The organism is Nocardia sp. NPDC057455 (assembly GCF_042802775.1).
Classification (GTDB): domain Bacteria; phylum Actinomycetota; class Actinomycetes; order Mycobacteriales; family Mycobacteriaceae; genus Nocardia.
The window spans coordinates 1-56900 of sequence record NZ_JBHVDM010000031.1 but is presented as its reverse complement, the minus strand read 5'-3'; the positions used below and the strand labels follow the sequence as shown (position 1 = coordinate 56900).

Genomic DNA, 56900 nt, shown 5'->3' with positions numbered 1-56900 from the left:
TGGGCGATCGCCGAGCTCATCCGGCACGCCAACGAATCCGGCGCGGACGCTGTGTTCGCGGCCGATGAATCGGGGCGGCCACAGTATCTGATCGGGGTGTGGCGGCGCTCCGCGCTGGCCGCCGCGCTGGACGGGCTCGACGCGCTGATCAACCAGCCGATGAAAGCGCTGGTGCCCGCCGCCGCCGCGATCATCCCGCTCTCCGGGGTCGGCGACTGCGACACCGACGAGCAGGTACAGCAGGCCAGAGCGGCGGTCGACGCGCCACGGCAACAACCGCCGCTCGACCTCGACGAGGCACGAAACCTCCTGCGCGGCAGCCTGCCCCGGCTCACCACATACGAAGCCGACCTGCATTCGGTACTCGGGGCAGCGCTCGCGGCCCCCCTGACTGCCGCCGGGCCGCTGCCCCGCTTCGACGTCTCCGCGATGGACGGCTACGCGGTGGCGGGCGATGGACCGTGGCGCCTGCGCCGCGATATCGGCTTCGCGGGCGGGCGGCGACCGGTGGGACTGCTACCGGGCGAGGCGGTGCGGATCGCCACGGGCGCGCACGTCCCGGACGGCACCACGGGTGTGCTGCGCGACGAGTTCGTGCACATCGCCGACGAAACGCTGTACCGCGTGCCGGACACGCCGCTTCGCGACGACATCCGCCGCCGCGGCGAGGACCGTGCGGCCGGTGATCCGGTCGCGCCGGAGGGCACTCCGGTCACCGCGGCGTTGGTCTCCGCGGCCGCGAGCGTCGAAGTCACCGTGGGGCCGGTGCGCGGGCCGGTCCGCGCGCACATCGTGATGACCGGGGACGAGATCCGCAGCGAGGGGCCGCTGCAGACGGGGCAGACCCGCGACTCGATCGGCCCGATCCTGCCCGATCTGTTGTCTTGGAACGGTATTCGCGTCACCGATCGGGTGCATCTGCGTGACACTCCGCACGGCTTCGACGAGGTCATGACCGTCGCGCCGGAGTGCGACCTGCTGGTGATCGTCGGCGCGACCGGCGGCGGGGCCGCGGATCAGCTCCGCGCCGCCCTCGCCCGCGCCGGAGCCGAGATCGTGGTGCCGCGGCTGCGGCTGCGGCCGGGTGGTTCCACCGTTGTCGCCCAGCTCGCCTCCGGCACCACGGTGCTCGGTCTGCCCGGCAACCCGTTCGCCGCCGTCGCGACGCTCATGGCGCTCGCGCCCGCGATCGTCGAGGGCCGCACCGGCGCCACTCCCGCCCGCACACTGCGCGGACCGCTGCACAACGCCGCCGGGATCACCGGACCGGCGCCCCGCATCGTTCCGGCCCGCGCCGCCGAGGAAGGCGGCTGGATCGGTGACCCGACCATCCGCACGGCACACCTCGGCGGGCTCGTCGACCGCGACGGTCTGGTGGTCGTCCCGCCCGACGCCGGAGACGGCGCGATCGTCGAATTCCTGCCGCTGCGCCGTTGAGCCGACGCTTGCCACTCGGGATCGTCGCGGTCTCCTGGGGCGCGGAAGTACTTGCAGCGCGGCCTTTTCGAGAGACCGAGTACGCGCAGAAGTCCGAGAGCGCGCCGACATCCGACCCGACATAGAACCGGATCCGTTGTCTCGCAGGGGAGTTCGCGGCAACATCGACCGACGATCGAATGCGCGCGCACTTCTTCGCGACAGCGGAATTGAATTCACCGCGATATCGCCGACCAGACTCGCGGATTGCACGCGATGCCACGGAACGAAAACATGCGCGCGCCACCTACCGTTCTGGTTCGCGCCCTTGCTCCGACGTACCGGCCAGAAGAATGTCAACCCGAGGCGCACCCCAACCGAATTCGTTATTGAAATCCACGTTCAAGGTGCTCTCACCTGCGAAAACATCAGGAATCAGCCGCTACTGGCCTTATTTCTCATTTTCTCTTCCGGACGCCATACCCGCTCGCTATCGTGTGTTCGTTAGGCGAATATCAATCCCCCGGAAAGGACCGTGTGGAGATGACTGAAAAGTCGAAGAAAACGCCTAAGAAAATGCCGAAGCAGATGCCGAGGCAGCAGCAGCAACAGCAACAGCGCCAAGAGCAGGACATGCGCGAGGGCGCGGACATGGAAGGCCGTCGGGGCACCAAGAACGAGATGCCCGACCGGCGCGGCGAGCAGGACCGCCGCCGCTAGTTGATCTGCGCCACCCGCGCCGCCGGCCCCAACTCCTCCCGGGCCGGCGGTTGCGGTCGTTCGAGACCTGTCGCTTACCCCGGAGGTAATTGCCGCACCGCGCGCGGCGGATCTACCGTCGATTCGACGCCATCCACGGCGTGATCGAACGAAGGGATGTCAAGGCCATGTCCGCCTATGGCTTCGCCCACCTCCGCAGTCGCACGCCCCACCCCGACATCCTCGACTACCTGGAGCGCATCCAGGCCACCCTGGACCCGTTCGGCGGCCGCTTCGTCATCCACGGGCCCCCGGCCGAAGTCGTGGAGGGCAGTTGGCCCGGCAGCATGGTGCTGATCGAGTTCCCCGGGATCGCCGAGGCACGGGAGTGGTACCACTCGCCCGCCTACCAGCAGATCCTGCCGCTGCGCGCCGATCACATCGACGGCGACCTGCTGCTGATCGAGGGCGTCGGCCCGGACTACGACCCCCGCGAACGCGCCTCGAAGCTGCGCACCGAGGCCGCCTGACACGATTTCGGCGCGCCGTCCCCCGTCCGATACCGTTGACCAGGCACGACACGGTTCGACGCGAGAAGGATGCGCCTGATGGACGACAGTTCTCTGGTCTGGGACGACGGCGCGCTCGTCACCATCGACCAGCGCGGTCTGCCGCACGAGGTGCGTGAACTGCGGCTGAGCACCGTCGAGGAGGTCATCGACGCGATCAAGGCGCTGGCCATCCGCGGCGCACCCGCCATCGGCATCGCGGGCGCGTTCGGCGTCGTCCTCGCCACCGCCGCGCACACCGTGGCCGGCGTGGTCGACGAGGCGGCGGTGCAGGCCGAGGCGGACCGCATCGCCGCCGCGCGGCCGACCGCGGTCAACCTGGCCTGGGCGGTGCGGCGGGTCAGGGCGAAGGTGGGTCAGGGCGCGGGCGCGGTGCTCGCCGAGACGCTCGACATGCTCGCCGAGGACGGTCGGGTCAACCGGGCCGCCGCCACCCACGCCGCCGATCTGGTGCAGCGCCTGTGTGCGGACCGGCCGCTGCGTGTGCTCACCCACTGCAACACCGGGCGGCTGGCCACCAGCGCGTTCGGCACCGCCATCGGCACACTGCGGGTGCTGTCCGAACGCGGCGCGATCGAACAGGTGCTGGTGGACGAGACCCGCCCGCTGCTGCAAGGTGCGCGGCTGACCACCTGGGAACTCGCCGAAGCGGGCATCCCGCACCGGCTCACCATCGATTCCGCCGCCGCCTGGGCGATGGCGACCGGGCAGGTCGACTGCGTGCTCGTCGGCGCCGACCGGGTCACGGCCAACGGCGACGTCGCCAACAAGATCGGCACCTACGCTCTCGCGCTGGCCGCTCGCCACCACGGCATCCCGTTCGTGGTGGTCGCTCCGGAGTCGACCCGTGACCTGTCGATGGTTACCGGCCGGGAGATCGTCGTGGAGGAACGCGCCGCGCATGAGGTAACCGGATTCGGCGGTGTCGCAACCGCTCCCGCGCAGACCGAGGTCTTCAACCCGGCGTTCGACGTGACCCCGGGGGAACTGGTGACCGCGGTGGTCACGGAGAACGGCGTGGTGCACCGCGGCGATCCGGCACCCGGCAGCATGATCGCGAGCGCCACCCCCGAGCCCGCATCCGATCAGGCGCACGGTGCGGCCATCGCGGACATCGCGCGCGAGCTCTACCGGCGCGGTTGGATGCCGGGGACGGCGGGCAACATCTCGGTGCGCACCGGCGCGACCGCCGTCGTCACCGGGAGCGGCTTGTCCAAAGGCGAACTGACCGAGCGCGACATGGTCGCCGTGCGCGTGGCGGACTCCGTGCCCGTGGCCGACCACGGACGCAAACCCTCCGCGGAGACGACCATCCACACCGCGGTCTACCGGACCCGCCCGGCCCGAGCGGTCATACACATTCATCCGCCGTTCGCCACGGCGCTGGCCACCCGCTCCGCGGTGCCCGGTGCGCTCGGCATGCTGCGGATCACCGACTACGAGCTGATCAAGGGGCTGGGCAGCGGCGATCCGGCCGTCGCGGATATCCCGGTCTTCCCCAACTGGCCCGAGGTGCCACGCATCGGCGCGGACATCGAGCGCTACCTCCTCGACCATCCGGACGCCTTGCCGGTCCTGATCATCGCCGGTCACGGAATCACCTCCTGGGGTGCTGATCTCGCCCAGGCGCGCGATCGCGCCGAATGCCTGGAAGCATTGTGTGAGCTGGTGTCCCGCACCGGCAGTCCGGCGGCGTTCGCCCCGCGCGACGAATTTCTCGAGATTGGACTGACATGACCCTCTTGCAGGTGATGGCCGCCGGCGACGCGGCCGACGTACGCGTACGCACCAGCGACGACGAGGTGATCGGCACCGAACTGGCGAAGCACGGCGTAACCTTCGGCCGCTGGCCGGTGGTCGAGAACGCCGCGTCGGTGTCCTCCGACGATCTGCTCGCGCACTACGCGACGAACGTCGAAGAGCTGAACGGCTCCGGGCGCTACAAGCACATCGACATCGCCCGCATCCACCCCGACGACACCGACCCGCAGTGGCCGCGGATCGCCGCGGGCGCGCGCGGGAAGTTCCTCGACGAGCACCGGCACGCCGAGGACGAGGTGCGCTTCTTCGCCGCCGGACGCGGCTGCTTCTATCTGCGTCTGGGTGACGAGGTCTTCGCGGTGGTGTGCGAGGGCGGCGACCTGCTCTCGGTGCCCGCGGGCACGCTGCACTGGTTCGACATGGGCGAGCGCCCGGATTTCATCGCCATCCGCTTCTTCGAGGAAGAGGACGGCTGGGTCGGCGACTTCACCGGCGACAAGATCAGCACGGGCTTCCCCACCCTCGACAAGCTGCTGACCGCGCCGTGATCGACGCCGTCGTCGTCGACATCGAGGGCACCACCAGCCCCACCTCCTCGGTGCGCGAGGACCTGTACGGCTATACCCGGCAGCGGCTTCCGCAGTGGCTGGCCGAGAACGGCTCCGCGGACGCCGCGCCCGTGCTGGCCGCGACGAGGGAGCTGGCCGGGCGTCCGGACGCGGGCCCGGAGGAAGTCGCCGCGATCTTGCGTGAGTGGCTCGACACCGACGTCAAGGCCGAGCCGCTGAAAACCGCGCAGGGCCTGATCTGCGCGGAGGGCTTCCGCAGCGGCGCACTGCACGGCGAGTTCTTCCCGGACGTGCCACCGGCTCTCGCCGCCTGGCACGCCGCGGGGCTCGCGCTGTACGTCTATTCCTCGGGATCGGTGCGCAACCAACAGGATTGGTTCGCCTTCGCCCGCGGCGGCAGCCTGTCCGAGCTGATCAGCGGATACTTCGATCTGTCGACGGCGGGCGGCAAGCGCGAGTCGTCCTCCTATGACAAGATCGCGGGCTCGATCGGCGCGCCCGCCGAACGCATTCTGTTCCTGTCCGATCATCCGGACGAGCTCGATGCCGCTGTCGCCGCGCGGTGGTGGGCCGTCGGACTCGCCCGCCCCGGCGAGCCCAATCCACCTCGGCCGCCGCACCGCTGGGTCCACACGTTCGCCGACATCGACCCCGCGGTGATCGCCTGAACACGGCACGTGCTCGGCGAGTACCGCAGACGCTTTCGACCTCGGAACCGTCGATCTCATCGGATTTCGAGGCGACCGCCGCCTCGGCCAAGCAAGGCTCGCGCGCCCGGCCGACGGCGAACGCACCGCGCCCAACTTCTCCGCCGAGCATCCGGCCCCACCCCGGCGTAGCACGATCACGCACACCGGGGCTGTAATCAACTGTCGCTCAACGCGATCAAGGATGTCGACTCACCCGGCGAATGCTCCGGCTGCTCGGCACGATCGGCGGCCCGTTCGGTGCTCTCCTCGGCACCGGCGTCTCCCGCCACGACTGTGACGGTCCGCCGACCCAGGACACCGGCTCGGCGTCGCGCTCGACCACCACGACCGCGTGCCGGCCCGCCGGGAGTCGTTCGACGATCGCGGGCCGATTTCGTGTCCATCACCGGTCATCAGATAGGACAGTGTCGTCCGGCCGATGGTGGACAGACGAGCCATCAGGACGGCGTGGACCGCTCGGCGCCAGACGAATCGGAGGACGGCGCTGCCTGGAGCCATACCGGGGAAGACAAATTTTGCAATGTCGGGCGAATTTTCGGCGAATTGTGATTGTGCTTACAATACGCTGTCAGGAAACCGCGGCCGAAACTCGCCGGAGCGAATAAAGGCGGTGCCGTCAACAGCCGATCCAATGTGTTAACAAATGTAAAGCACTGGAGAACCGGTCGTTTCCAAAGCATCACCGACGCTTGCGCGAGCGGACCACTCAGATCCGACTCTGTCCAGCTCAGAGCACTTTTGCCCTGGCCGCCCCACCGGGTGACGTCCGAAAGCGACGCGCTACCGTGACCGTGACGTTGCGCCGATCTCACAACTCACCACGCTCTCGAATGGGCTGTGAGAAAGAGGTTTGGCCAGCCGTGCGCGCCTCTTTACAGTCGGAACATCCACCCGATCGCACAGCTCGAAGGGGACGTCGTGGTTAATTCCCGCACCCAGGGTCACGCACCCTCCGGCCCGGCCACCGACGCCGGGGACGCGCTCCTGCGGCTGGGGAAATACTTCCACCGGGGCGAGATATCGTCCGATCACCGGACGCTGCACAAGGTCGGCGGGCGCAGCGCCGACGAGTTCTACCGTGATCGCTGGTCCCACGACAAGGTGGTGCGCTCCACGCACGGCGTGAACTGCACCGGCTCGTGCTCGTGGAAGATCTACGTGAAAGACGGTGTGATCACCTGGGAGTCGCAGCAGACCGACTACCCGTCGGTGGGCGCCGACAAGCCGGAGTACGAGCCGCGCGGCTGCCCCCGCGGCGCGTCGTTCTCCTGGTACACCTATTCACCCGCCCGAGTGCGCTACCCCTACGTGCGCGGCACGTTGCTGGAGCTGTACCGGGAAGCCAAGTCCCGGCTCAAGGACCCGGTGCTGGCCTGGGCCGATGTCGTCGAAGACCCGGAGAAGTCGCGCAGCTACAAGGCCGCCCGCGGCAAGGGCGGATTCGTGCGCGCCGAATGGTGGGAGGCGGCCGAGATCGCCGCCGCCGCACACGTCTACACGATCAAGCAGTACGGCCCGGACCGGGTGGCCGGGTTCTCGCCGATTCCGGCCATGTCCATGGTCAGCCACGCCGTCGGCGCCCGGTTCATCTCGCTGGTCGGCGGCTCCATGCTGTCGTTCTACGACTGGTACGCCGACTTGCCGGTGGCCTCGCCGCAGGTGTTCGGCGACCAGACCGACGTGCCCGAGTCGGCGGACTGGTTCGACGCCGGCTACCTCATCATGTGGGGTTCGAACGTGCCGGTCACCCGGACACCGGACGCGCACTACATGACCGAAGCCCGCTACCGCGGCCAGAAGGTGGTCGTGGTCTCCCCCGACTACGCCGACAACACCAAGTTCGCCGACGAGTGGGTGCCCGCGCGTCCCGGCACCGACGCGGCCCTGGCCATGGCGATGGGCCACGTGGTGCTGAAGGAGTTCTTCGTCGAGAAGACCACACCGCGCTTCCTCGACTACATCAAGCGCTTCACCGACCTGCCGTTCCTCATCACGCTCGACGAGCGTGACGGGGCGTACGTCCCCGGCAAGTTCCTCACCGCCGCAGACTTGGGCCGGACCGGCGAAAACGTGCAGTTCCAAACGGTTCTGCTGGACGCGCAAGCGCAGCCGGTGGTGCCGAACGGGTCCCTCGGCCATCGGTTCGGCGAAGAAGGAGCCGGGCGCTGGAACCTCGATCTCGGGGACGTCGATCCCCTCCTGAGTCTGTACGGCCGCACCGATGATGCTGCGGCTGTACAGATTCCCCGCTTCGACAGCGACACTCCCGGCGTGCTCACCCGCGGCGTGCCGACCACGACCGTCGCGGGCAGGCGCGTCACCACGGTCTTCGACCTGCTGCTGGCGCAATACGGCGTCGGCCGCGACGGTCTGCCCGGGTCGTGGCCCAGCGGTTACGACGACGCGGACGAGCCCTACACCCCGGCCTGGCAGGAGACCATCACCGGCGTGCCGGCCGTGCAGGCCCAGCGCATCGCGCGCGAGTTCGCCGACAACGCCGAGCGTTCCGGCGGCCGCTCGATGATCCTCATGGGCGCTGGCACCAACCACTGGTTCCACTCCGACCAGATCTACCGCGCGTTCTTCACCTTGACCTTGCTGACCGGCTGCCAGGGCGTGAACGGCGGCGGCTGGGCGCATTACGTCGGGCAGGAGAAGTGCCGCCCGGTGACCGGCTGGTCCACCCTGGCCTTCGGTCTGGACTGGCAGCGCCCGCCACGGCAGATGCAGGGCACGGTGTTCTGGTATCTGACCAACGACCAATGGCGCTACGACCCGTTCACCGCGGAGCCGTTCGCCTCGCCACTGGGCACGGGCAAGTTCGCCGGCCGCACCGCCGCCGACAACATCGCCTTGGCCACCCGGTTGGGCTGGATGCCGAGCTACCCGACCTTCGACCGCAATCCGCTCGACCTGGCGGACGAGGCCGAGGCCGCGGGCAAGACCGCGCCCGAGCACGTGGTGGACGGCCTGAAGTCCGGCGACCTGCGGTTCGCCTGCGAGGACCCGGACGCGCCGGAGAACTTCCCGCGGTGCCTGACCGTGTGGCGGGCGAACCTGCTCGGCTCCTCGGGCAAGGGCAACGAATACTTCCAGCGTCATCTGCTGGGCGCCGACTCCAATCTGCAGACCACCGACGCCACCGGCGTGCGGCCGCAGGAGCTGACCTGGCGGGAGACCGCGGCCACCGGCAAGCTGGATCTGCTGCTTTCGCTGGATTTCCGGATGACCAGCACCACGCTGTTCTCCGATATCGTGCTGCCCGCCGCCACCTGGTACGAGAAGCACGACCTGTCTTCCACCGACATGCACCCGTTCGTGCACGCCTTCTCCCCGGCCATCTCGCCGCCCTGGGAGGCGAAGACCGACTTCGACGCCTTCCACCGGATCGCGCGCGGGTTCTCCTGGATGGCCGAGAAGCATCTGGGCAAGCGCAAGGACATCGTCGCCGTGCCGTTGCAGCACGACTCGCCGGACGCGACGGCCCAGGCGGGCGGGCGCGTGCTGGACTGGAAAGCCGGTGAGTGCGAACCGATTCCGGGCAAGACCATGCCGAAACTGGTCGTGGTCGAGCGGGACTACCCGAAGGTGGCGGAGAAGATGGCCGCGCTCGGGCCGCTGGTCGACACGCTCGGCGTCACCACCAAGGGCGTCACCACCTACCCCGATCAAGAGGTCGAGTACCTCGCCGGGGTGAACGGCACGGTGGTGTCCGGCGTGGCGCAGGGCCGTCCGTCGCTGGCCAAGGACACCCATGCGGCCGAGGCGATCCTCGCGCTGTCGGGAACCACGAACGGCCGTCTGGCGGTGGAGGGTTTCCACGCGCTGGAACGCCGCACCGGCACGCAGTTGGCCGACCTGGCCGCGGAGCACGAGGGCAAGCGAATCACCTTCGCCGACACCCAGGCCCGTCCGGTGCCGGTGATCACCTCGCCGGAATGGTCGGGCAGCGAGACCGGCGGTCGCCGCTACTCGCCGTTCACCATCAACACCGAGCGGCTCAAGCCCTGGCACACGCTGACCGGGCGGCAGCACTTCTACCTCGATCACGACTGGATGATCGAGCTCGGTGAGCAGCTGCCGATCTTCCGTCCGCCGCTGGACATGACCGCGCTGTTCCGTGAGCCCTCGATCGGCGACGTCGGCGACAAGGGCGTCACCGTGCGCTACCTGACCCCGCACTCGAAGTGGTCGATCCACTCCGCCTACCAGGACAACCTGCACATGCTGACGCTCTCGCGCGGCGGGCAGACGATCTGGATGTCCGATCGCGACGCGGCGAAGATCGGTGTGGCCGATAACGACTGGATCGAGGCGATCAACCGCAACGGCATCGTGGTGGCCCGCGCCATCGTCAGCCACCGGATGCCCGAGGGCACGGTGTTCATGTACCACGCCCAGGACCGCGCGGTGGACGTGCCGCGCATCGAGGGCATCGGCGAGGACACCAAGGGCAGGGGCAAGCGCGGCGGCATCCACAACGCCCTCACCCGCATCATGATCAAGCCCTCCCATCTCATCGGCGGCTACGCGCAGCAGTCCTTCGCGCTGAACTACCACGGCCCCACCGGAAATCAGCGCGACGAGGTCACGACGATCCGCAAGCGGTCGCAGGAAGTGGAGTACTGACATGGGTGACGGCGGCATGTGGGCCCACCACGCACCTACCGACGCAGGAAAGCGGTACTGACATGCGAGTGATGGCACAACTGGCCATGGTGATGAACCTGGACAAGTGCATCGGCTGCCACACCTGCTCGGTCACCTGCAAGCAGGCCTGGACCAATCGCGGCGGCACCGAGTACGTCTGGTTCAACAACGTGGAGACCCGGCCCGGACAGGGCTATCCGCGGCAGTACCAGGATCAGGAGAAGTGGAAGGGCGGCTGGACGCTGAACAAGCGCGGCAAGCTCACCCTGAAGTCCGGTTCCCGGCTGAAGCGGCTGATGAACATTTTCGCCAACCCGGATCTGCCCACGGTCGAGGACTACTACGAGCCGTGGAGCTACGACTACGACAACCTGCTGTCCTCGCCGCCGACCGACACGACGCCGGTCGCGCGACCCAAATCGCTGATCACCGGCGAGGACACGAAGGTCACCTGGGGCGCCAACTGGGACGACGACCTCGGCTCGGGTCCGGAGCAGGTCGGCAAGGACCCGCTTCTGGCGAAGCTGTCCGATCAGGTGAAACTGGAGTTCGAAGAGACCTTCATGTTCTACCTGCCGCGGATCTGCGAGCACTGCCTCAATCCGTCGTGCGCGGCGTCCTGCCCCTCCGGCGCGATCTACAAGCGCGCCGAGGACGGCATCGTGCTGGTGGACCAGGACAAGTGCCGCGGCTGGCGGCAGTGCGTGTCGGGCTGCCCGTACAAGAAGATCTACTTCAACCACAAGACGGGCAAGGCGGAGAAGTGCACCTTCTGCTACCCGCGCGTGGAGGTCGGCATCCCCACGGTGTGCTCGGAGACCTGCGTCGGACGGTTGCGCTACATCGGCGTGATGCTCTACGACGCCGACGCCGTGCTGGAGGCCGCGTCGGTCACCGAGGACAAGGATCTCTACCCGTCCCAGCTGGGTGTGTTCCTCAATCCCCACGATCCGCGCGTGGTCGCCGAGGCGGAGCGCGCCGGGATCTCGCCGGAATGGATTCAGGCGGCCCAGGATTCACCGGTCTACAAGCTGATCGTGGACTACCAGATCGCGCTGCCGCTGCATCCGGAGTACCGCACCATGCCCATGGTCTGGTACGTGCCGCCGCTGTCGCCGGTGGTGGACGTGCTCAGCGAGACCGGGCACGACGGCGAGAACGTGTCGAACCTGTTCGGCGCCATCGATGCGCTGCGCATCCCGGTGGAGTACCTGGCCGAACTGTTCACCGCGGGTGACGTGGGACCGGTGCGTGCGTCGTTACAGCGCCTCGCGGCGATGCGCTCGTTCATGCGTTCGGTGAACCTCGGGGAGGAGCCCGATCCCTCGATCGCGCCCTCGGTGCGGCTGGAGCCGGAAGAGATCGAAGCGATGTACCGGCTGCTGGCCATCGCCAAGTACGAGCACCGCTACGTCATCCCGACCGGCGCGGGAGCGCGCGCGCACGAACTGGATTCGCTGGCCACCGGATGCAGCCTGGACACCGACGGCGGCCCGGGTATGACGGCGTTCGACCAGATGGTGGAGAAGTTCCATCTCACCGACACCAATGGTGCCGCGCCGCAGGAGAAGTCGTCCCGGATCAATCTGCTGAATTGGGACGGGAAGAACACCGAGGGTCTGGTGCCGGTCAACGGCGCGGGCAACGGCGACGGGCACGCCGATGGCACGAGCAACGGCAACGGCACGGGCAACGGGCACGCCAACGGCACGGGCAACGCGACCGTCGCCGGCGACCCCACCTCCGCTCCGACCGGAGCAGGGCGATGAGCCTGCTGAAATTGCGCCGCCGCCCGGAACCGGTGGTCGAACTGGCCCAGCGCGACCGCCAATTGGTTTGGCGGATCGCCGCGCTGCTGCTGGACTACCCGTCCGAGCAGACGCTGGCCATGGTCGACCAGTTGGCGACGGCCGCGGCGGCCCTGCCGGACGAAGTGCGCGCCCACCTGGACGAGTGCCTCGACTACCTGCGGACGACCCCGGCACTGGAACTCGCCGCGGACTACGTCGCCACCTTCGACATGCGCCGCCGCGCGAGCCTGCACCTGACCTTCTACGCCTACGGCGACACCCGCAAGCGCGGAATGGCGCTGCTGCGGTTCAAGCACGCCTACCGGCACGCCGGTGTCGAACTCGGTGACGAAGAGCTGCCCGACCACCTGCCGGTGCTGCTGGAGTTCGCCGCCACCGTCGATCCGATCGGCGGCGAACGGTTGCTCGGCGAACACGTTCCGGTGCTGGAATTGCTGCGGCTTTCGCTGTCCGACAACGGGTCTCCCTATGCCGGAGCGCTCGCGGCGATCGGGGCCACGCTGCCACCGCCGACTACCGCGGACCGCAGGCGCATCGCCGAACTCGCCGCCCAGGGCCCGCCCGAGGAGGAAGTCGGATTGGAACCCTTCGCGATGGACCCCTCCCTGTTCGACGGATCGGAAGGCCGACGATGAACGCAACGCCGCATCTGCCGACCGCGCTGTGGCTGATCCTGCCGTATGTCGCGTTCACCTCGTTCGTGCTCGGGCACCTGTGGCGCTACCGCAACGACCAGTTCGGCTGGACCACCCGCTCCTCGCAGATCTACGAGAGCCGCCTGCTGCGCCTGGGCAGCCCGCTGTTCCACTTCGGCATGCTCGGGGTGTTCGGCGGGCACGTGCTCGGCGTGCTGATCCCCGAATCGTGGACCTCGGCCGTGGGGATCTCCGAGCACCTCTACCACGTGATCGCCGTCGCGGCGGGCTCGGTGGCCGGTCTCGCCGTGCTGGCCGGCGTGGGCATTCTGCTCTACCGGCGTTTCACGGTGCCCGCCGTCCGCAAGGCGACGACCGGCAACGACAAGCTGATGTACACGCTGCTGGCCGCCGCGCTGGTCACCGGTCTGCTCAACACCTGGGGCAGCAACCTGCTGTGGGGCACCTACAACTACCGCGAGACGGTCTCGCCCTGGTTCCGCAGTCTGTTCACCCTCGCCCCCGAGCCCGAACTCATGGTGGACACGCCGTGGACCTTCCAGTTGCACGGTTTGGTCGTGCTCGCGCTGATCGGGCTGTGGCCCTACACCCGGTTGGTGCACATGTTCAGTGCGCCGGTCGGCTACTTGATGCGACCGTATGTGATCTACCGCAGCAAGGAATACGACGCTCCCGACAAGCGCCGTTACGCCCGGGCATGGGACGCGCCCGTGACCCCCGAACGCTGGCGCTAGCGACGCCGCGCACAGACGACCCCGCCCGGACAACGGCGTCCGGGCGGGGTCTTCCGCGTGGCCGGGCGTCGCGGCGTCACCGGCCCGGTGCGAATCCGCGGGGTCAGGCGTTGTCGTAGGCGTCTTGCAGCACCTTGACATCGAGCTTGGACATCGACTGCAGGGCGGTCCCGACGGCGATGGTCTTGGCGGGATCCTCGCCGCCCATCAGCTTCGGCAGCGCGGCGGGTACCACCTGCCAGGACAGGCCGTAGCGGTCGGTCAACCAGCCGCACGGCCCGGGCTCGCCGCCGTCCGCGGTGAGGGCGTCCCACAGGCGATCGATCTCGTCCTGGGTGTTCACGACCACCTGGAGTGACGCGGCATCGGTGAGCGGGTGGTCCGGCCCGCCGTTCATCAGCGTGATCGCGTGACCGTCGAGATCCAGCGAGACGATGAACGCCGAACCATCGGAGTTGCGGGCCACCTCGACCACCCGCGAGTTCGCAATCACCGAGACGTACAAGGCGGCGGCTTCCTCGGCGGCGTTGTCGAACCAGAAGAAGGTGTTGACGGACATGATGTGCTCCTGTGCTGTGGTGTGACCTGCTGTCACCTACTGGTCGGAGCCACCGGTCGGTGTTCGACATAGTTCGCGAAGTTTCCCGAAATTTTTTTCCGGCAGCGTCCACGCTCTGGGCCAGGCGATCGCTGAGAGAGCTGCTATAACCCCCGCTTCCCAGCTTTTCGCAGGCAGAACCATCGACCCATCGGGTAACCAGGCATACGCTGAAGTTTGGCCGCTGCAATGTGGTCTACCCCACTTCTGGGGGACGTCAAAGTCTCGGCGCCCCGGCTCCGCCGGTGCAGTGGCCGTCGAGGCGAGCAAGGAGTGAGTGATGAAAGGTGGAGGAAGAATCGCGTTGGGGGTGGGCATCGGCTATCTGCTGGGCCGCACACGCAAGATGCGCTTCGCGTTATCGCTCGCGGGCGCCGCGATGGCCAAGAGGTCCGGGGGCACGCCCGGAGACCTGCTCGAGCGCGGGACGTCGCTGCTCAAATCGTCACCGGAGTTGACCAAGATCACCGATACCGTTCGCGGCGAGTTGCTGGGTGCCGCGCGGTCCGCCGCGGTCACCGCGGCGAGTAACCGCCTCGATGCGCTGAACGCCCGGTTGCAACAGGGTTCGACGATGCTCGCGGACGAGGATCGCGGCGACTCACGGGAGACCGATTCCAGCGAGGACGAGTACGACGACGAGTCGTCCGAGGACGACGAGCAAGCGTCCGCCGACGAGGAAGACCTCGAAGACGAGTACGAGGAAGACGACCGATCCGCAGACGAGGAAGACGAAGACGAGCCCGCGGACGAGGACGACACCGGGCGTCCCGCCGCGCGGCCGCGCGCTCGCAGGTCGAGCACCGCCTCCCGGCGCCGAGCCGGCTCCCGCGCGGCGGACCGTTCGTCCGACTCCACGGAGCGCAAGCCGTCCGGGTCCCGCGTACGTCGGGGTCGTGCCGACGCCGATAACGCGCCCGTGCGACGCACGAGGAGGTGAATTCGATGGCGAAGACTCTGCGCGACGCGACGGCCGGAGTCGGCAAGCTGGCCACCGACACGGCGGGCCGGGCCACCAAAGCCGCGGGCCGGGCGGGCTCGACCGCCGAAGAGAAGGCTTCGCGGGCCACGCCCACCGGTCTATTGCAGGAATCGATGCAGAACCTGGCCGGAACCCTGGCCGAACGCGCGGTGTCCGGGCTCACGAACCAGGTGTCGAAGACCGCGGGCCGGTTGACCGACTACGCCGAAGGCGGCGGAGGGAATCTGCTGTCGGCGCTGACCGGCGTGGAGAAGCTCGCCGGCGGCGCCTCGCCGTTCCAGGCGGCGATGAGCATGGGCAAGAGCAAGCTCGGCCATACGCTGCGCGAAGGGTTCGAAACGGCGAAGGAGTCGCTGACCGGCGGCAGGGGCAAGGGCGGCGGCAAGAAGATCAAGCTGACCAATATCGTCGAGCACATCGACGTCGGTGTTCCGATCGACCTGGCCTATGACCAGTGGACCCAGTTCGCGGATTTCCCCAAGTTCACCAAGAAGCTCGAACAGGTCGAGCAGATCGCCGACGAGAAGCTCAGCTGGACCGGCAAAGTCTTCTGGTCCCGGCGCACCTGGGAGTCCACCATTCTCGAGCAGGTGCCGTTCGAGCGGATCGTCTGGCGTTCCAAGGGCCACAAGGGCTACATCGACGGCGCGGTCACCTTCCACGAGCTGACGCCGGGCTACACCCGCATCCTCGTGGTGCTGGAGTACCACCCCCAGGGAGTCTTCGAGAAGACCGCCAACATGTGGCGCGCGGCCGGTCGCCGGTGCCGCCTGGAACTCAAACACTTCCAGCGCCACGTCATGACCGAGTCCGTGCTGCACCCCGACGACATCGTCGGTTGGCATGGCGAAATCCGCGAAAGCAAGGTCGTCAAGGACGACGAGACCGCACGACGCGAGGAAGAGGAGACCAACGAAGAAGATCACGCGGACGAGGAGAGCAGCGCGGAGGAAGAGCCGGACGAAGAAGAACCAGACGAGACCGACCAGCAGGACGCAGACGAGCGCGACGAAGGCGACGAGGACGACGAGGGCGAATCCGAGTCGCCCCGCCGTCGACCGGCCGCGCGCCGCCGCACCACGGTGACCCGCCGGTCGCGGGAGAAGCGAGGAGCAAACGCATGACCATCGAACCCGCAGGAGGCGGCGGCGGAGGCGGAGCGGGCACGATGGCGCGCCCGAACTCCTCCAGCCTGGCCGACGTGATCGACACGATTCTCGACAAAGGCCTGGTCATCGACGCGTTCGCACGCGTGTCGCTGGTCGGCATCGAACTGGTGACCATCGACGCCCGCGTCGTGGTGGCCAGCGTAGACACATATCTGCGTTTCGCCGAGGCCGTCAACCGGCTGGAGATCTCCACCAGCGAACCGAAAGGTCTGACCGACATCGTCGGCGACGTCACCCAGGGCGCGGCGAAGCACAAGACCAGCGGTGCGCTCGAGGCGGCGGGCGAGAAGGTCATGGACTTCCTCGGTGACGTGCAGGACAAGCGTCAGACAGCGAGCCGGCCCAGGCGCAAGGAGGATTGATGACTACCGCTCCAGCCGCCGTGTACGTCTACGGCATCGTGCCCGCCGACGTGGAACCCGAGTCGAACGCCATCGGTGTCGGCGATCCTCCCGGCAAGGTCGAAGTGGTGCGCCACGGCGAGATCGCCGCACTGATCAGCACGCTCGAATCCGATCGCCCGCTGGGCACACCCGACGACCTCACCACTCACGCCGAGCTGCTGGACGGGTCCGCCGCAGTCGCCCCGGTACTACCGTTGCGGTTCGGCGCGGTCATGACCGACGCGGAGGCGGTGGAGAACGAATTGCTCGAGGCGAACGAGAACGAATTCCGTTCCGCGCTGGAGCAACTCGAGGGCCGTGCGCAGTTCGTGATCCGAGGGCGCTACATCGAGAACACCATCCTGCGGGAACTGCTCGACGAGAACGACCGGGCCGCCCAGCTGCGCGACGAGATCCGCGACAAACCCGAAGACGCCACTCGCAATGCCCGGATCGCGCTGGGCGAGCTGATCAATCAGGCTATCGAGGCCAAGCGCGCCGAGGACACCCGCAGGGTGGTCTCCGAAATCGAGCGGTTCGAGCCACTGGTCAACCAGCGCGATCCGTCCCATGAGGAAGAGGCCGTCCACATCGCGGTGCTGGTCGAGCTGGCCCGGCAAAAGGAACTCGAAGAAACTCTGCGCGGGCTCGGCGAGGAATGGGACGGCCGCGTGGAGCTGAACCTGCTCGGTCCGATGGCCGCCTACGACTTCGTGACGAAGCGCGCACCCCAGGAGTAAGCCCATGTTGTTCGGTGTGGTCTCGTCGATCTTGTCGTTGCCCGTCGCCCCGGTGCGCGGAGTGATCTGGTTGGGGGAACTGATCCAGGACCAGGTGGACCAGAAGATGCACGATCCCGCCCTCATGCGGCGGGAACTCGAGGAGATCGACGCGGCCGCGGCAGCCGGTCAGCTGTCGGAAGAGGAGCGAAAACATGCGCAGCAGGCGGTCCTGGATCGGATGACCGGTCGGCGGGCGTGACCTCGATCGACCGGAAGGAGTGAGGCGAGTGGCACGCAAGACCACTTCGGGAGACACCGAGAGCGTGCACTCGGCTCCGGGCGAATCGCTTGGCCTCACCGCGGCCCAGGCCGTCGCGGCGGCGGCCGAGAATCTCGTGGCGCTGACCTCGAAGGAAGTGGAGGGGGTCACGTCGATGGAGCCGACGGAGGACGGCTGGCTGGTGGAAATCGAGGTGCTCGAGGACCGCCGCATTCCATCGTCGGCGGACATGCTCGCGCTCTACGAGGTGGAGCTCGATCTCGACGGAAACCTGCTGGCCTACCACAGGACCAGACGCTACGGCCGCGGCAGCACCGACATCGGAAGGGCTCGGTCATGACGGTGGTCGGCGGCGGATCGTTCGCACCACAGCCCATGGGCGGCGGACATTCGACGAACCTCGCCGACATCCTCGAGCGGGTGCTCGACAAGGGTTTGGTGATCGCGGGCGACATCCAGGTGAACCTGCTCGACATCGAACTGCTCACGATCAAGCTGCGATTGGTGATCGCGTCCTTGGAGACGGCCAAGTCCGTGGGCATCGACTGGTGGGAGACCGACCCCTGGCTCAACAGTAAGGCCCACACCTTGGAGCGACAGGATCACGATCTCGAACTCGAGAATCGGGAGCTGCGCGACCGGATCGCCGAGCTGGAGGCCGCGAACCGACAACGTCAACCGATCGAGCGCCGCCGCGAGCCGAGGGAAGAGCGGTCGTGACCGAGGGCCTCGGGGTCTGGCTGTACGCGGTGACCTCCAGCCGAGCCGACTCGGCGGCCGCGGGCGAGTTGACCGGCGTCGCGGGCGAACCGGTGCGCACGGTGGTCTCCGACGATCTGGCGGCACTCGTCGGCTCGGTTCCGCTGGAGGTGTTCGGGGAACAGCCGCTGCGACGCCACCTGGAGGATCTCGATTGGCTGGATGGCACGGCCCGGGCACATGACGCCGTCGTGTCGGCCTCGGTGCGCCGCGGCCCGACCGTCCCGCTCCGGCTGGCCACCGTCTTTCTCGACGACGACCGGGTGCGCGCCCTGCTCGACGAGCGGCGAGGGGACTTCGCCGCGGCCCTCGCGCTGGTGAGTGGCCGCACCGAATGGGGTGTGAAGGCCTACGGGGACCGTGCGGCCCTGACCGCCGCCGTGGCCGAGGCACGCGCGAGCGAGAACAGCGGGAAAGGCGCGGGCGCGGCGTATCTGGCCCGGCGGCGCGCGCAACTGTCCGCACAGGAAACCGTGGAACGTGATGCGGCGCAGCGTGCCGAGGAAATCCATGCGCGCCTGGTCCGCCACGCCGCGGCGGGCCGACGTCAAGCGCTGACCGATCCGACGCTGAGTGGCCGCCGGGACTGGATGCTGCTCAACGGGACATACCTCGTGGACGACGATCACTCCGACGACTTCGCCGCCACCGTCACCACGCTCGGCGAGGAATTCTCCGGCATCCGTCTCGAACTCACCGGCCCGTGGCCGCCGTACTCGTTCGCCGGTGTGGAACGAGAGCCCGCATGAACCGGGCCGCCCCGCAGACCGACGACAAGCGCCGTGTCGCGCTGGTCGACCTGCTGGATCGGGTGCTGGCCGGCGGCGTGATCATCTCCGGCGACATCAGGCTCGCCATCGCGGACGTCGACCTGGTCCAGCTCTCGTTGCGCGCCCTCATCTCCTCGATCAGCACGCTGTCCACGTCACTCGAGCCAGCGACGCACGACGCCCTGGAACCACCCGGCGATGACTGAATTCGGCGGCATCCCACCGCGAATCGACACCGAACCCGAATCCGTCGAGCGCGGATTGGTCAGCCTCGTTCTCACTCTGGTCGAACTCCTGCGCCAGCTCATGGAACGCCAAGCGATCCGCCGCGTCGACGCCGGCGACCTCACCGACACCCAGATCGAACGCATCGGCACCACCCTCATGCTGCTCGAGCAACGCATGGAAGAACTCCGCGACCACTTCGGCCTCACCCCCGAAGACCTCAACATCGACCTGGGCCCCCTCGGCACCCTCCTCCCCCGCGACCCACCCTGAACACCGAGATCAACGGCACATGACTGTGGCGTCCGCCGACTCGGGTTCGAACTCCGAGCCTGGGCATCGCCTGGCCATCGATTCGAGGGTGGGGTCCGCGTGCGGCAGGATTGGGCTCACCATGACCGGCGACGATGAACTTTCTCCCGGCAGCCGGCGGCTGCACATAGCACGGCTCGCGCTGTTCGCCGCGGGCCTGGCGGTGATGTTCTATCTCGTCGCCGTCGCGCGGGTGATCGACGTCGAGGATGTGCGCGGCGTGGTCGCGGCGACGGGCCCCGCGGCACCGTTCGTGTACGTGGTGGCATCGGCTGTGCTCGGCGCCGTCTTCGTTCCCGGGCCACTGCTGGCAGCTGGGAGCGGTCTGTTGTTCGGGCCGCTGGTGGGGACATTCGTGACGCTGGGCTCGGCGGTGGGCACGGCGACCATCACGAGCTTCCTCGGGCGGCGGGCCGGCCGCGAGAGCGCGCGCGGATTGCTCGGCGCCGAGCGCTCCCAGCGCATCGACGCCCAGATCGAACGGCGCGGCATGTGGGCCGTCGTCGGTCAGCGCTTCGTCCCGGGTATCTCGGACGCGCTGGCGTCATATGTCTTCGGTGCTTTCGGAATTCCGTTGTGGCAGATGGCCGTCGGCTCGTTGATCGGATCGGCGCCACGGGCCTTCGTCTACACCGCACTCGGCGCATCGATCGGTGAGCTGTCCGCACCCCTGGCCTACACCGCGATCGCGGTATGGTGCGTCACCGCGATCATCGGAGCGTTCGCCGCACATCGCGGCTACCGGAGTTGGCGCGGCCGGGATACACGTCGCGAGCACGAAACAGTGCCGGACCGCGACCCCGAGCGGGACGACTGAAGCCCGCGGACGGGCCGAGGTTTCCGGTTACGCGCCGAGATCCTCGAGCAACCGGCGGTAGGCGGCGGCGTCGAGCAGTTCGTCATCCGAGACGCCTTCCGCCTGCCTGATCTTGAACAACCAGGCCGCGTACGGGTCGTTGTTCACCTGCTCGGGGTCGTCCGCGATCGCCGGGTTGACCTGAACCACGACGCCGCGGGCCGGGCTGTATATCTCGGCGATGGCCGAGACCGCCTCCACGGCGCCGACGGCCTCGCCGGTCCCGACGAACGTGCCCACCTCGGGCCTGGTGACGAAGAGGATCGTGCCCAAGCTCTGTTGCGCATGGTCGGTGAGTCCGACCGCCAGCGTGCCGTCGCGCTCCGGCCGCGCCCACATGTGCGCGTCGGTGTACTTCAATCCAGCAGGAATCATCGACATGTCTGTCTCCATCCGGAAGTCGACGCACCGCGGATCGCCCGCCCGGACGATCACCGCACAGCTTGCTACACGGCCCGCGTCATCGGAGTTCGCACACGCCGGGAGAACGACGCGGGCGAATCGTGCTCCGTCCTTCCCGCGCGCCGAGACTGCGACGCAGGCGACGCGGGGCACATCGTCAGCCGGGCGACCGCTCGACCCGAGACGGCCGCCTGTCCGGCAAGCGGAGAGCCGTGACACCCGCAGAGGTCACTACGACTCCGACCGGTCGTACCGACTGCGAGCGCTGTCGCCTCCGAGACAAGGTGCTATGCGCAGGGCGGAGCGGGTGCGTCGACGAACAGCGGCTCGCCCGCGGGTGGGGCGTAGACGACATCCAGGACGAGCGGTTCGGCGCCGCGGTTCAGACCGATGTGGACGTTCCATTCGCCCGCGGGCTCGTAGATGAACTCGCCGGTGCGATAGACCGGAGCGTCGCAGTCGGGGCCGGGGTGGGTGAGCGTGCCGGATCGCACGAAGCCGAAGACCGGGCCGAGATGGTAATGCCAACCGGTGGAGCCGCCGGGGCCGATCGTGATCTCGCGAACGACCAGATCGGTGCCCGCGACGAACGGTAGGAGGCCGGCGGGAATCCGGGCCTGACCGAGGGTGACGGCGGTGATGTCGCTTCCGGGCGTCGCGTCGGCATGCGCCGCGCTCACCAGTGCACCGGCGAGCACGACCGGCACCACGGCGACGCGGAGAAAGAGCGTCATCCTCGCAGCCTAGTCACGGTGGTGCCGCACCGGAACCTCGTTCGGCGACGACGCCGGAGAAGCGAAATCCTGCCGACCGGCGCCGCTGTCGTGGCGAGTATCCAGGACAAGATCACTGGATTACCGTACGTACGTGGCTCGGACAGACGAAGAGGAATCGGCGGCGAAGATCATCGACACCGTGTTGTCGATGCTGGAGTCGGACGGCTACGACGCGGTGCAGTTGCGGGCCGTCGCCCGGAACGCGCACGTCTCCCTCGCCACGGTCTACAAGCGGTACCCCACCCGTGACGACCTGATGCTCGCCGCGGTCGAGCGATGGATGGCGACCAATACGTTCGCCACCCCGGCCCCGCAGATCGAAGGCGAGACGCTTCGCGATGGCCTGATCCGGTTGTTGCGGTACGTGTTCGAACCGTGGGAACGAAATCCTCGAATGCTCGACGCCTACTATCGCGCACGATCCACCCCCAGTGGCCGGCGACTCGACGCCCAAGGCTTCGACGCCGTGCTGCCCGCCGTCGGAGCCATGTTCGCCGATGCCGATCCCGACTACACCGCGGACATCGCGCTCGTGCTGACCAACATGACCTACGCGCTGATCGGCCGCTTCGCGAACGCCGATCTCGGCATCACCGAGATCCTGCCCGCCCTGGAGCGGACCGTGCACCGGCTGACCGGGAACAACGAACCGGCGGCAGCGGCCGCAGGCCACGCACGGCGGGGTGCGCCGAGCTTCCCGTGGAGCGATGCGCTCGTCTCCCCGTTCTCCCCCCGGATCCCTACCGACCGAGATCGGCCGCCGAACCCGGCGGAGCAGCCGCCTGCGTAGCCCGAATCGGCCCGTTCGCGCAGGCGTGGTCTGCGAGGTCCCACCGGTGAAATACGTTTCCGCACCGCGTATTCGCGCATTTCCGGCATACGCCCCCTATCGCCCGCTCCGACGGCGGTCGTGCACGGGGTATTCCCGCCTGCGGTGCGGTGTCGAGTTGCTCCGCGCGCCCGGCCCGTACAGCATCTGCGGTATGCCGTCCACACCGCTGAATCCAGCAGGCGACGTTCCCGACACCGGAATTCCCGGCCATCTCGCCGCTCACCTGACCATGACCGAGCAGCACGAATGGCACCGCGCCTACCTGCGCCGTCATCCGGTGTCGCGGCGCAATATCCTGCGGGGCGCCGCAGCGGCCGCGGCCGTCGCCGCGATCGGCACGGCGCCGTTCGGCAGGCGCGCCTACGCCGAGGAGGCCCAGCTCGCGGTGGGTGGACGACGCGTCGCTTTCGGGCCGGACGCGGCCAGCCAGTTGCGTTTCGCGGCGCAGCTGTCGCGGCGTCCGGCGGGCGCCACCGTCTACCTCGACCACGGGCCGACGCCGGCATTGGGCGCGACGGTCGAAGCCGAAGTACGCAACCTGCTCACCCAGGTGCCCACCGCCGACGGCGGCGTGCTCGCGGCCGAACAGTTCTACGTCCACGCACCGGTGGACGGCCTGCCCGGCCGGGTGCCGCATTTCTACCGCTGGCGGACCTCCGACGGATTCGTCGGTGACATCCGCACCGCCGCACCGGCGATGCCCAGCGGGCGCCCCGCGGTCCTTCCGTTCCGCTTCACCATGATGGGCGACCAGGGCACCGACGAGACCCCGGCGCTGCCCGAAGGCGTCGCTCCCGGCGACTACGACGACAAGTACTACAAGGCCGACAACGATCCGGCCGCACCGCACGCGAGCAACGTGCTGCGCCAGATCGCCGCCGCACGTCCGGATTTCCACATCCTCGCCGGTGACATCGCCTATGCCGACCCTTCCGGCGCGGGCAAGCCGGGACAGTTCGCCGCGCACGGAACCCGGCCGGCGAGCGGGTTCGACAAGTACAACCCCTACGTCTGGGACGTCTACCTCAACGCCATCGAGTCCAGTGCCGCACAGACGCCGTGGATGTTCGCCACCGGCAACCACGACATGGAAGGCACCTACGGCGACCACGGCTACGGCGGGCATCTGGCGCGCTTGGACTTCCCCGGCAACGGTCCGGCGGGCTGTCCGTCGGCGTACTCGTTCACCTACGGCAACGTCGCGGTGCTCTCGCTGGACGCCAACGACGTGTCCTACGAGATCCGCGCGAACAGCGGCTACTCCGGTGGCGCGCAGACGAGCTGGGTGGAGCGCACCCTGGCCGCCTACCGCGCCGACCCCGACATCGATTTCATCGTCTGCTTCTTCCACCACTGCGCGTACTCGACCACCGAATCGCACGCCAGCGACGGCGGCGTTCGGGACGCATGGGTGGGACTGTTCGACCGCTTCCGAGTGGATCTGGTGTTGCAAGGCCACAATCACGTCTACGAGCGCACCGATCCGCTCCGCGGTGGACAGGCGACGAAGGTCGCGGGCGACAACTCGATCGTCTACCCGGAGACCGACGGGACCGTCTATTACACCGTGGGCGGCGGCGGACGCCCCCGCTACGAATTCCAGCCGGGCTCACAGGAGACTTTCCGCGACAACGAGTTGCCCGACACCGCGGTGCCGAACAGCTATGTCTGGACACCGGGCGGCGGCAAGCAGGATGAAGCCGCGCCATGGTCACGGGTCCGCTTCCGGAATTACTCGTTCCTGCGCGTCGACGTCCGACCGGGCGTGTTCGCCAGCGAGATGGACGTGGTCGCGGTCGACGAGTACGGCCGCGAATTCGACCGCGTTCTCTTCCGGCGGCAGGTCCGGCCCTGAGCTATTTCTTCTTCGGAGGGAGGGTCCGAGCGTAGGCGACGCCGCGCTCGACCCATTCCCGCAGCACTTCGTCGTCGTCGGTGGCGGTGACCCGCAACCAGCCGACCATCTCTCGACCGCCCATGACCATGGGCTGCACCGCATCATCCAGAAGCCGCTCGCCCTCTTCGGGTTCGACCCGCACCAGCAGACCGCCCTGCCCGCTGGCGGCGACCGCCATATTGCCGCCGATCAAGAAGGCGAGGCCGCCGAACATCTTCCGCTCGGCGACCTCGGGGCCGGGCGCGATCAGTTCCCGGATTCGCTCGGCCAGCTCCTCGTCGTATGCCATAGCGGCATTGTTCACCCAGGGTCCGACAGGTCGGCGTTGCGCCGGTCGAGTACGACCGCGTGTCGTCTTCCGCGGCCCTCGGCGCGGCATGCTCGGCCGAGCATCGCACACTTCGATGACACGGCAAGCGATCGACGGTGTGGACCCGTGTTGAAAATTACTGCACCGCAATATTTTTGATCGACTTGCGGGTATACGGCCGAGGTACGTACGTACACTCCCGGGCCGCCTGGATGTCATTGGACGTTCAGGCGGATGTTTCCGTACCTGTCTGTAATACAGGGCGTGGGACGGGGCCGCGCAGTGCCATTGGGCCTCGCGCGCAGTTCGTTTCACTATTCGCAGCCGGCTGCGCCCCCAGAGACGGGACGAAGGACTCTTCCGTGCACATCTGCTCCCCAGCGGTGCGATCACGCGCTGTCCGCCGTAATTCATCCAGACGGCATTCGATTCCGGTCCCGGGCGCGTTCCGCACGGCCGCGCGTGCACTGCGCGGCGGTGTGCTCAACCCGTGGCTGCTTTTCGGAACAGGGCCTTGGCGGCGCCGGGCCATGTGGATCGCACTGACCATCTTCGCGCTGTTCGTCTTCCCCGGCTTCGTCGGTGCGCTGGCCACCGCCCAGGACGCGGCGGGCGGCACGGCCGGGACCTCCCAGATCGACGGCCTGAGCTGGATGAACATCCACGACTCGTCGGGAATCGCGCTGTCGGACTATCGGTTCGCGACCGGCGACGAAAGCCTGTTCAAGCCGCGCGCCACCATCCTGTGGGCCGTGCTCGGCTTCGAGTTCATCGGTTACATAGCCATTGTGACGACGGCGATCTGGTTGATCGGCTACGCGCTGAGCTTCCGGTGGCTGGACATGTTCAGCTCGGCCTTGCGCGGCGTGGCCGACGCCCTGACGGCGCAGATCGCGACCCCGATCATGCTGGTCACCGCGGCGAGTATCGGCGCGGTCTGCGTCGGGTGGTTCATCGCACGCGGCTACCACGCGAAGGCCACCATGCAGGTGGTGACGATGGTGGGCGTGGCGCTGCTGGGTCCGTTGTTCCTGGCCGAGCCATTGGCGGACGTGCTGTCCTCGCACGGATTGCTGGCCCAGGGCCGCGATCTCGGCATCTCGGTGGCGGCGGGCTTGAACGGCAACGCCGATCCGAATCCGACGCAGCTGGTGGCGACGATGCAGAGCGATCTCGCCGACAATTTCGCGCGGCAGCCGCTGCAAGTGTGGAATTTCGGCCATACGGTGGACCAGCGGCCCGCCTGCCGATCGGCGTGGTCGGCCGGGGTGGCCGCGGGCGACGACGCCCGGGTGATCAGCGGCTTGAAGTCATGCGGCGACGCCGCCGCGCACGCGAAGGCCGAGAACCCTTCCATGGGACAGGTCGCCACCGGGCTCATGCTGTTGACCTGCGGCGGCATCCTGCTGGTGTTCGCGATGTACCTCGGACTCAAGGTCGTCAAGGCCGCGCTGGACACGATCTATCACGGGTTCATGTCCATATTCGGTTTCGCCGCAGGCGGCTTCGTGTACGGCCCGACGCAGACGTTCCTGGTTCGCAATATCGTGGACAGCTTCGTCGCGGCGGCGCGAATGACGGCCTACACCATATTTCTCGGCGTCTACATACTGTTCATGGGCAACCTGTTCGCGCAAGCTCGCGGCCAGGTCATGGCAGTGATCATCATCGCGGGCACGGTCGAGATCGTCGCCGTCTTCCAGCTCAAACGCCTCAGCAGCGGCCTCAGCCGCGGCAACGACTGGATCGCCAACCGGTTCGGTCTCGCGATCCAGGGTCAAGGCAAGTCAGCGAGCAGCAGTGGCACCGCCCTCGGGATGGGCGGGGGCGGCGCTGGAAAGTCCGCGCCCGGAATGGGTTTGGTGAGCACGCTCACTACGCTCAACGCCGTGAACTCCTCGCCGGTGACGGCATGGCTCGCCGGAGGAAAAGTCAATCCGTTGAACCCGCTGGCGAGCACACGAAGGAGAATCGAACGCTCCACCAGCAGAATCCTGACCAGCCGCGAAGAGGGATACATCGAGCATCAGCTGTCCCGCACGAACTGGCGGGGTGTCGCGGTCGCCGCCGCCGCGCCGATGGGCGGCATGCGCACCCAACTGGGCGTCTCGCGTGCTCTGAAAGTACTTCGCGACAACAAGGTGCCCGATTCACGGATCCATGCCGTTCTGCTCTCCTCCGGCGCCGACCACGGGAGGGTAACCAACGCGTTCACCGCGTACTCCGTCCAGGAATCGACGGCGTCACAGAATCCGTACAGCTTCGCACCGTTGCAGAAGGCGATCGCGGCGGCGTGGGCGGTGGACAACCATGTCGACCACGAGGCGCACGACGCCTTCGCCGCTCAGGCCGTCATCGCGGCGGACAGTTTCGTCCGGCACAGCAACGCACCGGCCCCCGGAGCAACCATCGATCACGGGTTCGTGCAGCGGGTCGAGCAGAACTGGCATTCCGACCGCGCACTGCGGGCGGCGATCACGCCGGACGAGTGGGACAACGCGGGCCGGGACACCCGATGGGCGATCGGCCACCGAGTCGCGACCATGCACCAGCAGGCGGCCCGCACTTACTACGAGAATCCGAACGACATCAACCGGGAAGCCTTGATGCGATCGGCCAGACGCGTCGCCAACCTCGACCACCTGGATCCCGACGGTGGACTCGACCCCTGGAACCCGTAGTGCGATCCCGCCCGTGCGGGCGAGATCGGCCTGATTGCCGGGTCGTCCCGCTCAGACGCCCAGCGCGCCCGCGAACAGCGGCCAGGACTCGTGCACGTCGTCCTGCCAATAGGTCCAGGCATGCGTGCCCGCGGGGCGGAGATTCGCCGTGAACGGGATGCCGAGAGCGTTCAGCCGGTCCACGAACGCCCGGGTGCAACCGTTGATCACCGTCTCCATGCCTCCACCCACCAGCAACCGATCCACCAGCCGGAAGGGGTTGCCGTCGATGCCCGGATCGCTGAGCGTCTCGTGCGATCCCGGTGCGCCGGTGCCCGCCGAGATGTAGAGCGCCACTCCGCGCAGCCGCTCGGCCTGCACCATGGGATCGTGTTCGGCCCAGGCTGGATCACCGGGCGGACCCCACATATTGGCCGGGTCCGCGCCGAACACTCCCAGTTGCGATCGGACGATCGCCTGGCCCATCGGATCGCTGGTGCGCGGGCAGCCGCTGTAGGCGCCGACCGCCCGATACAAGCCGGGCGCACCGATCGCGAGATCCAACGCGGAAGTCGCCGACATGGAAAGTCCCGCCACGGCGTTGCGGCCGTTCATCCCGAACCTGGCTCCGAGCAGCGACGGCAGTTCCCTGGTCAGGAACGTCGCCCACATGTTGCGACCGAGCACGGGGTCATCGCGCAGCCAATCGGTGTAGTAGCTCGCACGCCCGCTCAACGGCACGATCACGTTGACCGGTTTGTCCGCGAAGAACGCGGCGATGTCGGTGCGCCGAGTCCACGGACCGCCGTCCTCGCCTCCGTCCACGGCGTTCAGCAGATACAGCGCGGGTGCGCCGGCACCCGGATGCGACATCCACAGCGTGATGGGGCGATTCATCGCCGCCGAGTGGACGACGACTTCGAGTTCCCGCCCACCCAGCGGGCGCACTTCGAGAATGCTCGCGTCGGGATCGGCGGCGGCGGTCGTGGCCGGGACGAAGGCGGCGCACACCGCGAGAAGTGGAACCAGGCATCGCAGGAGCCGGTACATGAAACGAGTTTCTATCACCCCCACCCAGGCACGTCTGGCATTCGTCGGGCATGTTCTCAATCGCACATGAAATCGCTGCTCAAAAGCTATCAACACCGACTTCGTCGATAATTTGACCAAGAAAGCAATCCTTCAGCGAATATCGCGGCGATCGCGCTACTCGATACGAGAGTCGCCCAGGCGACGACCAGGAGCCGCGAAAGCGAGTGGTTCACCAGCACGATGCCCGGCGCGCCGAGCATCCGCTCACCTCGCTGGTCACGCGAGCCGGTGCGCCGCGTCCAACCGAACGCGCACCCCGATCAGCCCGCGCGCACCACCTGCGCCAACACCTCGTCCGGATCGGATGCCTTCAGTCCGAAAGTGTCGCGAATGGCCGAATCGTCGACTGTGAAGGCCTCGTGTGACATGTGGTAGGTCTCGAACAGCTCGTTGTAGAACGGATCGGTCAGACCGAGCAGTGTCAGCTCCCGATCGCTCATGACCGCCAGCCGCGGCTCGGGCGCCGCGGCGGCCGTGGCGAACCGCCCGGCCAGTTCCCGCACGGTCGCCGTGATGCTCGGCGCATGCCAGGGGCGGCCCCACCCGCGCTCGTCGCGAGCGACGGCGACCGCTGCCGCCGCCGCGTCACCGACCGCGGTGTAGGCGTGTGGCAGGTCGAGTTCCTGCGGCAGCAGCGCCAACTGCCCGGCCCGGATCTTCGGCTGGGCGAGCAGCGAGAACAGCGAGATCGCGCCGGAGCCGACGAATTGCCCTGCCCTGACCTCGGTGACGCGCACCCGCCCCGCCCGGTGCGCCTCTTCTGCTTCCCGCCACACCTGGGCGCGCACCTGCCCTTTCGGTCCGGTGGCCGTCAGCGGCGACTGCTCGGTGACCGGACCGTCGAGGGGACCGTAGCCGTACAGATTGCCGAGCATCACGTAGTTCGCACCGGTCCGCTCGGCGACCGAGCGAATGGACCCGAACAGCGGCGGAATGGTCTGCGGCCAGGTGTGATACGCGGGCATGGCCATGTTGAACAAGGTTTCGGCGCCCTCCGCGACGGCGGTCAGCGCGGCCGTATCCAGCGCGTCCAGGGCGATTCGTTCGATGTTCGGGTGGTCGGGCCCCGCACCGCTACGGCTGACCACGCGCACCCGGTCACCGGACTCGGCCAGTAGCGTCGCGGTGACCGAAGCGGTGGCTCCACGTCCGACGACGACATGCTTTTGCATGCGAATTCCTTTCTGCGACAAAATTATTCACGCGATTACCGGTAGTTCCCATGCCGTTTGCCGATCGCGTGCTCCTCAGCCTGCCGTGGTGCGGTCGAGTAGACTACTGGCCGGATTGCCAACTATCCCAAGGATCGAGCCATGCAGACTGTCGCCGTCGTCGCGGTTCCTCCGGTGAAGGCTTTCGACCTGGCCATGCCGGAAACGGTGCTCGGCGCGGCGATGGTGGGCGGCGAACCCGGCTACCGCATCCTCGTGTGCACCGCGGTGCCCGGCGTACTGCCCGCGGGACTGGGCGGCTTCGACGTGGTCGTCTCCCGAGGCTTGGCGGCGATCGAGGAAGCGGACATCGTCATCGTGCCGAGCACCGGCAGCCGCGCCGACGCCGACGCGGCCACGCTCACCGCCCTGCGTGGCGCGGTGGCCGCGGGCAAACGCGTCACCTCGATCTGTAGCGGCGCCTTCGTTCTGGCGCAGGCGGGCCTGCTGTCCGGCCGCACCGCCACCACGCACTGGGCTCTGGCCGGCGAGCTGGCTGCCAACCACCCGGACGTGGCGGTCCGCAGCGACGCGCTGTTCCTCGAGGACGGCCCGATCACCACGGCCGCGGGCGCGGCGGCCGGAATAGATCTGTGCCTGCATTTGATTCGCACCGACTACGGCGCGACGGTGGCGAACGCCGCCGCCCGCACGGCCGTGGTCACGCCGGTGCGGCCCGGCGGACAAGCCCAGTTCGTGGACGCACCCCTACCCGCGGAGCACGGCGTCACGCTCGCGGACACCCGTGCCTGGGCGCTGCGGCGGCTGGACACACCACTGTCGCTGGACGACCTGGCCGCCCACGCGCGCACCAGCGTCCGCACACTGACCCGCCGCTTCCACGAGGAGACCGGGCTCAGCCCGCAGAAATGGCTGCTGCACCAGCGCTTACAACGAGCCAGGGAACTGCTGGAATCCACTACGCTGCCGATGGATCAGGTGGCCAGGCACAGCGGCCTCGGCTCGGCGGAGTCGTTGCGCCAGCACATGGTCCGGCATGTCGGTGTGCCACCGAGCAGCTACCGCGCGTCGTTCACCCGCGCGCCCGCCCACCCGAACTCGGACGGTCCGCAGAGCCCGGTGACCCGGCATACGATTACCGATACTCCTGCCCCTGCTGAGGGCAGCGGGCTTGTGCGGGACGCCCGATCCCGATCAGGGCGTCCCATTCGGAGTCGGTGAGATCGGCGTCGGCGTGCGCACAAGCGGCCTGAATCAGGCCCTCCGGTGAGATGTCGCGTTCGATCAGCGTTCCATCGACGCCGCCGGAGAACGCGGGGCCGGGGTTCATCGTCACGAGGTACCGTCCATCAGCGGACAGGGCGACAGCGGGCGTCACGTGCCACACGGAATCCGGCTCCAGCTCTCCGAGATTCGTACCGTCGGCCGCGAAGAGAGTCATATAGTTCGCCCCATCTCTCGCGACGACCACTGTCGCGTCCCCGGCGGCGGCCACCTGCGCGGTCGCACCACGAGTGGCGCGGAAGGGAATCGTCCGCTCACGACTGGAGCCGGTGCGATCCCAGATTTCGATGTTCTCTTCCCGGCCGATCAGCAGGTGTTGCCCGGCGAACGCCATCGCCTGCACGTCCTTGCCGTCGATATCGCGCGTGTTTCGCTGCCCGGACAGGTCGTACACCGAGATGTGGTCGTCATCGCGCATGACCAGTGTCTCCCCGTTCGCGTCGATCGCCGCATCCGAAATCATGCCGGAGCCGATCGCGCCGCCCAGCGGAATGAATTCCGAGTCGATACCGCCCGTCGCCAGATTGTGCAGGTAAGCCCTCCCGCTACCGTCCAAAGACACCGCGATGTCCGTGGATTCCGGCACTGCCGCCGCCCGGACCCGCACCTGCGGCGGCGGAGAGGACAGAACCGCCACTTCGAACGGCATTTCCGTCCGGGGCCGGTCGGCGGATACGCGGCGGTCGTAGCCGGAGTCGGGATGCGCGGCGATCGCCAGTAGGGTGCCGTCCGGACGCCACACGGGTATACCGTCCAGGCCTGGTATGACATGTCGCCGCGACGAGTCCGCTCCGAGCTGTTGAATGACCACGACGTCGCTGTTCAACGAGAACTCGTCCGAGGCCTTGTTCTTGCCCGTGATCACGGCGGTGCGCCCGTCGGGCGACAGGGACAAGCTGGGGGGACAATCATTGCATCCCTTGACGATCGGCACCGGGATGGACTTCGCCAACCGGTCGCGCTGCGCGAGGTCCCACAAGGTGATCAGTGCCCCGGAGGCCGAGACCAGTTGTGTTTCCGAGGATCCGCGAAACCGCAGTAACGCTCGGTCGAAGTCGACAGCGGATCCGGTGATCAGCGGCGGCGGTTCGCGAGGCGTGATCTCCCCGGCCACCGGCGCCACATACAGGCCGCCGTCCTCACTGGGTACCGCTGCCACACTGCCCGTGCGGCTGAGCGCCGCGGCCGCCGTCCGGCGGGGCATGGGGACGCCCACGTAACCGGTCTCCGGGCGAGGAGCTTCCGGAGCCTGCCGAAGCCGGAAGACCGGTACCGGGAGCCCGGGCAAGACCGCACACGCGAACGAGGACCCGTCGGCCGACAGTTCTCCGACGGCTTGACCTTTCCCGCAGACCGAGTCGGTGTCCAAGGGAGAAAGGTCGACGGCAGCGCCGTCTCGAAGAGAAACCTGGCGCACGCTGCCGCCGGTGTCGAGGAGACGCAGGACCCCGTCATCGGTGAACACCATGCTCTTCATCGACCGGCCGGTCGGATGTGACATGCGAACCTGTCCGGAAGGAACGTCGATGATGTCGACCACCCCGTTCGAGATCCCGGCCGCGTCGGTACGGATGCGGTGGACAGCACCGACCTTCCCGGATTCGGAGACCGCGACGACCTCGGCGCCGCGCTCGTCGGGCGCGTCGAAGTCCCGTCGGCCGGCACCGTCGCGCCACAGAGTCGTCGCGGCGCCATCTGTGGCGAGGACGGTCCGGCCGTCCGCGGCGACCGCCAGGGATCGGATCGCGCCGGGCAGGTGTGCGACCGATGTCGGCGCAGGCTCGCCTGGCGCCCACGTGACGACTTGTCCGTCCGCGAGCCCTGCGACGACGGTTTCGCCGTCGGCGCTGCTCTCCAAGGCGGTGACGTCCGCGGGTGCGGCAACGTAACGAGCGACCGCGGGACTGGCCAGATTCGCGCGGAGTAGGGCGGCGTGATGGCGTGGGCTCGGATCGAGACGGTACGCCGCGACGGCCAGCAGGAGTGCCGCGCGAGCATCGGTCGTCGTCTTCGTATCGGCGACGGACGCCAGGAGCCGCGCCGTGGCGATTCTGGCCTGCTGCTCGGCGCGATTGCTCTGGACCCGGGCTACGAGCGCCGCGATCAGCGCCAGGACGAGCAAGGTGACCAATGCGCCGATGGCGGTATTCGCCCAGCGTAAGTTTCGCTTGGTCTGCTGATAGCCCTCGGATTTGATGTCGGTCTCGGATACGCCGCGGATCACCGCGGCGATGCCGATCGCGATGGCGTCGATGTCCGGGTGCGAGATTCCGTCCGCGCCCTCGCGCCACTTGACCGTTTTGTATACGGGTTCGGAGGCGAATACCCCGAACAGGCGTGGCGGTAGCGCAGTCGAGCGATGCCGGTCCCAATCCCCCGCTGCCTCGTCCCAGACCAAGGTTCCGGCGCTCAGGACCAGCATTATCGACTCGGGAGACCGATTCGCCAGCCACCACTCGATCTCGCGGTCCACCCACTCGGATCGGGCGGCCTCGGGCGAAGCCACCACGACGAGCCACTTGGACCGCGACAGCCCTGCGACGATCTTGCCCCACAGTTCCGGACCGATCGAGACCCCGCTGTAGTCGAGGAAGATGCGCATCCGCGGGAAGCGGTACCACGGGCGTGGCAGCTTCTCGATCGCGTTCTGGATCAACGGAAGCACCGTCCGATCCCGGTCCCCGCTGTAGGACAGGAACGCGCCGTACCCGATCTCCGCGCGCGTGGCGCGCCGCCTAGGGCTCATCCGCACAACCGCGCCGCACGGCCTGCCGCGTGCACGTCCCGCCCATTGCGCCCGTCGACGCGAGAACTGGACGTACTCACGCCCGCTGCCACACGCTCCGGAGCGTCCGGTTCCGGCGTACCGAAGATCTTCGCCGACCACCTTCGCGAACCGGCTTCGACGCCTCCAGCCGACATCAGGCCCTCCTCCCGATCGGCGAGGCGTCGGCACCCGCCTCGGCAACGATTCAACCATCGCATCGGGTGCGGTTCCAGGTCCAGCGGCATCTGTCTTGTCCCGCAGACGATTCGGATGAGCTTCCACTCGATCCGCGCGAATCACTGCGCCGCCCCACGCGCAGGCGGCACACCGGTTCGCCGGCCACGCCATGGCGACTCACCGCGTAACGACGACCTCGTGCGCGCCGGCGCGCTTCAGCGGTAGAAGTTGACCATGACCAAGATTCTCGTCACCGGCGGAACCGGCGCGCTGGGCAGGCTCGTAGTCGATCGGCTGCGCGAATCGGGCCATGATGTGCGGGTGCTTTCCCGTCGCCCAGGGGCCGGCACGCATGTGGGCGATCTGCGGACCGGTACCGGCGTGGCGGAGGCCGCGGCGGATACCGACGTAATCGTGCACGCCGCCTCGGACTTCCGTCGAGCGGGCGGCTCGGACCTCGCCCAGACCGAGAATCTGCTGCGGCAGGCACGCGAGGTCCGGCACCTGCTGTACGTGTCGATCGTCGGGATCGACCGCATCCCGTTCCGGTATTACCGGAACAAACTGGCCTGTGAGCGAGCCGTCATCGACAGCGGGGTGCCGCATACGATCCTGCGCGCGACCCAATTCCACGAGCTGATCGCGGCAGTGTTGCAGACCGTCGAGAAGTGGCCGGTGGCGCCGCTGCCGCCGGACTTCCGTTTCCAGCCGGTCGCCGCCGCCGACGTGGCGCGGCGGCTCGCCGCGTTGGCCGAGGGCCAGCCGCTCGGCCGGGCTCCGGATTTCGGTGGTCCGGAAGTGCGGACGATGGCGCAATTGGCGCAGGTCTGGCAAGCCGCCCGGCAGCGGCCGCGGCGAATCGTCCCGCTCCCGGTGCCCGGACGGATCGGAAGCGCGTTCCGGGCGGGCCTGAATACCTGCCCGGATCACCCCGACGGCACGCAGACCTGGGCACAGTTCGTCGCCGCGGGCCCGGCGAATCCTTATGCCGCCGAACGAACGCGTGGATGACGACGCGCTCGCTCAGTACTGCAACGGCACGTCGCTCATGTTGTCCCTCTTCGGCGGGGGTGGTCGGGCTACAGATGATCTTGTCTGTTTCCCGCCAGCACGGCGGGAGTGGATGTTCATACTGTCGAGCCATGACTATCGACAACCGGGCCGTCGTTCAGGCCGCGTGGCGAGCGTTCGCCAGTCATGACGCGGAGCAGATCGCAGCGTTTTTCACCGAAGATGCCGAATGGCTCGCTCCGGCGGGCAACGCGACCGCGGTCGCGCTCGACGCGCCCAGCCACATGATCGGCAGGCAGTCCATAACGCATTTCCTCGCACACGAGTTCTCGCGGTTGTTCGTCAGTGACGTCGCCGTGGATTTTCGCGGCTTCTACGTCGACGGAGACCGAGTGGTCGTAGAGGAAACGATGACCGCCACACTGGCAAACGGAAACACCTACCGCAACGACTACTGCCTCATCTTCGAGTTGCGGGACGGTCTCATCCGCAGGGTTCGCGAGTACATGGATACCGCACGCGGGCATCGCGACGTCTTCGGTGGTGGCGCTTCCGGCAGAAGCGGCACCGACGCCGCGCACGCATCGGTCAGCTGAGCGCGTGACGCGGCGGCGGTAGCGGTCCGCGCTCCAGCAGTCCGGCAGTCCGGCCCGGCACAGGTGACTCGCGCGCCGATCGCTCAGCGGGCCCGCGCCCGGACCATCTCCCCCGCCGCCACCCGGTAGCGCTCGACGATCAACCGGACCACGGCCGGGTGCACGCCGATGGGCTCGGCGACGCCGTCGGCGCCTGCCTCGTGCAGGCGCTGCTGGAACAGGCCGTGCGCGAGCAGGTACGAGGCGACGAAGACGCGGCCCGCTCCTGCCGCATGCAGTTCCGCGACGACGTCCGGCACGCGCGGCGCGCCGGTCGCGACGTAGCCGATGCGGACCGCGACGCCGAGGTGTTCGGCCAGCAGTGCGGCCGCGCGCCGGACATCCTGGCGGGCACGGGCATCCGAGGAGCCCGCCGCGGCGAAGACCACCGCGTCACCCTGGCGCCAGCCCGCCGCGCGCAGGCGCATCGCCATGATCCGCGCCAAGGCCGGATCCGGACCCATGGCGGGCGTCACCGTCACCGCGGGATGGGCACTCTCGGCGACCTCACGCGGCACGTCCTGGTAGACGTGGTAGCCCGAGGCGAGGAACGCCGGAACCACCACGGCGGGTACGGATTCCCCGGTGGGGGTCACCAGATCGCGCAGCACCTCCGACGGCGAAGGGCCGAGCACGTCCACGAATGCCGTTCGCACCCGAGGACTCTGCCCGGTCTCGGTGCCGAGCCCCGAAATCCCGGCACCGAGTTCCTTCGTCACGGCCTCGGCCAGCGCCGCGATCATCTGCACGCCCTTGGTGCTGCGGGTCCCGTGGGCCACCAGCACCAGGGCGGGGGCGGTCACCAGCTCCCCGCTGGCTGGATGTACCGAGGTGCCCGGGTCGGAATTCCGACACCGGGCACCTGCGGGCCTCCTGTCGCGGTGGGCCGTGGGTTGTTGTCGGTACATTCCGCCGGGTCCAGCGCGAGCCGGTACCCGCGTTTGACCACCGTCTGAATCGCCTTCGGCGTGCCGAGTCCGGCGCGCAGACGGGCGATGGCGGTCTCCACCGCATGCGTGTCGTCCCCGCCGCCGGGCAACGCGGCGAGCAGGTCCTCGCGGGAGACGACCCGGCCGGGCTGGCGGGCCAGCGAGCGCATCAGGGCCATCGGCGCGGGCGCCAGCTGACGAACCTGACCGTCAACCACCACGCAGGCGCCGCGCACGCTGATGATGTGCCCCGCGGCGTGAATCCGATTGGCGCGCCGGGGCAGTTCCTCGGCGACGTGGCGGGCCAATGCGCCGAGGCGGGCCCGGCCCGGCATCGAGGTGGGCACCCCGAGTTCCTCCAGCGGGGCGGCCGTGATCGGGCCGACGCAGGCGGGCAGCACCCGGCCGCGCAGCGCGTACAGCAGCCCTTCCAGCAGCCCGGTCTCCTTGGCGCGCATCAGCATCGACGCGACGGCGGGGGCGCTGGTGAAGGTGACGCAGTCCATGCCCGAGGTGACGATCGACTCGATGAGATTATCCATCGGCCCCTGGTCGTCCGGCGGCACCCAGCGGTACACCGGCACGGGCACGACATCCGCGCCCGCGCAGCGCAGCACCTCGCAGAAGTCGGGCACCGGCTCCCACTCGGTGGTGGCCCCGTGCAGCTGCACGGCGATCCGGACGCCCTCCACGCCTTCGGCGAGCAGGTGATCGAGCACTTCGGCGGACGACTCGGAGGCAGGCGACCACTCCTCGCGCAGTTCCGCGGCGCGGATGGCGCCTTTGGCCTTCGGGCCGCGCGCGAGCATCCGGGTGGTCCCCAGCGTCGCGCGCAGGTTTTCGGCCAGGCCCCAGCCTTCGGCCGCCTCCATCCACCCGCGGAAGCCGATTCCCGTGGTGGCCACGGTGATCTGCGGTGGCTCGGCGACCAGCTGCCGGGTGACCCGCTCCAGCTCGTTGTCGTCGGACAGCGGGATGATCCGGATGGCAGGCGCCGAAACGATGGTCGCGCCCCGGCGTTCGAGCAGTGTGGCGAATTCCACCGCCCGCCGGGCCGCCGTGATGCCCACCGTGAATCCGGCCAGGCTCTCGCCCGCGTCAACTGTTGTCATTGGCGTTTCATCCATCCGAGGACGCGAGCGCGGCGGACACCGGCTCGTTGGAAATCGAAACGATGCCGTCGTCCACGCGCACCGCGTACACCGGCAGCATCGCCGATTCGTCGTCCAGGCAACGCCCGTCGACCAGAGAGAAAGCCTGCTTCAGCAGCGGCGAGGCCACGACGGGCACCCCACCGCGATCGCCGACGATCCCGCGCGACATGACTGCCGCCCGGCCGAACGGATCGATATTGCCGACGGCATACAGTATGCCGTTCTCCAGCAGGAACAGGGCGGCCTGTTGGCCGCCTTTCAGCAACACCGCAACGCCGCGGCCGGGAATCAAGTAGTCGAGACGGCAAGCCTGGGTCCACCCGGTGGTGGTAGCTGTGGCAATGCCGGGGGTATCGATCACGGTCATCGGTGTCATCCTCCAAACGCCTTACCCATTGGTACCGGCGTTCTGTTTCCAAGCGGTTAAGCGGTCATTTCCCCTGCGTGGCGACCGGAACTTTGGGCAGTCCCAGCAGGACGGGAACCTTCCGCTCGCCCGAATCGTCGAAGGAAATCGTCGGATCGGCCTCCTCCGGGGCGTTGACGAACGACACGAAGCGAGAAAGCTTCTCCTCGTCGTCCAGCACCGCGGCCCACTCGTCGCGGTAACCGGCGACGTGCTGAGCCATCGCCGCCTCCAGATCCTCGGCGATGCCGAGACTGTCCTCACAGATCACCTGCTCGAGGTAATCCATGCCGCCTTCCAGCGCCTCCTGCCACGGAGCGGTGCGCTGCAAACGGTCGGCGGTGCGGATGTAGAACATCAGGTACCGGTCGATGTACTTGATCAGCGTCTCGTCGTCGAGCTCACCGGCCAGCAGCACCGCGTGCTTCGGGGTGAGGCCGCCGTTGCCGCCGACGTAGAGGTTCCAGCCGTTCTCGGTGGCGATCACGCCGACGTCCTTGCCACGCGCCTCGGCGCATTCGCGGGCGCAGCCGGAGACCGCCAGCTTCAGCTTGTGCGGCGACCGCAGGCCACGGTAGCGCTTCTCCAGCAGCACGGCCATGCCGACCGAATCCTGCTGGCCGTAGCGGCACCAGGTGGAGCCCACGCAGCTCTTCACGGTGCGCAGCGACTTGCCGTACGCGTGGCCGGATTCCATGCCCGCGTCCACCAGCCGCTTCCAGATCAGCGGCAACTGCTCGACGCGCGCGCCGAACAGGTCGATGCGCTGGCCGCCGGTGACCTTCACGTACAGGCCGAATTCCTTGGCCACCTCGCCGATGGTGATCAACTGCTCGGCGGTGACCTCGCCACCGGGCATCCTGGGCACCACCGAGTAGGTGCCGTTCTTCTGCAGGTTGGCCAGGAAGTGGTCGTTGGTGTCCTGCAGCGCGGCCTGCTCGCCGTCGAGGATGTGGTCGCTCGAGGTGGAGGCGAGGATGGACGCGACGGTCGGCTTGCAGATGTCGCAGCCCGCGCCCTTGCCGTACTTGGTGATCAGGCCGGAGAAGGTGCGGATGCCGGTGACCTGGACGATCTGGAACAGCTCGGCGCGCGACTGCTCGAAGTGCTCGCACAGCGCCTTGGACATCTCCACGCCGGACTGCTCGAGCAGCTTCTTGAGCATGGGAACGCAACCGCCGCAGGAGGTTCCGGCGGTGGTGCAGCTCTTGATCGCCGGAACGTCGCAGGCGCCATCGGCGATCGCCCCGCAGATCGCGCCCTTCGACACGTTGTTGCATGAGCAGATCTGCGCGTCGTCGGGCAGCGCGTCGGCGCCCAACTCGGCGCCCGCGGGCGAGATCAGCGCGGCCGGTTCGGCCGGCAGCGGGCGGCCGACCAGCGGGCGCAGCGCCGAGTAGGCGGTGGCGTCGCCGACCAGGATGCCGCCGAGCAGGGTCTTCGCGTCGTCGGAGACGACCAGCTTGGCGTAGGTGCCCTTGGCCGCGTCGTGCAGCACGACCGACAGCGCGCCCTCGGTGACACCGTGCGCGTCACCGAAGCTGGCCACGTCGACACCCAGCAGCTTCAGCTTGGTCGACATGTCCGCGCCCGGGAACTCGCCCGAGCCGCCCAAGAGACGGTCGGCCACGATCTCGGCGGTGCTGTAGCCCGGCGCGACCAGGCCGTAGCACACGCCCTCGACGGCGGCGCATTCGCCGATGGCCCAGATGTTCGGGTCGGAGGTCTGCAGGCCGAGATCGGTGATGATGCCGCCACGGGGCCCGACCTCGATTCCCGAGTCACGGGCGATCTGGTCGCGCGGGCGCACACCCGCGGAGAACACCACCAGCCCGGCTTCGATCACCGTTTCGTCGGACAGGGTGACCTTCACCCCTTGGTCGGCCGCCTCGATCGAGGAGGTGCCGACGCCGGTGTGCACGTGCAGGCCCAAATCGGTGACCAGGCGCTCCAGGATGGCGCCGCCGCCCTCGTCGATCTGGGCGGGCATCAGCCGGGTGTTGTACTCCACCACGTGCGGGGTGAGCCCGAGCAGCCGCAGCGCGTTGGCGGCCTCCAGGCCGAGCAGACCGCCGCCGACCACCACGCCCACGGCGCCGGGACCGGCGGCTTCGGCGGCGGCGCGGATGCCGTCGAGGTCGTCGAGGGTGCGGTAGACGAAGCAGGCGGGATCGTCGTGGCCCGGCACCGGCGGCACGAACGGGTAGGAGCCGGTGGCCAGCACGAGCGCGTCGTAGGCGAGGATGTCGCCCGACGACGTGGTCACCTTGCGGGCCGCGCGGTCGATGGACTCGGCGCTCTGGCCCAGGCGCAGCTCGACCAGCTCGTCACCGGCGTACTCGTTGCCGGGCAGCGCGAGCGCACTCGCGTCCCAGGCGCCGACGTAGGACGAGAGGCCGACGCGGTCGTAGGCGGGCAGCTTCTCCTCGCTGAGGATGATCACCTGCCAGCGGCCTTCGGTGTCGCGCGAGCGCAGCGCCTCGACGAACCGGTGCCCGACCATTCCGTGGCCGACGACCACCGCGGTCTTGCGAGCGACTGTGGGGTTCATCTGTGGGTCCTCCTGGACTGGATCGGGTGTCAAGCGCGGGCCGACGAGCCGGCGGACGGAGACTGGGACGAGGATTGGCCTGCTTCGGCTTCGAGGACGAACGTCTCGGCCTCGGCCACGACATCGGATTCCGCGGGCAGACCCCGCAGGCTCGGACGGCGCAGGAACACCGCCCATACCACCAGGGCGCAGAGCACGTAGAAGGCCATGAACACCCAGAACGCGGTGGTGGCCGACTTGGTGGACGCGTAGGAGGAGCGCAGCACCAGGTTGATGCCCACGCCGCCGAGGGCGCCGATGGCGCCGACGAAGCCGATCAGCGCGCCGGAGGTGTTCTGCGACCAGGCCGACCGTTCGGCGGGCGTGGCGTCCAGGCTCCTGGACTTGGCCTCGAACACCGACGGGATGATCTTGGTGACCGACCCGTTGCCGATGCCGGAGAGCACGAACAGGGCGATGAAGCCGACGACGAGCGCGGTCATCACGGCCCCACTGGCCACCCCGTTGTTGTTGTCGGCCATCGTGCTGGCCACGGTGACCAGCACGGCAGCGGCCATCATGGCGCCGAAGACGTAGAGGGTGACGCGGCTGCCGCCGATGCGGTCGGCCCACTTGCCGCCGTAGGGCCGGGCCAGCGAGCCGAGCAGCGGACCGATGAACGCGATCTGCGCGGCGTGCAGCGTGGCCTGCGCGACGCTGTCGCCGCCCGCCCGGAAGCTGATCTGCAGGATCTGGCCGAAGGCGAAGCTGTAGCCGATGAACGAGCCGAAGGTGCCGATGTAGAGGAACGCGATCGCCCAGGACTGCGGCACCTTGAGGGCGGTGAGCATGTAGGACAGATCGGCCTTCTGGTTGGGCAGGTTGTCCATGAACAGCGCGGCGCCCAGTCCGGCGATCGCGATGAAGACCAGGTAAGCCGCGCAGATCAGCGAGGCGTAGCCGTTGCCGATGGTCGCGATCACCAGCAGGCCGATCAGCTGGATCACCGGAACGCCGATGTTGCCGCCACCCGCGTTCAAGCCCAGCGCCCAGCCCTTGAGCCGCTGCGGGTAGAACGCGTTGATGTTGGTCATCGAGGAGGCGAAGTTGCCACCGCCGAAGCCGGCGAAGCCCGCGACCACCAGGAACGTCGTGTACGAGGTGCCGGGCTGATTGACGAAGTACAGCGTGAGCAGCGTCGGGATCAGCAGCATCACCGCGCTGAACACGGTCCAGTTGCGCCCGCCGAATCGCGCGGTCGCCACGGTGTAGGGAATCCGCAGGAACGCGCCTACCAGGGTCGGCATGGCGACCAGGAAGAACTTGCCCGCCGGGTCGATGCCGAACTTCTCGGTCGGCATGAACAGCACCATCACCGACCAGATCGACCACACCGAGAAACCGACGTGCTCGGCGAAGACCGACCAGATCAGGTTGCGCCGGGCGATGTCCTTGCCGCCCGCTTCCCAGGCGGCGACGTCCTCCGCATCCCAATGCTCGATGCGCGGCCTGCGGAACTTCGTCCGTGTCAGCGCTTCCAGGCGGTTACGCGTCAGCGTGCTCAACGGGGCCTCCCAATGTCGGTTGGCTCCACGGTAGGAAAGGGGTATTGCCGAAATGCTGCGCGAAATGACCGTCAAATCAACGGTTGCTCACGATTACCGGCGATGCGGGGTGAGTTTCGCGGGAATGTTTCAGGCATGTGACACAACGGTTTCCATGGGTCACAAAAGGACCGAAATCGAATTCGGTGACCGGTGAGGTGTGACGCGCGCTACGTCGCGTAAATCGGATGCGCACATCCTGACCCTGTTCGCACAGCTCCGCAACCGGAGCTGTGAGTTTTCGCGCCGACGGCGCGGCGACTCAATTCCAGGTGTCTTCGAGCAGCCGCGGCTTGCACGCCTGCCAGGCGCCCGCGAGCAGCACCAGCACCGCCACGCCGAGCATCGCGAACGGAACCAGCCAGCCACCCGTCGCCGTGTGCAGCACGCCGAACAGCAGCGGACCCACGCAGGCCACCGCGTAGCCGACGCCCTGGGTGAAGCCGGACAGCGCGGCCGACCCGGCAGGCGTGCGAGTACGCAGGTTGATCAGCGTCAGCGCCATCGGGAAAGTGCTCGGGCCGAGTCCGAGCACGACGACCCACAGGATCGGCGCGGCCATCGGCGCGATCAGCAGCCCGGCGAACGCGAGGAAGAACAGCACCGCGCAGCCCACCACCACGGGGAACGGATTGCGGAACCGGGCGACCACGGTCGGCGCGGTGAGCGCGGCGACCAGGCCGACCACGGCGAACAGCCCGACCATGGCCCCGCCGTACGCGGCGCTCGCGCCCGCCTCGCCGAGGATCTTGGGCAACCACGTGAACATCGCATAGGTGGTGAGCGAAGTCATGCCGAACATGCCCGCCATTCCCCACGCGATCGGCGAGCGCCACACCCGCCCGGTAGGAGGCTGCTCCGGCACGGCCGACGTGTCCGCGCCGTCGTGTCCGCGCCGGGCGCGCAGCACCGCCAGCCACGGCACCGCCGCGGCGAAGCCCAGCAGGCCCCACACCCCGAGCGACACGCGCCACCCGTGCGCGTCCGCGACCGGGACCGCGGCGAAGGCGGGCACGACCGTGCCGAGTTGCACCATCACGATGTACAGCGAGCTGATCACGGCGAGGCGATCCGGGAAGTACCGCTTCACCAGCGGTGGGATCACCACGTTGCCGATGCCCATGCCCGCGAGCGCGAGGGCGGAGAAGACGAGCAGTTCGCCGGTGCCCGACATCAGCACCCGCAGCACCATGCCGGCGCCCGCCATCAACATGGCGGTCAGCGCGGTACGCTCCAGCCCGAGCCGGCCCGCGAGAACGGGGGTGAGCAGCCCGGACAGCGCGAACATGGCGGTGGGGATCATGCCGAAGACGCCGACAACCGCGGCGCCGTATCCGATCTCGGCGCCGATCCGCTCGGCCAGCGGACTGAACGCGGTGACCGCGACCCGCAGCGTGAGCGCCGACATCACGATGGCGGTGAGCACCAGCAGGCGCCCCTCGGTCAGCGCACGTCGACGGCGCTCGACCAGGACGGAATCCTGGCCAGGCGCGGTATCGGGCAAGGTCGCAGTCACCGAGAAATCATAGGATGACCGGATGATGAGCGGCAACGATTTGTGACGGGCGGTACTCTGTCGAGGTGCAACCCGTCCGGCGCACCAGCCTCATCGCCCAGGTGACCGACCAGCTGCGTGCCGAAATTCGTTCCGGCCGTTGGCCGATCGGCTCCCGCATCCCGACCGAGCCGGAGCTCACCGAGCTCACCGGCACCGGCCGCAACACGGTGCGCGAAGCCGTCCAGGCCCTCGTGCACGCCGGCATGCTGGAGCGTCGCCAAGGTTCCGGAACCTACGTCATCGCGGCCTCCGACCTCGGCGGCACCCTGGGCAAGTATTTCGCCGATGCCGAGGAACGCGACGTCCTGGAACTGCGCCTCGCGCTGGACGTCACCGCCGCGGGCCTGGCCGCGCGCCGCCGCGACGACTCCGACATCGCGAATCTGCTGCGCCTGCTGGCCGAACGCGACAAGAAGTGGGATGAGGATCCCGCCGCCGCGATCGAGGCGGACGTCCAGTTGCACCGCGCGATCGTCGTCGCGAGTCACAACGCGGTGTACCTCGAGTTCTACGATTCGCTGCTGCCGATCATCGAACAGGTCATCCGCGCACGGACTTCGAAGTCCGACGACTCCTATCCCGAGGAGCACGCCGCTTTGGTGCACGCGGTGATCGACGGCGATCCCGAACGGGCCGCCTCGGCGACGCGCTGCTTCCTCAACTCGCTCATCGCGGAATATCCGGACGCGCGATAAACGGCACCAGGTAACCGAGTGGTCACCATTCGGGGCCGCACGGTGTGAGTCGGATTTGCCGGGAACGTCATCGAGGGCCACGGGGACGCAACAAGCGGCTCATACCTTTATCTCGACCGTAGCCAGTCACTCGACAGCCGCCGGCGGCGCAGCCGCGATGAGGGCCGGTCGAGCCGAATCGAGAGGAAGCCGATGACCGCCGTAGCAGCCACCGGCCAGCAGTCGCAGACAACGACTTTCGAATATCAGAAACGTGGACGTTGGCTCGACCACTGGGATCCGGACAACGTGAAGTTCTGGGAATCCGGTGGCGCGAGAACCGCGCGCAAGAATTTGATGTTCTCCGTATTCGCCGAGAATCTCGGCTTCAGTATCTGGGTCATCTGGGGCACCGTCGTCACCAGCATGGGCGCCGCCGGATTCGACTTCCTCGCCGGCCTCGGCAAGGGCAACCCCGTCGCGGTGAGCAACGCGCTGTTGCTCACCTCGACCCCTACCCTGGTCGGCGCCGCGCTGCGCATTCCGTACACCTTCGCCATCCCCCGCTTCGGCGGCCGCGCGTTCACCGTGTTCAGCGCGGGAATGCTGCTGATTCCGACGCTCGGCTTGGCCTACTTCGTCAACCAACCGGGTACGCCGATGTGGGTGTTCCTGGTGCTGGCGGCGCTCGCCGGCGTCGGCGGCGGCAACTTCTCCTCCTCGATGGCCAACATCAACTTCTTCTTCCCCGAGGGCAAGAAGGGTGCGGCGCTGGGCATCAACGCCGCGGGCGGCAACCTCGGCGTCGCCCAGACACAGCTCGTGCTGCCGCTGCTGATCACCTTCGGCACGCACCTCATGGCGAAGGACCCGGGCGGCTACCGCTTCGGCATCACGCTCTCGGTCCTGGTCTGGGTGCCGTTCATCCTGGCCGCGGCCTTCGGCGCGCTGCGCTACATGGACAGCATCAGCACCGCCAAGTCCGACGGCAGGTCCTACCGGCTCGCGCTCACCAACCGGCACACCTGGGTGATGGCGATCCTCTACATCGGCACCTTCGGCTCGTTCATCGGCTTCTCCTTCGCCTTCCCGACGCTGATCAAGGCCAATTTCCCGGACTTGGCCAAGATCGGCTGGATCACCACGCTCGGTAACCTCGCGTTCCTCGGCGCGCTGGTCGGGTCGTTCAGCAGGCCGTTCGGCGGCTGGGTGTCCGACAAGGTCGGCGGCGCGAAGATCACCCTGTACGTCTTCGGCGGCATGGCGATCGCGGTCGGCCTGATCATGGCCGGGCTGGAACTGAAGAGCTTCCCGCTCTACCTGATGGCGTTCCTGCTGTTGTTCGTGCTCACCGGTATCGGCAACGGCTCGACCTATCGGATGATCCCGACCATCTTCAGCGCGGAGTCCAAGAAGTACGCCTCCGAGCACGGCCTGGACGCGGCCGAAGCCGCCGCCTCGGCCAAACGCCAGGCGGGCGCGGCGATCGGCGTCATCGGCGCGGTCGGCGCTTCCGGCGGCTGGCTGTTGCAGCAGGCCCTGCGGCTGTCCAACACCCACCTGCACAGCATGGCTCCGGCCTTCTGGGCCTACGCCGGGGCCTTCCTGGTCATGGCCGCCGTCACCTGGTGGTTCTACCTGCGGTCCACGTTCGCCATCCAGCGCGTTCCCTCGCTGGCCTACGCGAACGTCTGACCGCCCCAGCCGGTCCCGCGGCCCGGACACCGCGGGACACGGGCGTCACCACCGCCGTTCCCCTCCGGCGGAGCCGCCCACCCGAACGTCCGCCCGTCGCCCGGTGAAATCTCGGGTCCAGCAATGGGTTCCGGCCTATTCCGGGACGATGGGCGGACGTTCGGCTTTTCCGTTCTGCCGAGCCCGCTCGATCATTCGAGAAACGGCATCAGCGGTATCCGCTCGCTCGGCCACAGCGATCAGTGCGGTAGGTGGACCCCGTCGCGTACTTCCTTGACGGTCTTGGCGATCATCTGTTGCAGGGTGGCGGCGATGCGCTCGGCGGTGGTGGGTTTGATCGTCACCAGATCGGTGCCGAAAGTGACGTAGCGGCCGTCTTTTTCGACGTCGTTGAGCTGAAAATCCTTGCGCCCTTCGATGTGCCGATTGTCCACGCTGCCCATCGCGTAGACGCCGACGTGACCGATCAAGGTCATCGCACGGGTGAAGAACCGCTCGAACTCCTCGCGCGGCGTCGGCCGCCAAGCATCGCGGACCGGCGGACGCGGACGTGCCAGCTCCTCCGCGGAAGCCTGCAATTGCTTGCCCTGCCCCGGCCCGCAGGCGGGGAACACGTCGACCACAGCCCGCGCCACCGCACCGGCGGACAGCAACGTCAACACCACATCGCCGCCGTGCTCGAGGTCCGGTCCCGGTTCCTGCACCGCGATCGCGCCGTGCTCGTAGTGCACTCCCGCATGCGCCCGCAGCTTGCGGTCCCGTCGTGCACCGGCGAACCCGGCCACCTCGACCCGGGCCTCCGGCGCCAACAGCACTTCCACCGCACGCAGCAGATCGTCATCGATGCGCGGGCGCAGCGACTGCGCCGCCACCTGCCGCAAACGCAAACTCTCCGAACGGAATTCCGTCGTGTACTGGTGCTGCAAGGGATACGGCAGCACGTCCCGGCCGGTGGACTCCCACAGCGTCCGGAATTCGAGCGCGGTGAACCGCCAGCTCTGCACCTCGGGCATCGATGACGTCCTTACCGCTGGCTGTCACCGATGACCGGCGGGACCGTCCGGGGCAGATCGTCGAGCCCCATGAGTTCATTGCCGTGTTCCTGGGTGATCAGGTAGTCCGGGATCCCCTTGGTGGATTCCTCGTCGGACTTGCCGCCGCGCGCACCGGGGGACATTCCACCCATGCCGCTCGTACCGGCGCGGCCGGGCGAAGCACCGGTCCGCGCGGCAGCCGGAACAGCGTTGGGGTTGTTCGGTGCACCTTTGGCGGGAACCGAGACACCCGGCGAGTTCGGAGCAGTGGGACTCCCCGGACTGCTCGGCGTGCTCAGGTGCGGGCTGCCGGGACTACTCGGCGATGTGCTGGGCGTGGGCGTCGTCGAGGCAGGTGTCGTCGAGGCGGGTGCGGTGGAAGACGGTGTGGTCGAATCCTGCGTGGTAGACGCCGGGTCGGTAGTCGACTGCGGTGTTTCGGAGGTGTTGTCCGAAGACTCGGTGCTCGACGGAGTCGTCGGGTCGTCGGTGGGGTTCGTATCGGAGGGATTCGAGCTGGGCGAAGACGTCCCCGAGGGATTTCCACTGCCATTGTTCGTGCCGCGAGGAGTGCTGCCGTCGTCGGTGCCACTCGGATTCGTAGCAGGGCGAGGAATCACGGGCACGTTGGTATCGGACTCCATGACGACCGGGGAGTAGACGGTCCGCAGCACCCGCAATGCCTCGGTCTTCGCGTTGTACTCGGCGACGTCGTCATTGCGCCAATCTCTCCCGGCCACCCAGGAACGGAGGTTGTCCCATCCACTGCGATGATCCGGCGCGTGCGGCACCAGCTGTTTGGTCGGCTCCAGCCCCGTCAGCAATTCGGACAGCTTGTTGCCGGTCAGCCGGGCCGCGTTCGAAACCTGCGCGCCTTGCGCGGCATAGTCACCGACCGCGCTCGCCGCGGCATTGCGCGCCTCGCCCCGCCACACGCTGTCGTCGGTGGCCCGCTTCATCGCCTTCGTGAAGTTGTCCAACGAGGTCTGGTGCCGATCGGCGATGGTGTTCCACGCGGCCACCAGATCGCCGACTGCCTTCAGATCGATTCGATCGACCTTCTGGCGCAGCGTGGCGACATCGTGCCGCTCGAACTCGTCCGCGTCCAGAACTTCCCTCGGCCGGAATTCACCCTGGAATTCGACATCGGCAGCCCGGCTGCGCACACCATCGCGCTGCTGGTTGTACTTGCCCTGCACCTCGGCCGCATCGACCTTGGGCTGCGGCTCCTCACCCGCAATCCAATTTTGGAGACTGCGTACCATCGCCGAACCCAACCCCTGGTCGATCTGGAAGACCGGCATGCCGCCGTACGGGTTACCCATCAGCGCACCTGCTCGGTGGTGTTGGCGAACTGCGTCGCGTTCTCGACGTCCTGCCCGGTGATGCGCTTGAACGAGATCGCCATGACTTCTCGCATGTTCTGCACCGTCTCGATGTGCTCCCGAATGACCTGGTCGATGGAATTAGACTCCCCCGTGGCCTGTTTCAAAAACTTTTTGCTCAACGCAGCGGCCATGGTGAAATCCCCGAAACCGGAGATGTTTTGAACTCCTTGTGTCGAGGAGAGAATCCTGTTCAATTCGGCGAGACGCTCATCGCATGCCTTGGCGCATAGGTATGCGGCGTTCTCATCATCGAGATACAGCTCCCCCGCGCGTGCCTGACCGGCCAGGTTCCTCCAAGTTGCCGCGTTGCCCTCGCTCATCGGAAATCCCTCCCCAGTTATTGCGGCAATACCGGCACGATAGCGCCGCCTACCCTGTATAAGGTTGCACAAGGTTCCTCGAGGTTGTTGATCGAGGCCTTGTTGGAGACGCGAAGCTGAATCACACCCTGACGCGCCGGAAACAGGACGTCACAGAGCAGGTCCTTCGATGCGCCTTCGACCTTGAATTGCCGTCCGGCACGACCGGCGACTGTCACGTCCCGGAAGTCGACGTTGCCAGGTTTGTTCTCGAAATCCGAAACCGTACGGGCAGTAGTGAACACTGAGACGAAGTATCGGGAACCTTCCCAATTACAGATTTCCCAGCCGGACTGAGGCACCCCGGCGATGCCGGGCTCCTCGGTGGCCGGATCGACCCCAGCCCCCCGCAGAGCATCGTCGGGAATCTCCGTACACGGGTTGAACAGAGCCTGCGCCGCAGTGGTGCTGGAACTCGTCGTGGGCGATCCGCTCGTGGTGTCCTCACAGCCGACAACCCCCGTCGCCAGCGCACCGATAAGCAGTGTCAACATGATTCGACGACTCATCCCCACCCTCTCGACCCGCGACGACTCAGGTTCGCCAACATTAGCAGACAGCCAGTCGGCGTCTCCTTGCCCGCGCTGGTCCTGAGGTGTCCGTGGCCTGCCGGGTACGACGCGCCTGCGCCTCGGATGCCGCACGCTGCCGGAACAGCTCTTCGCGATTGGGGGTCGGCGGGTTCGGTCCCGGATCTAGGGTGGCAGTGCAGTAACGAGCTGAACGAAAGCTAGGACATACGACTGAGTTCGACAAATTATCGAAGGAGCTGAATCGATGAAGTTTGGCAAGATCGCAGCCGGGTTCGCGCTGGCCGCTGCCGCAATCTCTGTCGCTCCCGCCGTTGCCTCCGCTGATGATCCGGAGTTTCCACGCAACGGCGTCATCCCGCCGGGGACCTACCACATCGCGCGGAATCCCTCCAATGTGGTCGGGTCACCGATCGAGAACTGCGACCTGCAAGTCTTCGTGGATGGCAGGACGGTGGTGCTGGTTTGCGGCACCTCGAGCCGGGGCGGGCATCAGACGCCGGTCGGCCCGGACGAGACGTACGTTTCGTTCGACTTCGTGCCCTTCGGGCTCGACCTGCGTGATATCGACCCCCGGCAGGGGATCTGGACCGGAACGGTGAACATCGCCGGAACGCCGATCATCGCTCCGTACCCGCTGGCAGGAGTCTGGCTCAGCCGCCGCTGAGTCGGCCGCCACCAACTGCGTTGTGCGTCACGACTCCCGCCAGGAAACGAGACGGCAACGAATGGTCCGGACGTCGGTTCCGCAGCCGACATCCGGGCCATCCGTCTCAATGTCACAGATCCGAGCGCGAATTGAACGCACCATCCGTAACGTAGGCGGTGAAGGAGTTCCAATCGCCCGGCGTGAAGATCAGTGCCGGACCGGTCGGGTTCTTCGAATCACGGACACCGACGTGACCAGCATCGAGCCACGCGACTTCGACGCACGCATCGGCCTCGCCACTGTGGACGGACTTGAACCACTTCGCTCCGGATAGGTCGATGATCATTGTTCGCATCTCCTGGCCATGTTTCTGAGCAAGTCTCTCGATCGTTGCTCCTCGAGTGCAGCACCATTGACGGCTTCGTGAATCACCCGGAAGCGGTTCACATCGTCCTCCTCCTCGAAAATCATTGTTCCTATCGCACCTTCGGTGTAGACAACGGACGGTTCGTTATGCGGGAAGTCGATGATGATGTACGGCGGTACGGCCAATCCTCCGGGGAAGCCAGCGGTGAAGGGAACGACTCGAATCGAGATGTTCTCTCGCGTCCCCATATCAGCAAGATGGCGGTATTGCGAAGACATGATTCGCGTAGAACCGACAACCGTACGCAGAGCCGACTCATGCACCAGGAATTCGGCGCGCATCGGTTTGTGCTTTCGAGTCAGTATCGCTGATCGTTGTATTCTCCGTTCCACGAGCCAGTCGGCCTCTTCGGAGGAGCCCATCGACGTGGACGATCGCACGCTGCGGGCATAGTCGGGAGTCTGCAACAGTCCCGGTATGATGAGCGTTTGGAAGAAGTGCAATTCTGTTGCCGCAGCTTCTAATTGAAGATACGTGTTGAACCCCGGTCGTACCAGATCCCGGAAGTCTTCCCACCACGGTTTCACACGTGCTTGCTCGGCAAGCGATTTCAGGTACTCGGTCCGCTCTTGCGATAGCCCGTAGTACTGGCAGATGAACTCGATGTCTCGAACCTTGATCTTCTCGTTCTGCCCCAGCTCCAGCCGTCCGAGCGACGATCGGCTGATCTCCAAAACCTCGGCTACCTGCTCGAGGGTATATCCGTTGGCCTGACGCGCGTCGCGCAGTGCGCGGCCCAACTGGCGACGCGGCAGCGTCGTCCGGCTGATGTCCGACTTGCTACCGACCATTTCCGCTGTGTCCTCCCCTACTATCCCACGGTCTTCCTTGCTTTTTCCCACGCCGAGAATCGACGTGCGCCCAACTCGGGAAGCGTTCAGCGCGTATGCACCGGTTGCTGAGCACCGGCCGTTTCGAGCCTCCCCTCGCGCGCACGCCCCGCAGCATATGCACATGGCCGAACCACACGGAACAAATCTCGATTTCGTGACGAATTCCCGCACAGCGGAGCCCGATACACGCAATCACCAGCCCGCAGGACCCGGCACGGAGTCGCACCCTCAGGAACGCCGGGCGGCGCTGCTCGTTCCGCCCGGCATGTGCCACCAGGCGGACGCGCGACTGGCACACGAGCAGATGCGGGCCCACCTGGGCTGCCGAATCGAGCGGTGCGCATGGAAGGCGGCGGCGTATCGCACGCTGGTGATCACGGGACGACTGACACCGCAGGCGGTCAGTCATCGCGAACGCGCCGCCGCACGGGGCATGGACTTCCCGTCACATGACGGAACCCGTAGCGCCGAACATACTCTCGACGTGCACACGATTCAGGCGGTGCTGGAGCGGTTGTCGACGTTGACGCCGCCGCCTGAAACTTTGCGGGGGTGACCCAGGGTGCATCGAACCACGATGGGAGCCGCGCAGGCTTGCTGGCGGGTAGTGGGAAGCCGCATCGAAGTCGTATTCCTGCGCGACGAAGCCGACCCGGCACCTGCCTACCGGCTGCGCAACAACGGCGATACGGTGCCGATTCCATTGGGCCAGAACGGTTTCATCGCCTTCGACGAGCGCGCGTTGCCCGATCTGGCGCAGGTGCGCGAATGGTTCCCGCGCCACTTCCGCCTCTGGGACGCCGTACGCGCCCAGTTCTGGGAAGTTGTGCTGTCTACAGGCGGGGCACGCACCACGGATCTTCCCCTACCGCCCCGGCCGGGCGACTGCGCGTGACCGAGTCCACCACCCCGCACAAGTGACCGAGAGCGAAATGTCCAAGCGACGAAATCAACCGCGACCCGAGTCGCGAAAGACGCGCACCCCCATCCGATACCCATCCCGGCGCACGATCGACTCGATACTCACCGCGATGATGGCCGAACGCCGCGCAGACTCCGCCGGCACCGACACCGTGCACTTCTGGGGGTTCGCCCACACCGGGAACTCCACCGCACAGGACGCGGCGCACACCGCGATAGTGCTCGATCCCGACGCCGAGCGCTCCCCCATCCTGGATTCGGCCGAATGGCTGATCCGGCGATTCACCCGCCGCGTGTGGGGCTTCGGCCTGGCCTACCTGACGGTGGGCGAGATCTTCCCCGGAGCCGACGGCGTCCCGCCGGACGCGATACAGGCCGCGAAGGCGGGCCGGTTGAGCGAACGCGCCACTGCCGACCCCATGTGCGCGGCAACGATTTTCGATGCCAGGGGACGCGCCTACACGGCACTGACCTACACCCACCTGCCCGAACTCGGACCTACACCCACCTGGGTGAATGACACCCGGAAGTCCACCGACACCTGGGTCGCACTTTTCGACCAGCGCGCCGTCGCGGCACACGTCTGGGCGGCGGCCATAACGCTGGATCCGCAGGCGAACCATGCAGCCATAGCACGCCTACGGTCGCACTGAATCGGCTCGGACTTTCAGCCCTGAAGGCGGATCGGTAATTGTGTTGGCCCCGCCTGGGCGCGTTGTTATCGTGTGAGCGTGAATTCCCCGGAGGCGTCCAGACGATAGCCGCCCGGCATACGTGCTCGGCGGCGTTGTGAATGCAGAAACTGCTGGTCGTAGCGCGACAGGCAGATTTTTCGCGACGCCGGACGACGTTTGTTTCTCCGCGATCGGGCGACGATTCGCCCGATTCCGCGACCATCTCGGGCGCCGTGTCGGCTGCGCTGCGCCCTTATCCGGGGAGTTGTCCTTCTATGCCCATTGTGGTGTTCGTGCTGGCTGTCGCGGTGTTCGCGCAGGGCACGTCCGAATTCATGGTGTCGGGGTTGCTGGAGCGGATCGCCGACGATCTCGAGGTCTCACTCGGCACAGCCGGTCTGCTGACCTCGCTGTTCGCGGCGGGCATGGTGCTCGGCGCACCGGCGATGGCGGTGGCGGCGGGCCGGTTGCCGGTCCGGCATTCGGTAGCGGCGTTCTTGGCGGTGTTCTGCGCGACTCATATCGCCGGTGCGGTGACCAGCGATTTCGCGGTGCTGCTGACGACCCGGGTCGTCGCGGCGGTCGCCAACGCGGGGTTCCTGGCCATCGCGCTGGCCGCTCTGCCGGGCTTGGTCGATCCGGCCGTGGTGGGCCGCGCGACTTCTGTTGTGGTGTCCGGGGTGACCGTGGCCGGCATCGCCGGTGTGCCGGCCGGGACTTTGCTGGGACAGGTGTGGGGTTGGCGCGCCGCGTTCTGGGCCGTCGCCGTCATCAGCGGTGCTGTGGTGATCCCGGTGTGGGCGATGGTGCCTCGCACTGTGCGCGCCGGTGATCGGCCGACGCCCCGGGGACCCTCTTCGGTGCAGGAGTGGACGGTGCTCGGCACACGCCCGGTTCTCGTCGCGGTCCTGGTCGCGATACTGGTGAACGCCGCGACGTTCGCGGGGTTCACGTTCCTCGGTTCGATCACCGCCGGGCTCGCCGAGCCGGGCAGCCGCTGGGTTCCGATCGTGCTGGCCTTGTTCGGCGTCGGATCGTTCGTCGGCGTGACGTTCACCGGCCGCTACAGCGACCGTCATCGAGAGCGGATCGTCACGCTCGGCACGAGCGGGCTCGTCGGAGTGTGGCTACTGGCCGCTTCGACCGCGCACACCCTGCCCGGAGTGGCGATCATGGCGACGGTGTCCGGGGCGATCGCGTTCGGGGTGGGATCAACGCTGATCGCGACGATCGTGCAGACCGCCGCGCCCACCGCGCCACGAATCGCGGGCGCGCTGGCCACCACCGCGTTCAATATCGGCGCTGTTCTCGGCCCCGCCGCCGCCGCTGTGGTCGTCGACCACACCGGTCAGCCCGCGAAGGCGTTGTGGTGCGGCACCGCCTTCACGATCGCCGCGATGGCTGTCGTCCTGACCTCGCAAAGGCCGATCGCACCCCGAGTGGCGACCGCCGCGGCCCCGGCAGGCGACCCGATCGAGTGAAGCTGACGAATTACCGCTAATAGACTTGACGAACCGCATATCGAGATGCCACTATCAATATGGGAAGACACGAGAAATCATGTGTCTATTTCTTGATGTCCTCGACATCGGCCAAGTTTGGGTGTAATTTAAGGCTTCGCGCCGGGTCGCGTGCTGTCCAACTCTCGAAATACGAAATGACTGTGGAAAGTGGCACTGTCGGCGTGCCACCTTCTACCCGTTGTTGTCGAGGCATGTTCGGGCACCTCCCAGCACGGTGCGTACAGGAGAAATACCGCCCACAGGACAAGCAGATACCGTGACGACCACGCGAACGCGTGGGCGGCGCGAGGTGCTGGAAGGACGCATCTTGACAATCTCGAGTCAGGCCGACGTCGATGCCGGAATGCCCGCCGATACCGGAGTCTCCGGGGCGCCTGAGCGGGTCTCGTTCGCCAAAATTCGTGAGCCCCTCGATGTTCCGGGGCTGCTGGATATCCAGATCGATTCGTTCGAATGGTTGATCGGTGCGCCCGCCCGGCACGACCGGGCGGCGGCGCGCGGCGACGCACGGGCGGGCGGATTGTCGGAAGTGCTCGAAGAGCTCTCCCCGATCGAGGATTTCGCCGCGACGATGTCGCTCACGCTCTCCGATCCCCGCTTCGAGGAGGTCAAGGCCTCGATCGATGAGTGCAAAGACAAGGACATGACGTATGCGGCTCCGCTGTTCGTGACGGCGGAGTTCATCAACAACAACACTGGTGAGATCAAGAGCCAGACGGTCTTCATGGGTGATTTCCCGATGATGACCGACAAGGGCACGTTCATCATCAACGGCACCGAGCGTGTCGTGGTGTCGCAGCTGGTGCGTTCGCCGGGTGTGTACTTCGACCACGATGTCGACAAGGGCACGGAGAAGGATCTGCACAGTGTGCGGGTCATCCCGTCGCGCGGTGCGTGGCTGGAGTTCGACGTGGACAAGCGCGACACCGTGGGTGTGCGCATCGACCGCAAGCGTCGCCAGCCCGTGACGGTGCTGCTCAAAGCGCTCGGCTGGACGAGTGAACGGATCCGGGAGCGGTTCGGTTTCTCCGAGGTCATGATGACGTCGCTGGAGAAGGACAACACCCCGGGCACCGATGAGGCGCTGCTCGATATCCATCGCAAGCTGCGTCCGGGCGAGCCGCCGACCAAGGAGTCCGCGCAGACCCTGCTGGAGAACTTGTTCTTCAAGGAGAAGCGCTACGACCTGGCGCGCGTCGGTCGCTACAAGATCAACAAGAAGCTCGGCATCCGCACCGGCGAAGCCGTCGGCTCACCCGTGCTCGCCGAGGAAGACATCGTCACGATCATCGAATACCTGCTGCGCCTGCACGCGGGTGACAAGACCATGACCGCCCCCGGTGGCGTGGAGGTCCGGGTCGAGGTCGATGACATCGATCATTTCGGTAACCGTCGCCTGCGCACCGTCGGCGAGCTGATCCAGAACCAGATGCGAATCGGCCTCTCTCGCATGGAGCGTGTGGTTCGCGAGCGGATGACCACTCAGGATGTCGAGGCGATCACGCCGCAGACCCTGATGAACATCCGCCCGGTCGTCGCCGCGATCAAGGAGTTCTTCGGAACCTCGCAGATGTCGGTATTTCTGGATGAGCGCAACCCGCTCGCGAGTCTGACCCAGAAACGCCGCCTCTCGGCGCTGGGCCCGGGTGGCCTGACCCGGGAGCGCGCCGGTCTGGAAGTCCGCGATGTGCATTACAGCCATTACGGCCGGATGTGCCCGATCGAGACCCCGGAAGGCCCGAACATCGGGTTGATCGGTTATCTGTCGGTGTACGCGCGGGTGAATCCGTTCGGCTTCATCGAGACCCCGTACCGGAAAGTGGTGAACGGCAGGGTGACCGACGAGGTCGACTACCTGACCGCCGACCAGGAAGACCTGCACGTCGTGGCGCAGGCGAACGAGCCACTCGATGCCGAGGGGCACTTCGTCGCGCCGCGAATCGCGGTGCGTCGCAGAAATTCCGAAGTCGAGCTCGTCGAATCCGCCCGAGTCGACTACATGGACGTCTCGCCGCGTCAGATGGTGTCGGTCGCGACCGCGATGATCCCGTTCCTCGAGCACGACGACGCCAACCGCGCCCTGATGGGCGCGAACATGCAAAAGCAGGCGGTTCCGCTGATTCGCTCCGAGGCCCCGCTGGTCGGCACCGGTATGGAATTACGCGCGGCGATAGATGCCGGCGATGTAGTGGTGAACGAACAGGCCGGTGTGGTCGAGGAAGTCTCCGCCGACTACATCACCGTCATGCAGGACGATGGCATCCGACGCAGCTATCGGATGCGGAAGTTCAACCGTTCGAATCAGGGCACCTGTTCGAATCAGCGTCCGATCGTGGACGAGGGTCAGCGGGTGGAGCGTGGTCAGG

54 protein-coding genes (1 of these 54 running past the window's edge) are annotated in these 56900 nt (G+C 67.5%); 35 read left to right on the top strand and 19 right to left on the bottom strand.

The window, feature by feature from the left end:
• The 10 genes from ACFU5M_RS15340 to narI form a co-directional block, all read left to right on the top strand.
• Positions 1–1437: the 3' portion of an NTP transferase domain-containing protein gene (locus ACFU5M_RS15340; RefSeq protein ID WP_379049090.1), read on the top strand. 306 nt of this gene lie to the left of the window's left edge; only the last 1437 of its 1743 coding nucleotides appear in the window; the start codon falls outside the window, past its left edge; the stop codon is at positions 1435–1437.
• A 522-nt stretch (positions 1438–1959) separates the two neighbouring features.
• Positions 1960–2136, top strand: coding sequence for a hypothetical protein (locus tag ACFU5M_RS15335; protein ID WP_379049089.1), 177 nt, complete (start codon positions 1960–1962; stop codon positions 2134–2136).
• A gap of 167 nt (positions 2137–2303) precedes the next feature.
• Positions 2304–2645 carry a DUF1330 domain-containing protein gene (locus ACFU5M_RS15330; RefSeq protein ID WP_379049088.1) on the top strand — a complete coding sequence of 114 codons (342 nt, stop codon included), beginning with the start codon at positions 2304–2306 and terminating at the stop codon, positions 2643–2645.
• Between the two features lie 78 nt (positions 2646–2723).
• The gene (mtnA, locus tag ACFU5M_RS15325; protein ID WP_379049087.1) at positions 2724–4421 is read left to right on the top strand and encodes an S-methyl-5-thioribose-1-phosphate isomerase; all 1698 of its coding nucleotides are present in this window, start codon (positions 2724–2726) and stop codon (positions 4419–4421) included.
• Positions 4418–4993 (top strand): acireductone dioxygenase, encoded by a 576-nt coding sequence (locus ACFU5M_RS15320; RefSeq protein WP_379049086.1) that lies wholly within the window; start codon positions 4418–4420, stop codon positions 4991–4993. Before mtnA ends, ACFU5M_RS15320 begins: the two co-directional genes overlap by 4 nt.
• The gene (gene mtnC, locus ACFU5M_RS15315) at positions 4990–5682 is read left to right on the top strand and encodes an acireductone synthase (protein WP_379049085.1); all 693 of its coding nucleotides are present in this window, start codon (positions 4990–4992) and stop codon (positions 5680–5682) included. The genes ACFU5M_RS15320 and mtnC overlap by 4 nt, the downstream gene beginning before the upstream one ends.
• A 960-nt stretch (positions 5683–6642) precedes the next feature.
• Entirely contained in the window at positions 6643–10353 is a 3711-nt protein-coding gene (locus ACFU5M_RS15310) for a nitrate reductase subunit alpha (RefSeq protein ID WP_379049084.1), read from the top strand.
• Between the two features lie 71 nt (positions 10354–10424).
• Positions 10425–12143 (top strand): nitrate reductase subunit beta, encoded by a 1719-nt coding sequence (gene narH, locus ACFU5M_RS15305; protein ID WP_379049106.1) that lies wholly within the window; start codon positions 10425–10427, stop codon positions 12141–12143.
• Complete coding sequence (narJ, locus tag ACFU5M_RS15300; protein WP_379049083.1) at positions 12140–12820, top strand: nitrate reductase molybdenum cofactor assembly chaperone; 681 nt, start codon at positions 12140–12142, stop codon at positions 12818–12820. The genes narH and narJ overlap by 4 nt, the downstream gene beginning before the upstream one ends.
• On the top strand, positions 12817–13575 hold the full coding sequence (gene narI, locus ACFU5M_RS15295; RefSeq protein ID WP_379049082.1) for a respiratory nitrate reductase subunit gamma: 759 nt from the start codon (positions 12817–12819) through the stop codon (positions 13573–13575). Before narJ ends, narI begins: the two co-directional genes overlap by 4 nt.
• A gap of 103 nt (positions 13576–13678) precedes the next feature.
• Here narI and ACFU5M_RS15290 read toward each other — a convergent pair whose 3' ends face one another.
• Complete coding sequence (locus tag ACFU5M_RS15290) at positions 13679–14134, bottom strand: VOC family protein (RefSeq protein ID WP_379049081.1); 456 nt, start codon at positions 14132–14134, stop codon at positions 13679–13681.
• A 319-nt stretch (positions 14135–14453) separates the two neighbouring features.
• Between ACFU5M_RS15290 and ACFU5M_RS15285 the strand changes: the two genes are divergently transcribed.
• The 11 genes from ACFU5M_RS15285 to ACFU5M_RS15235 all read left to right on the top strand — a co-directional run bounded on the left by ACFU5M_RS15285 (position 14454) and on the right by ACFU5M_RS15235 (position 20592).
• On the top strand, positions 14454–15113 hold the full coding sequence (locus ACFU5M_RS15285) for a hypothetical protein (protein WP_379049080.1): 660 nt from the start codon (positions 14454–14456) through the stop codon (positions 15111–15113).
• A 5-nt stretch (positions 15114–15118) separates the two neighbouring features.
• Positions 15119–16279, top strand: coding sequence for an SRPBCC family protein (locus ACFU5M_RS15280; protein ID WP_379049079.1), 1161 nt, complete (start codon positions 15119–15121; stop codon positions 16277–16279).
• Positions 16276–16686 (top strand): gas vesicle protein GvpJ, encoded by a 411-nt coding sequence (gvpJ, locus tag ACFU5M_RS15275; RefSeq protein ID WP_379049078.1) that lies wholly within the window; start codon positions 16276–16278, stop codon positions 16684–16686. The genes ACFU5M_RS15280 and gvpJ (ACFU5M_RS15275) overlap by 4 nt, the downstream gene beginning before the upstream one ends.
• The gene (locus ACFU5M_RS15270) at positions 16686–17447 is read left to right on the top strand and encodes a GvpL/GvpF family gas vesicle protein (RefSeq protein ID WP_379049077.1); all 762 of its coding nucleotides are present in this window, start codon (positions 16686–16688) and stop codon (positions 17445–17447) included. The genes gvpJ (ACFU5M_RS15275) and ACFU5M_RS15270 overlap by 1 nt, the downstream gene beginning before the upstream one ends.
• A gap of 4 nt (positions 17448–17451) precedes the next feature.
• Positions 17452–17688 carry a gas vesicle protein GvpG gene (locus ACFU5M_RS15265; RefSeq protein ID WP_379049076.1) on the top strand — a complete coding sequence of 79 codons (237 nt, stop codon included), beginning with the start codon at positions 17452–17454 and terminating at the stop codon, positions 17686–17688.
• Positions 17689–17752: 64 nt separating this feature from the next.
• The gene (gvpO, locus tag ACFU5M_RS15260; protein WP_379049105.1) at positions 17753–18049 is read left to right on the top strand and encodes a gas vesicle protein GvpO; all 297 of its coding nucleotides are present in this window, start codon (positions 17753–17755) and stop codon (positions 18047–18049) included.
• Entirely contained in the window at positions 18046–18429 is a 384-nt protein-coding gene (gvpJ, locus tag ACFU5M_RS15255; protein WP_379049075.1) for a gas vesicle protein GvpJ, read from the top strand. Before gvpO ends, gvpJ (ACFU5M_RS15255) begins: the two co-directional genes overlap by 4 nt.
• Positions 18426–19217 (top strand): GvpL/GvpF family gas vesicle protein, encoded by a 792-nt coding sequence (locus tag ACFU5M_RS15250; RefSeq protein ID WP_379049074.1) that lies wholly within the window; start codon positions 18426–18428, stop codon positions 19215–19217. Before gvpJ (ACFU5M_RS15255) ends, ACFU5M_RS15250 begins: the two co-directional genes overlap by 4 nt.
• A complete protein-coding gene (locus tag ACFU5M_RS15245; protein WP_379049073.1) occupies positions 19214–19444 on the top strand; it encodes a gas vesicle protein in 231 nt (76 codons plus the stop codon). The genes ACFU5M_RS15250 and ACFU5M_RS15245 overlap by 4 nt, the downstream gene beginning before the upstream one ends.
• Entirely contained in the window at positions 19437–19736 is a 300-nt protein-coding gene (locus tag ACFU5M_RS15240) for a gas vesicle protein K (RefSeq protein WP_379049072.1), read from the top strand. The genes ACFU5M_RS15245 and ACFU5M_RS15240 overlap by 8 nt, the downstream gene beginning before the upstream one ends.
• Positions 19737–19857: 121 nt before the next feature.
• Positions 19858–20592, top strand: a complete 735-nt coding sequence (locus ACFU5M_RS15235) for a TVP38/TMEM64 family protein (protein ID WP_379049071.1) — start codon at positions 19858–19860, stop codon at positions 20590–20592.
• Positions 20593–20619: 27 nt separating this feature from the next.
• Here ACFU5M_RS15235 and gcvH read toward each other — a convergent pair whose 3' ends face one another.
• Both gcvH and ACFU5M_RS15225 read right to left on the bottom strand, forming a co-directional pair.
• On the bottom strand, positions 20620–21012 hold the full coding sequence (gene gcvH / locus ACFU5M_RS15230; RefSeq protein WP_379049070.1) for a glycine cleavage system protein GcvH: 393 nt from the start codon (positions 21010–21012) through the stop codon (positions 20620–20622).
• Between the two features lie 308 nt (positions 21013–21320).
• Positions 21321–21767 (bottom strand): cupin domain-containing protein, encoded by a 447-nt coding sequence (locus ACFU5M_RS15225; protein WP_379049069.1) that lies wholly within the window; start codon positions 21765–21767, stop codon positions 21321–21323.
• Positions 21768–21900: 133 nt separating this feature from the next.
• Here ACFU5M_RS15225 and ACFU5M_RS15220 point away from each other — a divergent pair, with 133 nt between their 5' ends.
• Together ACFU5M_RS15220 and ACFU5M_RS15215 are read left to right on the top strand one after the other, a co-directional pair.
• Complete coding sequence (locus ACFU5M_RS15220) at positions 21901–22599, top strand: TetR family transcriptional regulator (protein ID WP_379049068.1); 699 nt, start codon at positions 21901–21903, stop codon at positions 22597–22599.
• 193 nt (positions 22600–22792) lie between these two features.
• Positions 22793–24496, top strand: a complete 1704-nt coding sequence (locus ACFU5M_RS15215; protein ID WP_379049067.1) for a metallophosphoesterase — start codon at positions 22793–22795, stop codon at positions 24494–24496.
• Between the two features lies 1 nt (position 24497).
• Here ACFU5M_RS15215 and ACFU5M_RS15210 read toward each other — a convergent pair whose 3' ends face one another.
• Positions 24498–24827 (bottom strand): TfoX/Sxy family protein, encoded by a 330-nt coding sequence (locus ACFU5M_RS15210; protein ID WP_379049066.1) that lies wholly within the window; start codon positions 24825–24827, stop codon positions 24498–24500.
• A gap of 551 nt (positions 24828–25378) precedes the next feature.
• On the opposite strand from ACFU5M_RS15210, the gene ACFU5M_RS15205 reads away from it, so the two are divergent.
• Entirely contained in the window at positions 25379–27529 is a 2151-nt protein-coding gene (locus tag ACFU5M_RS15205) for a hypothetical protein (RefSeq protein ID WP_379049065.1), read from the top strand.
• 51 nt (positions 27530–27580) lie between these two features.
• On the opposite strand, the gene ACFU5M_RS15200 is transcribed toward ACFU5M_RS15205, so the two are convergent.
• Together ACFU5M_RS15200 and ACFU5M_RS15195 are read right to left on the bottom strand one after the other, a co-directional pair.
• Positions 27581–28558, bottom strand: coding sequence for an alpha/beta hydrolase (locus ACFU5M_RS15200; RefSeq protein ID WP_379049064.1), 978 nt, complete (start codon positions 28556–28558; stop codon positions 27581–27583).
• A 302-nt stretch (positions 28559–28860) separates the two neighbouring features.
• Positions 28861–29772, bottom strand: a complete 912-nt coding sequence (locus ACFU5M_RS15195) for an NAD-dependent epimerase (protein WP_379049063.1) — start codon at positions 29770–29772, stop codon at positions 28861–28863.
• Positions 29773–29913: 141 nt separating this feature from the next.
• Here ACFU5M_RS15195 and ACFU5M_RS15190 point away from each other — a divergent pair, with 141 nt between their 5' ends.
• The gene (locus ACFU5M_RS15190; RefSeq protein WP_379049062.1) at positions 29914–30993 is read left to right on the top strand and encodes a GlxA family transcriptional regulator; all 1080 of its coding nucleotides are present in this window, start codon (positions 29914–29916) and stop codon (positions 30991–30993) included.
• Here ACFU5M_RS15190 and ACFU5M_RS15185 read toward each other — a convergent pair.
• Entirely contained in the window at positions 30908–33802 is a 2895-nt protein-coding gene (locus ACFU5M_RS15185; protein WP_379049061.1) for a hypothetical protein, read from the bottom strand. The genes ACFU5M_RS15190 and ACFU5M_RS15185 overlap by 86 nt on opposite strands.
• A gap of 432 nt (positions 33803–34234) precedes the next feature.
• Here ACFU5M_RS15185 and ACFU5M_RS15180 point away from each other — a divergent pair, with 432 nt between their 5' ends.
• Both ACFU5M_RS15180 and ACFU5M_RS15175 read left to right on the top strand, forming a co-directional pair.
• Positions 34235–35011: an SDR family oxidoreductase gene (locus ACFU5M_RS15180; protein WP_379049060.1), complete on the top strand. Its 777-nt coding sequence runs from the start codon at positions 34235–34237 to the stop codon at positions 35009–35011.
• Between the two features lie 131 nt (positions 35012–35142).
• Positions 35143–35607: a nuclear transport factor 2 family protein gene (locus ACFU5M_RS15175; RefSeq protein ID WP_379049059.1), complete on the top strand. Its 465-nt coding sequence runs from the start codon at positions 35143–35145 to the stop codon at positions 35605–35607.
• 83 nt (positions 35608–35690) lie between these two features.
• Here ACFU5M_RS15175 and ACFU5M_RS15170 read toward each other — a convergent pair whose 3' ends face one another.
• The 6 genes from ACFU5M_RS15170 to ACFU5M_RS15145 form a co-directional block, all read right to left on the bottom strand.
• Positions 35691–36449, bottom strand: coding sequence for a sirohydrochlorin chelatase (locus ACFU5M_RS15170; RefSeq protein WP_379049058.1), 759 nt, complete (start codon positions 36447–36449; stop codon positions 35691–35693).
• The gene (locus ACFU5M_RS15165; protein WP_379049057.1) at positions 36446–37687 is read right to left on the bottom strand and encodes a uroporphyrinogen-III synthase; all 1242 of its coding nucleotides are present in this window, start codon (positions 37685–37687) and stop codon (positions 36446–36448) included. Before ACFU5M_RS15165 ends, ACFU5M_RS15170 begins: the two co-directional genes overlap by 4 nt.
• A gap of 7 nt (positions 37688–37694) precedes the next feature.
• Complete coding sequence (gene nirD, locus ACFU5M_RS15160; RefSeq protein ID WP_379049056.1) at positions 37695–38096, bottom strand: nitrite reductase small subunit NirD; 402 nt, start codon at positions 38094–38096, stop codon at positions 37695–37697.
• Between the two features lie 64 nt (positions 38097–38160).
• Complete coding sequence (gene nirB / locus ACFU5M_RS15155) at positions 38161–40686, bottom strand: nitrite reductase large subunit NirB (protein ID WP_379049055.1); 2526 nt, start codon at positions 40684–40686, stop codon at positions 38161–38163.
• Positions 40687–40715: 29 nt separating this feature from the next.
• The gene (locus ACFU5M_RS15150) at positions 40716–42221 is read right to left on the bottom strand and encodes a nitrate/nitrite transporter (RefSeq protein ID WP_379049104.1); all 1506 of its coding nucleotides are present in this window, start codon (positions 42219–42221) and stop codon (positions 40716–40718) included.
• A gap of 310 nt (positions 42222–42531) precedes the next feature.
• Entirely contained in the window at positions 42532–43785 is a 1254-nt protein-coding gene (locus tag ACFU5M_RS15145) for an MFS transporter (protein ID WP_379049054.1), read from the bottom strand.
• A 65-nt stretch (positions 43786–43850) separates the two neighbouring features.
• On the opposite strand from ACFU5M_RS15145, the gene ACFU5M_RS15140 reads away from it, so the two are divergent.
• Both ACFU5M_RS15140 and ACFU5M_RS15135 read left to right on the top strand, forming a co-directional pair.
• Entirely contained in the window at positions 43851–44522 is a 672-nt protein-coding gene (locus ACFU5M_RS15140) for a FadR/GntR family transcriptional regulator (protein ID WP_379049053.1), read from the top strand.
• A 192-nt stretch (positions 44523–44714) separates the two neighbouring features.
• A complete protein-coding gene (locus ACFU5M_RS15135) occupies positions 44715–46196 on the top strand; it encodes an MFS transporter (RefSeq protein ID WP_379049052.1) in 1482 nt (493 codons plus the stop codon).
• A gap of 239 nt (positions 46197–46435) precedes the next feature.
• On the opposite strand, the gene ACFU5M_RS15130 is transcribed toward ACFU5M_RS15135, so the two are convergent.
• From ACFU5M_RS15130 to ACFU5M_RS15115, 4 genes are read right to left on the bottom strand one after another with little or no spacing between them, the layout of a single operon-like run.
• Positions 46436–47209 (bottom strand): ESX secretion-associated protein EspG, encoded by a 774-nt coding sequence (locus ACFU5M_RS15130; protein WP_379049051.1) that lies wholly within the window; start codon positions 47207–47209, stop codon positions 46436–46438.
• A gap of 11 nt (positions 47210–47220) precedes the next feature.
• Positions 47221–48555, bottom strand: coding sequence for a hypothetical protein (locus tag ACFU5M_RS15125; protein ID WP_379049050.1), 1335 nt, complete (start codon positions 48553–48555; stop codon positions 47221–47223).
• Complete coding sequence (locus tag ACFU5M_RS15120) at positions 48555–48938, bottom strand: hypothetical protein (protein WP_379049049.1); 384 nt, start codon at positions 48936–48938, stop codon at positions 48555–48557. Before ACFU5M_RS15120 ends, ACFU5M_RS15125 begins: the two co-directional genes overlap by 1 nt.
• A gap of 17 nt (positions 48939–48955) precedes the next feature.
• Positions 48956–49471 carry a DUF3558 domain-containing protein gene (locus tag ACFU5M_RS15115; RefSeq protein WP_379049048.1) on the bottom strand — a complete coding sequence of 172 codons (516 nt, stop codon included), beginning with the start codon at positions 49469–49471 and terminating at the stop codon, positions 48956–48958.
• Positions 49472–49754: 283 nt separating this feature from the next.
• On the opposite strand from ACFU5M_RS15115, the gene ACFU5M_RS15110 reads away from it, so the two are divergent.
• Entirely contained in the window at positions 49755–50174 is a 420-nt protein-coding gene (locus tag ACFU5M_RS15110) for a hypothetical protein (RefSeq protein WP_379049047.1), read from the top strand.
• Positions 50175–50286: 112 nt separating this feature from the next.
• Here the strand turns inward: ACFU5M_RS15110 and ACFU5M_RS15105 are convergent, their stop codons facing one another.
• Both ACFU5M_RS15105 and ACFU5M_RS15100 read right to left on the bottom strand, forming a co-directional pair.
• Positions 50287–50502 carry a DUF397 domain-containing protein gene (locus ACFU5M_RS15105; RefSeq protein WP_379049046.1) on the bottom strand — a complete coding sequence of 72 codons (216 nt, stop codon included), beginning with the start codon at positions 50500–50502 and terminating at the stop codon, positions 50287–50289.
• The gene (locus tag ACFU5M_RS15100) at positions 50499–51374 is read right to left on the bottom strand and encodes a helix-turn-helix domain-containing protein (protein ID WP_379049045.1); all 876 of its coding nucleotides are present in this window, start codon (positions 51372–51374) and stop codon (positions 50499–50501) included. The genes ACFU5M_RS15105 and ACFU5M_RS15100 overlap by 4 nt, the downstream gene beginning before the upstream one ends.
• 163 nt (positions 51375–51537) lie before the next feature.
• On the opposite strand from ACFU5M_RS15100, the gene ACFU5M_RS15095 reads away from it, so the two are divergent.
• From ACFU5M_RS15095 to ACFU5M_RS15075, 5 genes are all read left to right on the top strand, one after another.
• Positions 51538–51972, top strand: coding sequence for a hypothetical protein (locus ACFU5M_RS15095; protein ID WP_379049044.1), 435 nt, complete (start codon positions 51538–51540; stop codon positions 51970–51972).
• A gap of 6 nt (positions 51973–51978) precedes the next feature.
• A complete protein-coding gene (locus ACFU5M_RS15090) occupies positions 51979–52311 on the top strand; it encodes a hypothetical protein (protein ID WP_379049043.1) in 333 nt (110 codons plus the stop codon).
• 136 nt (positions 52312–52447) lie between these two features.
• Positions 52448–52990, top strand: coding sequence for a hypothetical protein (locus ACFU5M_RS15085; RefSeq protein ID WP_379049042.1), 543 nt, complete (start codon positions 52448–52450; stop codon positions 52988–52990).
• Positions 52991–53286: 296 nt separating this feature from the next.
• Complete coding sequence (locus tag ACFU5M_RS15080; protein WP_379049041.1) at positions 53287–54492, top strand: Cmx/CmrA family chloramphenicol efflux MFS transporter; 1206 nt, start codon at positions 53287–53289, stop codon at positions 54490–54492.
• Positions 54493–54823: 331 nt separating this feature from the next.
• Positions 54824–56900: DNA-directed RNA polymerase subunit beta (locus ACFU5M_RS15075; RefSeq protein ID WP_379049103.1), on the top strand; the 2077-nt coding region annotated here is incomplete at its 3' end.

Excerpts from the sequence above, each read along its gene's own strand:
- ACFU5M_RS15235 (WP_379049071.1), top strand. The coding sequence starts at position 19,858 with ATGACCGGCGACGATGAACTTTCTCCCGGCAGCCGGCGGCTGCACATA.
- narH (WP_379049106.1), top strand. The coding sequence starts at position 10,425 with ATGGCACAACTGGCCATGGTGATGAACCTGGACAAGTGCATCGGCTGC.
- gcvH (WP_379049070.1), bottom strand. The coding sequence starts at position 21,012 with ATGTCGATGATTCCTGCTGGATTGAAGTACACCGACGCGCACATGTGG.
- narJ (WP_379049083.1), top strand. The coding sequence starts at position 12,140 with ATGAGCCTGCTGAAATTGCGCCGCCGCCCGGAACCGGTGGTCGAACTG.
- ACFU5M_RS15290 (WP_379049081.1), bottom strand. The coding sequence starts at position 14,134 with ATGTCCGTCAACACCTTCTTCTGGTTCGACAACGCCGCCGAGGAAGCC.
- ACFU5M_RS15085 (WP_379049042.1), top strand. The coding sequence starts at position 52,448 with ATGATGGCCGAACGCCGCGCAGACTCCGCCGGCACCGACACCGTGCAC.
- ACFU5M_RS15195 (WP_379049063.1), bottom strand. The coding sequence starts at position 29,772 with ATGCAAAAGCATGTCGTCGTCGGACGTGGAGCCACCGCTTCGGTCACC.
- ACFU5M_RS15175 (WP_379049059.1), top strand. The coding sequence starts at position 35,143 with ATGACTATCGACAACCGGGCCGTCGTTCAGGCCGCGTGGCGAGCGTTC.
- ACFU5M_RS15285 (WP_379049080.1), top strand. The coding sequence starts at position 14,454 with ATGAAAGGTGGAGGAAGAATCGCGTTGGGGGTGGGCATCGGCTATCTG.
- nirD (WP_379049056.1), bottom strand. The coding sequence starts at position 38,096 with ATGACCGTGATCGATACCCCCGGCATTGCCACAGCTACCACCACCGGG.
- ACFU5M_RS15165 (WP_379049057.1), bottom strand. The coding sequence starts at position 37,687 with ATGACAACAGTTGACGCGGGCGAGAGCCTGGCCGGATTCACGGTGGGC.
- ACFU5M_RS15265 (WP_379049076.1), top strand. The coding sequence starts at position 17,452 with ATGTTGTTCGGTGTGGTCTCGTCGATCTTGTCGTTGCCCGTCGCCCCG.
- nirB (WP_379049055.1), bottom strand. The coding sequence starts at position 40,686 with ATGAACCCCACAGTCGCTCGCAAGACCGCGGTGGTCGTCGGCCACGGA.
- ACFU5M_RS15320 (WP_379049086.1), top strand. The coding sequence starts at position 4,418 with ATGACCCTCTTGCAGGTGATGGCCGCCGGCGACGCGGCCGACGTACGC.
- ACFU5M_RS15270 (WP_379049077.1), top strand. The coding sequence starts at position 16,686 with ATGACTACCGCTCCAGCCGCCGTGTACGTCTACGGCATCGTGCCCGCC.
- ACFU5M_RS15240 (WP_379049072.1), top strand. The coding sequence starts at position 19,437 with ATGACTGAATTCGGCGGCATCCCACCGCGAATCGACACCGAACCCGAA.
- ACFU5M_RS15180 (WP_379049060.1), top strand. The coding sequence starts at position 34,235 with ATGACCAAGATTCTCGTCACCGGCGGAACCGGCGCGCTGGGCAGGCTC.
- ACFU5M_RS15115 (WP_379049048.1), bottom strand. The coding sequence starts at position 49,471 with ATGTTGACACTGCTTATCGGTGCGCTGGCGACGGGGGTTGTCGGCTGT.
- gvpJ (WP_379049075.1), top strand. The coding sequence starts at position 18,046 with ATGACGGTGGTCGGCGGCGGATCGTTCGCACCACAGCCCATGGGCGGC.
- ACFU5M_RS15135 (WP_379049052.1), top strand. The coding sequence starts at position 44,715 with ATGACCGCCGTAGCAGCCACCGGCCAGCAGTCGCAGACAACGACTTTC.
- ACFU5M_RS15185 (WP_379049061.1), bottom strand. The coding sequence starts at position 33,802 with ATGAGCCCTAGGCGGCGCGCCACGCGCGCGGAGATCGGGTACGGCGCG.
- ACFU5M_RS15095 (WP_379049044.1), top strand. The coding sequence starts at position 51,538 with ATGGCCGAACCACACGGAACAAATCTCGATTTCGTGACGAATTCCCGC.
- mtnA (WP_379049087.1), top strand. The coding sequence starts at position 2,724 with ATGGACGACAGTTCTCTGGTCTGGGACGACGGCGCGCTCGTCACCATC.
- ACFU5M_RS15245 (WP_379049073.1), top strand. The coding sequence starts at position 19,214 with ATGAACCGGGCCGCCCCGCAGACCGACGACAAGCGCCGTGTCGCGCTG.
- ACFU5M_RS15125 (WP_379049050.1), bottom strand. The coding sequence starts at position 48,555 with ATGGGTAACCCGTACGGCGGCATGCCGGTCTTCCAGATCGACCAGGGG.
- ACFU5M_RS15190 (WP_379049062.1), top strand. The coding sequence starts at position 29,914 with ATGCAGACTGTCGCCGTCGTCGCGGTTCCTCCGGTGAAGGCTTTCGAC.
- ACFU5M_RS15280 (WP_379049079.1), top strand. The coding sequence starts at position 15,119 with ATGGCGAAGACTCTGCGCGACGCGACGGCCGGAGTCGGCAAGCTGGCC.
- ACFU5M_RS15335 (WP_379049089.1), top strand. The coding sequence starts at position 1,960 with ATGACTGAAAAGTCGAAGAAAACGCCTAAGAAAATGCCGAAGCAGATG.
- ACFU5M_RS15100 (WP_379049045.1), bottom strand. The coding sequence starts at position 51,374 with ATGGTCGGTAGCAAGTCGGACATCAGCCGGACGACGCTGCCGCGTCGC.
- ACFU5M_RS15210 (WP_379049066.1), bottom strand. The coding sequence starts at position 24,827 with ATGGCATACGACGAGGAGCTGGCCGAGCGAATCCGGGAACTGATCGCG.
- ACFU5M_RS15330 (WP_379049088.1), top strand. The coding sequence starts at position 2,304 with ATGTCCGCCTATGGCTTCGCCCACCTCCGCAGTCGCACGCCCCACCCC.
- ACFU5M_RS15105 (WP_379049046.1), bottom strand. The coding sequence starts at position 50,502 with ATGATCATCGACCTATCCGGAGCGAAGTGGTTCAAGTCCGTCCACAGT.
- ACFU5M_RS15225 (WP_379049069.1), bottom strand. The coding sequence starts at position 21,767 with ATGACGCTCTTTCTCCGCGTCGCCGTGGTGCCGGTCGTGCTCGCCGGT.
- ACFU5M_RS15110 (WP_379049047.1), top strand. The coding sequence starts at position 49,755 with ATGAAGTTTGGCAAGATCGCAGCCGGGTTCGCGCTGGCCGCTGCCGCA.
- ACFU5M_RS15205 (WP_379049065.1), top strand. The coding sequence starts at position 25,379 with ATGTGGATCGCACTGACCATCTTCGCGCTGTTCGTCTTCCCCGGCTTC.
- ACFU5M_RS15215 (WP_379049067.1), top strand. The coding sequence starts at position 22,793 with ATGCCGTCCACACCGCTGAATCCAGCAGGCGACGTTCCCGACACCGGA.
- ACFU5M_RS15080 (WP_379049041.1), top strand. The coding sequence starts at position 53,287 with ATGCCCATTGTGGTGTTCGTGCTGGCTGTCGCGGTGTTCGCGCAGGGC.
- narI (WP_379049082.1), top strand. The coding sequence starts at position 12,817 with ATGAACGCAACGCCGCATCTGCCGACCGCGCTGTGGCTGATCCTGCCG.
- ACFU5M_RS15130 (WP_379049051.1), bottom strand. The coding sequence starts at position 47,209 with ATGCCCGAGGTGCAGAGCTGGCGGTTCACCGCGCTCGAATTCCGGACG.
- ACFU5M_RS15200 (WP_379049064.1), bottom strand. The coding sequence starts at position 28,558 with ATGTACCGGCTCCTGCGATGCCTGGTTCCACTTCTCGCGGTGTGCGCC.
- gvpJ (WP_379049078.1), top strand. The coding sequence starts at position 16,276 with ATGACCATCGAACCCGCAGGAGGCGGCGGCGGAGGCGGAGCGGGCACG.
- ACFU5M_RS15120 (WP_379049049.1), bottom strand. The coding sequence starts at position 48,938 with ATGAGCGAGGGCAACGCGGCAACTTGGAGGAACCTGGCCGGTCAGGCA.